48 protein-coding genes and 1 pseudogene (1 of these 49 running past the window's edge) are annotated in these 57,671 nt (G+C 38.6%); 7 read left to right on the top strand and 42 right to left on the bottom strand.

The genetic code is table 11. The features are described 5' to 3' along the window. From HMPREF2731_RS05315 to HMPREF2731_RS05295, 5 genes are all read right to left on the bottom strand, one after another. On the bottom strand, positions 1-996 hold the 5' portion of the coding sequence (locus HMPREF2731_RS05315) for a PTS fructose transporter subunit IIABC (protein WP_070872485.1). The gene continues 936 nt to the left of window position 1, outside the view; only the first 996 of its 1,932 coding nucleotides appear in the window; it begins with the start codon at positions 994-996; its stop codon lies off the left edge, out of view. 17 nt (positions 997-1,013) lie between these two features. Further along, positions 1,014-1,928, bottom strand: coding sequence for a 1-phosphofructokinase (gene pfkB / locus HMPREF2731_RS05310; protein WP_002292062.1), 915 nt, complete (start codon positions 1,926-1,928; stop codon positions 1,014-1,016). Beyond that, positions 1,925-2,677, bottom strand: coding sequence for a DeoR/GlpR family DNA-binding transcription regulator (locus tag HMPREF2731_RS05305; RefSeq protein ID WP_002297539.1), 753 nt, complete (start codon positions 2,675-2,677; stop codon positions 1,925-1,927). Before HMPREF2731_RS05305 ends, pfkB begins: the two co-directional genes overlap by 4 nt. A gap of 159 nt (positions 2,678-2,836) precedes the next feature. Beyond that, positions 2,837-3,046: a hypothetical protein gene (locus HMPREF2731_RS05300; RefSeq protein WP_002297541.1), complete on the bottom strand. Its 210-nt coding sequence runs from the start codon at positions 3,044-3,046 to the stop codon at positions 2,837-2,839. A gap of 10 nt (positions 3,047-3,056) precedes the next feature. Next, on the bottom strand, positions 3,057-4,385 hold the full coding sequence (locus HMPREF2731_RS05295) for a hypothetical protein (RefSeq protein ID WP_070872484.1): 1,329 nt from the start codon (positions 4,383-4,385) through the stop codon (positions 3,057-3,059). Positions 4,386-4,521: 136 nt separating this feature from the next. On the opposite strand from HMPREF2731_RS05295, the gene HMPREF2731_RS15040 reads away from it, so the two are divergent. Further along, on the top strand, positions 4,522-4,677 hold the full coding sequence (locus tag HMPREF2731_RS15040; protein ID WP_002329303.1) for an SPJ_0845 family protein: 156 nt from the start codon (positions 4,522-4,524) through the stop codon (positions 4,675-4,677). 76 nt (positions 4,678-4,753) lie between these two features. Here HMPREF2731_RS15040 and yihA read toward each other — a convergent pair whose 3' ends face one another. The 7 genes from yihA to HMPREF2731_RS05255 all read right to left on the bottom strand — a co-directional run bounded on the left by yihA (position 4,754) and on the right by HMPREF2731_RS05255 (position 11,409). Continuing rightward, complete coding sequence (yihA, locus tag HMPREF2731_RS05285) at positions 4,754-5,341, bottom strand: ribosome biogenesis GTP-binding protein YihA/YsxC (RefSeq protein ID WP_070872482.1); 588 nt, start codon at positions 5,339-5,341, stop codon at positions 4,754-4,756. 82 nt (positions 5,342-5,423) lie between these two features. Beyond that, positions 5,424-6,674, bottom strand: coding sequence for an ATP-dependent Clp protease ATP-binding subunit ClpX (gene clpX / locus HMPREF2731_RS05280; protein ID WP_070872480.1), 1,251 nt, complete (start codon positions 6,672-6,674; stop codon positions 5,424-5,426). A 215-nt stretch (positions 6,675-6,889) separates the two neighbouring features. Further along, positions 6,890-8,179: a trigger factor gene (gene tig / locus HMPREF2731_RS05275; RefSeq protein WP_002292069.1), complete on the bottom strand. Its 1,290-nt coding sequence runs from the start codon at positions 8,177-8,179 to the stop codon at positions 6,890-6,892. A gap of 153 nt (positions 8,180-8,332) precedes the next feature. Continuing rightward, positions 8,333-9,265: a hypothetical protein gene (locus tag HMPREF2731_RS05270; RefSeq protein ID WP_070872478.1), complete on the bottom strand. Its 933-nt coding sequence runs from the start codon at positions 9,263-9,265 to the stop codon at positions 8,333-8,335. Between the two features lie 153 nt (positions 9,266-9,418). Beyond that, positions 9,419-10,078: an RDD family protein gene (locus HMPREF2731_RS05265; RefSeq protein ID WP_002292072.1), complete on the bottom strand. Its 660-nt coding sequence runs from the start codon at positions 10,076-10,078 to the stop codon at positions 9,419-9,421. A 2-nt stretch (positions 10,079-10,080) separates the two neighbouring features. After that, positions 10,081-11,106: a signal peptide peptidase SppA gene (gene sppA / locus HMPREF2731_RS05260; RefSeq protein WP_002309012.1), complete on the bottom strand. Its 1,026-nt coding sequence runs from the start codon at positions 11,104-11,106 to the stop codon at positions 10,081-10,083. Positions 11,107-11,118: 12 nt separating this feature from the next. Further along, a complete protein-coding gene (locus tag HMPREF2731_RS05255; RefSeq protein ID WP_002292074.1) occupies positions 11,119-11,409 on the bottom strand; it encodes a hypothetical protein in 291 nt (96 codons plus the stop codon). 407 nt (positions 11,410-11,816) lie between these two features. Here HMPREF2731_RS05255 and glmS point away from each other — a divergent pair, with 407 nt between their 5' ends. After that, positions 11,817-13,622 (top strand): glutamine--fructose-6-phosphate transaminase (isomerizing), encoded by a 1,806-nt coding sequence (gene glmS / locus HMPREF2731_RS05250; protein ID WP_070872473.1) that lies wholly within the window; start codon positions 11,817-11,819, stop codon positions 13,620-13,622. 152 nt (positions 13,623-13,774) lie between these two features. On the opposite strand, the gene HMPREF2731_RS05245 is transcribed toward glmS, so the two are convergent. Next, on the bottom strand, positions 13,775-14,614 hold the full coding sequence (locus HMPREF2731_RS05245) for a helix-turn-helix domain-containing protein (protein WP_070872542.1): 840 nt from the start codon (positions 14,612-14,614) through the stop codon (positions 13,775-13,777). A gap of 149 nt (positions 14,615-14,763) precedes the next feature. Between HMPREF2731_RS05245 and HMPREF2731_RS05240 the strand changes: the two genes are divergently transcribed. Further along, positions 14,764-14,988 (top strand): hypothetical protein, encoded by a 225-nt coding sequence (locus HMPREF2731_RS05240; protein WP_002306487.1) that lies wholly within the window; start codon positions 14,764-14,766, stop codon positions 14,986-14,988. A gap of 338 nt (positions 14,989-15,326) precedes the next feature. Here HMPREF2731_RS05240 and glmM read toward each other — a convergent pair whose 3' ends face one another. The 4 genes from glmM to nifJ form a co-directional block, all read right to left on the bottom strand. Then, the gene (gene glmM, locus HMPREF2731_RS05230) at positions 15,327-16,682 is read right to left on the bottom strand and encodes a phosphoglucosamine mutase (protein ID WP_002292085.1); all 1,356 of its coding nucleotides are present in this window, start codon (positions 16,680-16,682) and stop codon (positions 15,327-15,329) included. 23 nt (positions 16,683-16,705) lie between these two features. After that, entirely contained in the window at positions 16,706-17,878 is a 1,173-nt protein-coding gene (locus HMPREF2731_RS05225) for a CdaR family protein (RefSeq protein ID WP_070872471.1), read from the bottom strand. Next, positions 17,875-18,762, bottom strand: a complete 888-nt coding sequence (gene cdaA / locus HMPREF2731_RS05220; protein ID WP_070872469.1) for a diadenylate cyclase CdaA — start codon at positions 18,760-18,762, stop codon at positions 17,875-17,877. The genes HMPREF2731_RS05225 and cdaA overlap by 4 nt, the downstream gene beginning before the upstream one ends. 188 nt (positions 18,763-18,950) lie before the next feature. Further along, entirely contained in the window at positions 18,951-22,643 is a 3,693-nt protein-coding gene (nifJ, locus tag HMPREF2731_RS05215; protein WP_070872467.1) for a pyruvate:ferredoxin (flavodoxin) oxidoreductase, read from the bottom strand. 190 nt (positions 22,644-22,833) lie between these two features. Here nifJ and HMPREF2731_RS05210 point away from each other — a divergent pair, with 190 nt between their 5' ends. After that, entirely contained in the window at positions 22,834-23,355 is a 522-nt protein-coding gene (locus HMPREF2731_RS05210; protein ID WP_002292093.1) for a DsbA family protein, read from the top strand. Positions 23,356-23,473: 118 nt separating this feature from the next. Here HMPREF2731_RS05210 and HMPREF2731_RS05205 read toward each other — a convergent pair. The 8 genes and pseudogenes from HMPREF2731_RS05205 to uvrB form a co-directional block, all read right to left on the bottom strand. Continuing rightward, positions 23,474-25,704 (bottom strand): annotated as a pseudogene (locus tag HMPREF2731_RS05205) (ATP-binding cassette domain-containing protein). Positions 25,705-25,874: 170 nt separating this feature from the next. After that, positions 25,875-26,810 carry a DNA-binding protein WhiA gene (gene whiA / locus HMPREF2731_RS05200; protein ID WP_002292098.1) on the bottom strand — a complete coding sequence of 312 codons (936 nt, stop codon included), beginning with the start codon at positions 26,808-26,810 and terminating at the stop codon, positions 25,875-25,877. A 33-nt stretch (positions 26,811-26,843) separates the two neighbouring features. Further along, positions 26,844-27,842 (bottom strand): gluconeogenesis factor YvcK family protein, encoded by a 999-nt coding sequence (yvcK, locus tag HMPREF2731_RS05195; RefSeq protein ID WP_002316327.1) that lies wholly within the window; start codon positions 27,840-27,842, stop codon positions 26,844-26,846. Beyond that, the gene (rapZ, locus tag HMPREF2731_RS05190) at positions 27,839-28,723 is read right to left on the bottom strand and encodes an RNase adapter RapZ (RefSeq protein WP_070872465.1); all 885 of its coding nucleotides are present in this window, start codon (positions 28,721-28,723) and stop codon (positions 27,839-27,841) included. Before rapZ ends, yvcK begins: the two co-directional genes overlap by 4 nt. Before the next feature lie 136 nt (positions 28,724-28,859). Next, entirely contained in the window at positions 28,860-29,591 is a 732-nt protein-coding gene (locus HMPREF2731_RS05185) for an aspartate racemase (RefSeq protein WP_002292103.1), read from the bottom strand. A gap of 3 nt (positions 29,592-29,594) precedes the next feature. Beyond that, a complete protein-coding gene (locus HMPREF2731_RS05180) occupies positions 29,595-30,860 on the bottom strand; it encodes a D-aspartate ligase (RefSeq protein WP_070872464.1) in 1,266 nt (421 codons plus the stop codon). A gap of 262 nt (positions 30,861-31,122) precedes the next feature. Beyond that, a complete protein-coding gene (gene uvrA, locus HMPREF2731_RS05175) occupies positions 31,123-33,939 on the bottom strand; it encodes an excinuclease ABC subunit UvrA (protein WP_002313677.1) in 2,817 nt (938 codons plus the stop codon). 9 nt (positions 33,940-33,948) lie between these two features. After that, positions 33,949-35,943, bottom strand: coding sequence for an excinuclease ABC subunit UvrB (uvrB, locus tag HMPREF2731_RS05170; protein ID WP_002292109.1), 1,995 nt, complete (start codon positions 35,941-35,943; stop codon positions 33,949-33,951). Between the two features lie 258 nt (positions 35,944-36,201). On the opposite strand from uvrB, the gene HMPREF2731_RS05165 reads away from it, so the two are divergent. Together HMPREF2731_RS05165 and HMPREF2731_RS05160 are read left to right on the top strand one after the other, a co-directional pair. Beyond that, positions 36,202-37,704: an amino acid ABC transporter substrate-binding protein/permease gene (locus HMPREF2731_RS05165; RefSeq protein WP_002292110.1), complete on the top strand. Its 1,503-nt coding sequence runs from the start codon at positions 36,202-36,204 to the stop codon at positions 37,702-37,704. Position 37,705: 1 nt separating this feature from the next. Continuing rightward, positions 37,706-38,443 (top strand): amino acid ABC transporter ATP-binding protein, encoded by a 738-nt coding sequence (locus tag HMPREF2731_RS05160; RefSeq protein WP_070872462.1) that lies wholly within the window; start codon positions 37,706-37,708, stop codon positions 38,441-38,443. Between the two features lie 44 nt (positions 38,444-38,487). Here the strand turns inward: HMPREF2731_RS05160 and HMPREF2731_RS05155 are convergent, their stop codons facing one another. The 6 genes from HMPREF2731_RS05155 to HMPREF2731_RS05130 form a co-directional block, all read right to left on the bottom strand. Continuing rightward, positions 38,488-39,636: a glycerate kinase gene (locus HMPREF2731_RS05155; RefSeq protein ID WP_002292114.1), complete on the bottom strand. Its 1,149-nt coding sequence runs from the start codon at positions 39,634-39,636 to the stop codon at positions 38,488-38,490. A 44-nt stretch (positions 39,637-39,680) separates the two neighbouring features. Then, positions 39,681-41,009, bottom strand: a complete 1,329-nt coding sequence (locus tag HMPREF2731_RS05150; protein ID WP_070872457.1) for an enolase C-terminal domain-like protein — start codon at positions 41,007-41,009, stop codon at positions 39,681-39,683. Positions 41,010-41,051: 42 nt separating this feature from the next. Further along, positions 41,052-42,356, bottom strand: coding sequence for an SLC13 family permease (locus tag HMPREF2731_RS05145; protein ID WP_070872540.1), 1,305 nt, complete (start codon positions 42,354-42,356; stop codon positions 41,052-41,054). A gap of 96 nt (positions 42,357-42,452) precedes the next feature. Next, positions 42,453-43,808 (bottom strand): enolase C-terminal domain-like protein, encoded by a 1,356-nt coding sequence (locus HMPREF2731_RS05140; RefSeq protein ID WP_002313674.1) that lies wholly within the window; start codon positions 43,806-43,808, stop codon positions 42,453-42,455. Between the two features lie 27 nt (positions 43,809-43,835). Continuing rightward, on the bottom strand, positions 43,836-44,732 hold the full coding sequence (garR, locus tag HMPREF2731_RS05135; protein WP_002308995.1) for a 2-hydroxy-3-oxopropionate reductase: 897 nt from the start codon (positions 44,730-44,732) through the stop codon (positions 43,836-43,838). Positions 44,733-44,735: 3 nt separating this feature from the next. Further along, complete coding sequence (locus HMPREF2731_RS05130) at positions 44,736-45,644, bottom strand: dihydrodipicolinate synthase family protein (RefSeq protein ID WP_070872456.1); 909 nt, start codon at positions 45,642-45,644, stop codon at positions 44,736-44,738. 359 nt (positions 45,645-46,003) lie between these two features. On the opposite strand from HMPREF2731_RS05130, the gene HMPREF2731_RS14265 reads away from it, so the two are divergent. Continuing rightward, positions 46,004-47,104 carry a CdaR family transcriptional regulator gene (locus HMPREF2731_RS14265; RefSeq protein ID WP_083325474.1) on the top strand — a complete coding sequence of 367 codons (1,101 nt, stop codon included), beginning with the start codon at positions 46,004-46,006 and terminating at the stop codon, positions 47,102-47,104. A 48-nt stretch (positions 47,105-47,152) separates the two neighbouring features. Here HMPREF2731_RS14265 and HMPREF2731_RS05120 read toward each other — a convergent pair whose 3' ends face one another. The 11 genes from HMPREF2731_RS05120 to HMPREF2731_RS15275 all read right to left on the bottom strand — a co-directional run bounded on the left by HMPREF2731_RS05120 (position 47,153) and on the right by HMPREF2731_RS15275 (position 57,515). Further along, positions 47,153-47,854 (bottom strand): hypothetical protein, encoded by a 702-nt coding sequence (locus HMPREF2731_RS05120; protein ID WP_231601460.1) that lies wholly within the window; start codon positions 47,852-47,854, stop codon positions 47,153-47,155. 239 nt (positions 47,855-48,093) lie between these two features. Further along, positions 48,094-48,720, bottom strand: coding sequence for an ATP-binding cassette domain-containing protein (locus tag HMPREF2731_RS05110; RefSeq protein WP_083325473.1), 627 nt, complete (start codon positions 48,718-48,720; stop codon positions 48,094-48,096). A gap of 352 nt (positions 48,721-49,072) precedes the next feature. Continuing rightward, a complete protein-coding gene (gene dnaJ, locus HMPREF2731_RS05105) occupies positions 49,073-50,239 on the bottom strand; it encodes a molecular chaperone DnaJ (RefSeq protein ID WP_002292130.1) in 1,167 nt (388 codons plus the stop codon). A 150-nt stretch (positions 50,240-50,389) separates the two neighbouring features. Continuing rightward, complete coding sequence (dnaK, locus tag HMPREF2731_RS05100) at positions 50,390-52,219, bottom strand: molecular chaperone DnaK (RefSeq protein ID WP_002292134.1); 1,830 nt, start codon at positions 52,217-52,219, stop codon at positions 50,390-50,392. 50 nt (positions 52,220-52,269) lie between these two features. Then, positions 52,270-52,833, bottom strand: a complete 564-nt coding sequence (gene grpE, locus HMPREF2731_RS05095) for a nucleotide exchange factor GrpE (protein WP_002292135.1) — start codon at positions 52,831-52,833, stop codon at positions 52,270-52,272. 93 nt (positions 52,834-52,926) lie between these two features. Continuing rightward, positions 52,927-53,970 (bottom strand): heat-inducible transcriptional repressor HrcA, encoded by a 1,044-nt coding sequence (gene hrcA / locus HMPREF2731_RS05090; protein WP_002292136.1) that lies wholly within the window; start codon positions 53,968-53,970, stop codon positions 52,927-52,929. A 233-nt stretch (positions 53,971-54,203) separates the two neighbouring features. Then, positions 54,204-55,370: a radical SAM family heme chaperone HemW gene (gene hemW / locus HMPREF2731_RS05085; RefSeq protein ID WP_070872451.1), complete on the bottom strand. Its 1,167-nt coding sequence runs from the start codon at positions 55,368-55,370 to the stop codon at positions 54,204-54,206. A gap of 15 nt (positions 55,371-55,385) precedes the next feature. Next, positions 55,386-55,613, bottom strand: coding sequence for a hypothetical protein (locus HMPREF2731_RS05080; RefSeq protein WP_070872449.1), 228 nt, complete (start codon positions 55,611-55,613; stop codon positions 55,386-55,388). Between the two features lie 252 nt (positions 55,614-55,865). Then, positions 55,866-56,132 carry a type II toxin-antitoxin system RelE family toxin gene (locus HMPREF2731_RS05075; protein ID WP_070872447.1) on the bottom strand — a complete coding sequence of 89 codons (267 nt, stop codon included), beginning with the start codon at positions 56,130-56,132 and terminating at the stop codon, positions 55,866-55,868. Further along, positions 56,129-56,359 carry a type II toxin-antitoxin system RelB family antitoxin gene (relB, locus tag HMPREF2731_RS05070; protein ID WP_002329324.1) on the bottom strand — a complete coding sequence of 77 codons (231 nt, stop codon included), beginning with the start codon at positions 56,357-56,359 and terminating at the stop codon, positions 56,129-56,131. The genes HMPREF2731_RS05075 and relB overlap by 4 nt, the downstream gene beginning before the upstream one ends. A gap of 490 nt (positions 56,360-56,849) precedes the next feature. Beyond that, positions 56,850-57,515: a hypothetical protein gene (locus HMPREF2731_RS15275; RefSeq protein ID WP_002292140.1), complete on the bottom strand. Its 666-nt coding sequence runs from the start codon at positions 57,513-57,515 to the stop codon at positions 56,850-56,852. Between the last annotated feature and the right edge of the window lie 156 nt (positions 57,516-57,671).

The following is a 57,671-nucleotide window of genomic DNA, read 5'->3' as shown; positions in this document are numbered from 1 at the left end:
AATAAATTGGTCAATCATGAAAGAAAGAGCAATAGCGATTCCTCCACCAATAACGAATGGTAACATGTGTGATACGCCATTCATCAAATCTTTATAGATTCTTTGTCCGACAGTACCATCCGCGTTTCCTTCTTCTGAACTATTTTCTTTTCCGTCACCATGGAATATTGGTGCAGTACCACTAAGGGCTAGATTGATCAACTCTTCTGGTTTACGGATACCATCACTGACTGGACGATTGATCAATTCTTTTCCGTCAAAACGGTTCATCTCTACTTTTTTGTCTGCTGCAACGATCACGCCTTCTGCACGAGCGATGTCTTCAGCAGTCAATCGGTTTTTGATTCCTTCTGAACCGTTCGTTTCGACTTTGATCTCCACTCCCATTTCTTTCGCTTTTTTCTTCAAAGCATCTTCTGCCATGTAAGTATGAGCGATTCCTGTTGGGCAAGCTGTAACGGCAACAACGAATCTTCTTTCTGGATGAGCAGAAGCTTCTGCAGCTTGTGTTTCTTGTTCTGCTTTTTCTTCTGCTTCTTTTTGCTCTTCAGCTGTTTGGAACAAGTCTTGGACTTTTTCTGGTGTACTTGCTTCTTTTAATTTCGCTACAAAATCTGCATCAATCAGCAATCGAGATAGTGCTGCTAATGCTTGCAAGTGTGTGTCGTTCGCGCCCTCTGGAGCTGCGATCATGAAAAACAGATAAGTTGGCTGTCCGTCTAATGCTTCATAATCTACTCCTTTTTGGCTTTTTGCAAATAAAACTGTTGCTTCTTTGACTGCACTATTTTTCGCGTGAGGCATGGCGATTCCGTCACCAAGACCTGTAGAGGTTTGTGCTTCACGAGCTAGAATTCCTTCTTTATATGTGTCGATATCGGAAATCCGGCCGGCATCAAACATTTTTTGGACCATTTCATCGATCGCGCCTTTTTTATCAGTCGCTTGCAAATCCATGATCATTGCTTCTTTGACCATTAAATCCTTGATATTCATGATTATCCTCCTTGAAACTAATCAATTTTTGTGATTTCAACTTCTGGCAATAACTCATCAATCAGTTCGCGATCTGCCAAGTCATCAGAAAAAGCCGTTGCGCTTCCACAAGCAACTCCCCATTTAAAGGCTTCGATCGGATCTTTTGTCCGACTGTAAGCACCAATAAAACCGGCGATCATTGAATCCCCTGCACCTACTGAATTTTTCAACGGGCGAACCAATACATTCGTTTTATAAGTTCCTTGTTCTGTAAAGAGCAAAGCGCCATCTCCAGCCATTGAGATCAGCACATTCTGTGCCCCTTCAGCTAGTAATTTTTTCCCATACGGAATGATTTCTTCCACAGATTGGAAGGTTGTATTGTAAAGCTCAGCTAATTCGTGATTGTTTGGTTTGATCAACAACGGTTTCTTAACAAGTGCATTCTTTAGATCATCACCTGTTGTATCGATTACGAAATCTGCACCTTTTTCTCGAATGATATCAATCAGTTCTTGATAAAATCCTTTTCGTAGGCTGGCTGGCGCGCTTCCTGACAATACGACGATATCTCCTTGTTCTACTTTCCCTAGCGCTTGCTTCAATTCATTGATTTCTTCATCTGAAATAGCTGGACCTAAACCGTTAATTTCAGTTTCAGTATCTGATTTTAGTTTGATATTGATTCTTGTATCTTCTTGCACGTGTGTGAACAAAGATTTGATTTGTTCTTTTTCAAGCCACTTCGAAATAAATTCGCCAGTGAATCCTCCTAAAAACCCTAGTGCTGTAGATTGAGAATCGATCCGTTTCAAAATACGGGAAACATTGATCCCTTTTCCTCCAGGCAATTTGAAGTCTTCTTTCATCCGGTTCAAATCACCTAGTTTTAACCCATCTACGCGTACAATATAATCAATTGATGGATTAAGTGTTACTGTGTAAATCATTGTATTGCCTCCTTAATTGTTGTCTTTTCACGGAATTCATTGATGAATTCTAATGGACAACGCTCGGTTATGATCGTGGCTGCTTCCAAAGGTGCAACAGAGGTGAAAGACAACTGGCTGAATTTAGTATGATCAATCAATACAAAGGTCTCTTCTGAATTTTTCATGGCTAAACGTTTAACTGCTGCTTCTTCTGGATCCGGAGTCGTGAATCCTTGTTCGATATGTGCACCGTTCATTCCCATAAACGCTTTATTGAAATGAAAATGTTTTAGTTGTTCTATCGCATTAGATCCTAAAACAGCATTGGTTGACAGCTTGATCGTTCCACCTAAAATGATCGTAGCAAGCTCCAAATCGACTAAATTTGCCGCATGTTGAACGGAATTTGTCACCACTGTGATTTGTTTTCCTTGTAAAAAAGGAATCATTTCTAAAGTAGTCGAGCCAGCGTCTAAATAGATGACATCTTCGTCATTAATGGTTTCAGCTGCCAATTTGGCGATCTGCTGTTTTTCATGAACGTTTTTGAGTGATTTTTCACTCATATTCTGCTCAAAATTCAATAATTGCTCTTTCTTAGCGCCGCCATGGACTCTTTCTAGAAACCCACCATTCTCCAACTCTTGCAAATCACGCCTTATCGTTGATTCTGAAGCATTCAAAAGGTTTACAAGATCTTGTGATTTCACGATTTTCTGCTGTTCAAGCAAGTCTAGGATTTTTTGTCTGCGTTCCTCTGTAAGCATTTTCACGATCACCTCAATACAAATAATAGCATATTTTTTTTAGACTCGCAATACAAATCAGTCAAAAACATTCATAAAAATTATAAATCAGTCAAAAAAATAAAAAACCAGTCTTTTTTTGACTGGTTTCCTACTTTACTTGACTATTATCAAATTGTTTTATCGTTTGTTATTTTCGCTTCTTGTTTTTTTCATATAAACAGTAGCAGGTTTTCTTTCCTTATGAAGAAGGTAATAATAAAGTCCCATCCCACCAAACATAACCAAGAAACCGATGACTGATCGAATAGGAAAATTAGGAACAAAAAAAAGACAGACGGATAATAATGATGCTGGAACCATGATTCGATAATAAAGTTGTTTATCCATTTTCTTCACCTCATATTTTTTGTAAAGTAATCAATTGTTCTAATTCGCGATAATCTAAAAACTGCACACGCAGATGCTTCTCGCCTTTCTTGACATCAAATTGGACACTACGCTGTTTTTTCTTTATTCGTTTGAAGGCAATATCAGAGAGTCTGTGTTTGATTTCCTTTAACGGTAAATCCGGAAGTGCTTCAGAAGGAACATAGATTCTTAATGATAAAAGATAATCTTGATATTTCTCATCTGTTACCTCTACTTCTAGATATTCCCTGATGTAATAACAATACGCTTCGATTCCATTGTCCAAAGCAACAGTCGGATCGATGATCTTATAGCACATCATTCGCGCGCGATTCTCGTCAACCCAAGGAAAATACGCCTGAGCATTCAGTGTTCCGCGGACACGTCTTTCTTTATAATTTCCTCCTTGAATATCATAACTTTTCGTTACAAAGAACGAGGCATTTTTTTTGGGAACAGGTTGCATTTGCGCATTTTGATACTGGACAGATTGAATCGTATGATCAGTATAAATGTATTCAACAAATGGTGGTTTCAACAATCCCACGCCGTTATCCCAAGCAAGGTGGTCAAACCCAAGCTGGTCTCTAAAATAGGATTGGAATAGCTGATTGTTTGTTTTTTGCCAATTGAATGGGTCTCGATAAAGCTGGATATATATGACTTCATTATCTAATTCTTTCACTTTTTCTACTTGTTGTGTATCGAGAAAAATCGGTTTTGGGATAATCTGATGGTAATAGTGACTGTAATACATTTCCCAGCATGAGGTAAAACATAAGCCTTGATAAAAAAGATCGTAGCCTGGAAATTGATTGCAATCCACTACTACGTCGCCATTTTTCTGTTTCATTTTAGGTAAACGCTCGATTTCATCCATCGTCTCAAACAGCAGCCGCTGGGGGATCTCTTTTGTATTGTGATAGATAAACTCGCTATACGCTCTCATATAAGCAAACACACCATGGGCAATCATTTTTTTCTGAATGAAATCTCGAATCAAAAACTGGTTTTCTTTGAAAACAGAGATAGACAATACATTTTTTATCAACAATTGATTGCCTTCCAAACGAAAACTACACTCGTTCTCGTCATTCCCTACAACTAACCAGCTTTCGTCTCTTACCGATGCGAGCATTATTTTTTCTTGAAGTTTCCTAAGATTATACGGGTCCGCTTGTTGAGTGAAAGAGCGGATAAATGTTGGCTGGATCAACAGACGTGTCAAAACAGCCCAATCGCTTATTTCCTGTTTTTTTTCTTCATCATCTAAGTCTGTGAGCTGGATAGTCATTAATAATTTATCTTCACCAATCATTTTCTCACCTCTTTCAAATCTTTTTATAATTTAATTATAACGAATGATAAAGAAAAACTAAAACTTTTTGTCTTGGAAACCAATTTTAGGTATTACATGGTAAACTAAGTAAAAAAGGAACAAAGAGGTGTTCGCGATGGGATTGAAATTTGAACGTACAGACAATTTAGATAAACTTTTCGAATCATTTGCTGTCGATCCGAAAAAAACAGTTGCGCCAAAAGAAGAAATCGATCGGTTTCTAAAACCGCAACCACAAAAAGAAAAGAAAAAAGACAAGAAACAAAAGTAAGATAAGTTCTGCAAAAAAAGACTTACCAGCCAAACTTTTATGGAAGAGTTTGACTGGTAAGTCTTTTTTATTCTTTTTATGATTCGATTGCTTGTTCGATTGCTGCCCATGCTTCTTCTTTTCCTTGTTTTGTAACGGAAGAAAAAAGAATAAATGTGTCATTATGATCAAAATCCAATGCTTTTTTGATCTTGCTTTCATGCTTGTTCCATTTACCGCGAGGAATCTTATCTGCCTTAGTAGCAACAACTATCACAGGGATATCATAATACTTCAAAAATTGATACATCTGGATATCTTCTTGAGAAGGCTTATGGCGTAGATCTACTAAAGAAACGACCGCACGTAGTTGTTCTCTGGTCGTTAAATATGTCTCAATCATCTTTCCCCATTTTGCTCGTTCAGTTTTGGATACTTTTGCATACCCGTATCCTGGAACATCGACAAAATGTAACGCATTCTCAATCAAATAAAAGTTCAAGGTCTGGGTCTTTCCAGGCTTACCGGAAGTACGCGCTAAATTCTTTCGATCAATCAATGTGTTGATAAAAGAAGATTTCCCTACATTTGATCTCCCTGCCAGAGCTATTTCCGGCAATTGTGTCTCTGGATATTGTTTTGGTGCCACTGCACTTATGATGATTTCAGCTTGATGGACTTTCATGGTCTCTCTCCTTAAAAAGGTGATGAATAAAGCAAGCGGCTGTCGTAAAAGCCAAAATGACTTTTACGGCAGCCTCTTCTCATCAACCCGCTTTTTTCTCTGAATCTTTATAGATCACTGTTGGCTCACCAGACAATTCAGCTGCTTCTTTGGTAATAATCACTTTTTCGATGTTTTCATTTGAAGGGATATCAAACATCACATCCATCATGATTTCTTCGATGATAGAACGAAGACCTCGAGCACCAGTGTTGCGTTCGATTGCTTTTTTCGCAATAGCTCTCAACGCTTCAGGTTCGAATTCAAGTTCAGTATCATCTAGAGAAAGAAGCTTTTGATATTGTTTGACTAACGCATTTTTTGGCTCAGTCAAGATCCGCACCAGATCATCTGTTGTCAATTTCTCTAAAGCTGCCATAACAGGTAATCGTCCGATAAACTCAGGAATCAATCCGAATTTCAGCAAATCTTCAGGGATGATATGTTGCATGACGCTTTCGTCTTCAGAAAGTTTTTGGTTTTGTGTACCAAATCCAATCGTTTTTTCGCCCATACGGTTTTTCACGATTGTTTCGATACCATCAAACGCCCCACCTACGATGAACAAGATATTCGTCGTATCGATCTGGATAAATTCTTGATGTGGATGTTTACGTCCTCCCTGAGGCGGAACACTTGCAACAGTTCCTTCTAGAATCTTCAGCAAGGCTTGTTGGACACCCTCACCGGAAACATCACGAGTGATGGATACATTTTCGCTTTTACGCGCGATTTTATCGATCTCATCAATATAGATGATCCCTTTTTCTGCACGTTCCACATTGTAATCAGCAGACTGGAGCAATTTAAGTAAAATGTTTTCTACATCTTCACCCACATAACCAGCTTCTGTCAAACTTGTCGCATCTGCGATTGCAAAAGGTACATTCAACGTTTTTGCTAATGTTTGTGCCAAAAATGTTTTCCCTGACCCTGTAGGTCCGATCAAGCAGATATTGCTTTTTTGTAGTTCAACATCATCTGTGTTCTCTTGTACTTGCTGATTGACACGTTTGTAGTGATTGTATACAGCAACAGCTAACGAGCGTTTTGCGCGATCTTGTCCAATCACGTAGTTATTCAATACTTCAAGAATTTCTAGTGGTTTAGGGACTTCAGTGAATTCGCGTACAGCTTCTTCATAAAATTCTTCATCAATGATTTCTTTACATAGGTCGATACATTCATTACAGATGTAGACCCCTGGACCAGCTACGATTTTTTTCACTTCTTCTTGGGTTTTCCCACAAAAAGAACAGCGTACGGTCTCATTGCTACTTGGATTGTCATACATGGTCTTCACCCCTTAACTTGCAAAAAGTATGCAAGAAACTATCAGAGACTTTACAGTCTTTTATTATCATAACATAGTTTAGTAAAAAGAAAAAGTGTTTAACAAAGGATCGATTGACCTATATCTTTGTATATTTTCACGCTTAACAAAAAATAAGGGACTGTGACAACAAACATGTCACAGTCCCTTATTTCATGACCTGTATTACTTAATTTCTATTCTTTTGCTTCTGTCGCTGTACCCGTGATCAATTCGATTGCTTTTTTCATTGTCACATCATGTTCCAGCATATCTTCTGTCAACACGCGTTTGATTTGTTCGATTGGCATGTTGTATGTTTCTGATAATTCTTGGATTTCTGCATTGATTTCTTCTTCTGTTGCTTGAAGATTTTCAGCAGCTGCAATTGCTTCGATCACAAGATTTGTTCTTGTGCGCATTTCTGCTTCACCTTCGAATTGTTTATGCAAGTCTTCTTCTGTAGAACCAGTTAATTGATAGTACATTTCAGGAGAGATACCTTGACGTTGCATGTTGTTCAAGAATTCGTCCATTGAACGATGTACTTCATCATGAACCATCACGTGTGGCAATTCAACGATTTCTGCGTTTTCAACAGCCATACGGATTGCTGCTTCATCTTTTGCATCGTCTGCTGCTTTTTCTTTAGTTTCTACTAATTCTTTGCGATATTTTTCTTTCAATTCGTCTAATGTTGATACTTCGTCATCCACATCTTTTGCGAATTCGTCATCTAATTCAGGCACTTCTTTTGCTTTTACTTCATGGATTGTCACTTTGAAGACTGCTTCTTTTCCAGCAAGATCTTCTGCTTGATAATCTTCTGGGAAAGTTACATTTACATCTAGACTTTCACCTGATTTATGACCAACTAATTGATCTTCAAATCCTGGAATGAATGAACCTGAACCTAATTCAAGTGAGTAATTTTCGCCTTTTCCGCCATCAAACGCTTCGCCATCTACAAAGCCTTCGAAGTCGATTACTACTGTATCGCCATTTTCAGCTGCAGCATCTTCTTTGATAACTAATTCAGCTTGTGCTTCTTGTTCACGTTTGATACGTGCATCCACGTCAGCATCTGTTACTTCACGATCTTGTTTTTCAACAACTAGATCTTTATATTGTCCTAATTTTACTTCTGGTTTCACTGTTACTTCAGCAGTGATTACCCAGTCTTGACCTTTTTCCATGCTTTCAACATCGATTTTTGGTTGAGAAACAGGATCGATGCCAGCTTCTTTGACAGCAGCTTCATAAGCTTCTGGTAATACAGCATTCAATGCATCTTCATATAAAGCTTCTTCACCGTACATACGGTTGAATACTTGACGAGAAACTTTTCCTTTACGGAATCCAGGTACGTTCAAGCTTTTTTTCACTTTATTAAACGCAGTTGTTAATCCTTTTTGGATTTCGTCTTGCGCAATCGTAAATTTTAAAACACCATCATTCGTGCCTTTTTTTTCAAATGTTGCAGTCATTTAATTCCCTCCGAGTTTAGAAATTCATTTTATACATCAAAAACGTTTCATGCATACCTTTAAATAGTACACTAACCCTTTCAAATTGTAAACATATTGAATGGGTAGAATCATTGTTTTTCATAACATTTTTATCTTTTTCACTGATAAAATCTAATGGAAGAAGATCATTTGCTCCAAAATTTTCTCTCGTTTTTTAAAAAAATTTTGTTTTTCATCTTCCGTACCATCATACATCGTTTTTCCTGTACATGCCTCTACAGTCAGTTGAAACCAACGCCTCGGGTCTTCAATGTATGTATCATAGACAGGATAAACGATTGCAGATTGCAACGTAAATTCTTCTTTCAGCACCGAACTAAGTAGCGCATCTTCATTCCCATAATGGTCTGATAACACACACAATTGTTGATAACTTGACTGTTGCTGTGGCTTAGGCAAATCTTTGGGTATAACTTTGACTAGTTTTTCTTCAATCGTCAAATAGAAAACAGGGTTGCATTCATTCAATTGCCTAAGCGTCTCCAGCAATTTTGCCCTCGCTAAAATATGGACCTCTGGTAATACAATCAGTTTACTCGCTGTTTGGATAAACTCATGGTAAGGAAGCTGTTCGATCTCCTCAATAGACGACAGCTGACGTGCTGGTTCCAATGAAGGAAGTTCCTCCGATTTTTTATGGAGCGCCTTGACTTTTTGCCTCTCCATTTGGCCGGATAACTCTTCTGCAAATTGGATTTTTTCAATGATACGCTGCTCAAAAGATTCATAAAAATCTGTACTTGCTATCAATTTTCTAGCATATAAAAAATCTTGTGCACTGATTAACAAGTCAAAATAAAATTCAGCAAACTCCTCGTTTTGAAGATACTGTTTTTCATGTAAGAGTGCTTGTTTCAACGCTTCTTTTTTCTCGTCTAACTCATAAAGACAAAAAACAAGCAGGCTATTAGCCTCAAAGCTTTCTTTCAACTCGTAAGCACGTTGAAATAGTTCTTTTGCCTGCTCATATTGCTGGTTTGCTAGTGCTTGTTGGGCCACTCGCATTAAATTCTCATATTTTTCTGGAAAATCAATCGGCTTCACGCAGTGTCCTCCTCTTGCTTATGTTCAGCTCATGTTCAATAGTAGCAAAACAAAAAAAGCATGACAATTAAAAATAATCGAAGCATCCTCTAAAAGCTAGATTTTTGATCTGACTTTTATAAGATGCTTCAAACTACTGTTTTTTATGGATCATCAGCTGTTAACTTCTTGGTTGAATGCTTTGATCAGATTAATCGTAACGACACTTGTATTAGTGAAAAAATCTCCCAGATGCTGCTTTTTCTGATTAAAGATTGCTGGAAGATACCCTAACATCAGCAAAGGAAACTTTAAAATGAATCGGCAAGCACCTTCTCTAACTAAAACAGTTGACCAGCTAAGTTCTTCTTCATCAAAGCTGATGACTCGAATACCGAAGATCATTTTCCCAATCGTTTGGCCATGATTGAGTTTCGTCAATAAAACAAAATACGCTAAATAAATGAGTAATGCCGTGAATCCATAGAGACTCAAATACGAATCTGAAAAATTCAGCCAACCTAGATTTTTGGCAATACCAAGTGTTAAACGTGTAATAGCTCCGATACACAAAAGATCGATCAAGAAGGCAAACATTCGGATCAAAAAGCCTGCATAGAAATAATGAGGAAAATCATTTGCTTTTGGTGGTTCATTTTTTGTGTCAGTATACTTTTTCCATTTCCGTTGTTTCTTTTTGATTTCTTCTGATGTCATCGGTTCTCTTTCAAAAGAGCTCAGCACTTTTTGGGAAAAGCTTGGATCAGGTCCCACAGCAGGCTGCTGTTGCCTCTCTCTTCCTTGTTCCTTATTTTCGTTTGGAAGTTCCGTCATGCTTACTCACCTCCGTAATAATACATTGCTTTTGGTGATTCTGCAGTTCCGAGATTCTCAAGTATTGATAAGATCTGACTAGTTTCAGAAGATTTCAATCCTTGGAACTCTGCCAGTTTGCTCCCTAACCATGTGCTGGCAAATCCAGATGATGGGGAGGAATATTCTACTAATTCAGCATCTTCAAGCTTTTGTTCCTTTCGCATAGCTTGTAAGGCGTCTTCAGGGAATCCCAATTCATCAACTAAACCTACTTCTTTTGCTTGGACACCATCATAAATCCTTCCATCTGCTATTTTTTTGACTGCTTCTTCAGATTTATTCCGTCCCTCGCTAACGATTCTTACAAATCGTTGATACGCACTATCAATATACGCTTGAAGCACTGCTTCCTCTTCTTTTGTCTCTGGGCGTGTTCCTGATCCCATATCTTTCAACGCGCCACTTTTCACTGTTGTGTCTTCCACACCCAGTTTTTCTAAAAGCCCTGAATAATTCAATCCTGACATGATCACACCAATTGAACCGGTCACTGTTTCTTCGGTTGCAAAGATTTTATCTGCTTGAGCAGAAATATAGTAACCACCGCTAGCTGCCATGTTTTTCATACTGACATACATCGGGATATCATGTTCTTTACGGATCGTATCTAATTTCTTAGCGATTTCCGCACTTTCATAGACACCGCCACCAGGAGAGTTTACTTCTAAAAAGATTCCTTTAACTGTTGGATCTTCTTCCACAGCTTTCAGTTGTTCCATGAAATTTTCATGGTTATAACCTTCAGAAGCAAATAAGCCAGAAGATCCTCCTGCAGCAATCGTTCCATCTACTGTCAGTTTTACGATTTTTTGCGTACTGTCTCCCTCTTCCAACACATTTGGTACTAACTCTTCATCCCCGTATAACCAACTGTTCAACCCTTCGACTTGATTGTTTTCCTGAGGGTTAGTCAAACTCGCCGAAACTAACGAAACCACAAATAATCCCGCAGCAATCAGAACTGCTGCCCAACGTTTTTTATTCATTCTTTCTCCTTTCTAATACAAGTTTTTTATGACGATTACAGTTTCTGACTTCTCGGAAGCGTCGAACCGCTCTGCTTTTTCTTCACGCGCATACCCAGAAAATGATTCTTTTGTCCATTCATCTTCTACCGTAAACTCTCGCGCTTGGACAACTTCCAAGGCATCAGGTGCGATTTCCTGGATGCTATCCCAACCAGTATCTAAAAATATTTTTGTATCATCTGATACACCAGCTGATGCTTCAAATTCGGACAATTGTTTTTTTAACATTCCAAGTGTCATGATTTCAATTTTTGAATCCATTTTTCTCCTCCTTCATCCTATTACTTTCCATTGTACCGAACTCCTGAAAAAGATGATAGACAAAAACCGATTATTTTTTGATACAAAACGCACACCCAAAAGGCAATTCGATATATACCAATTTATTTTTATTCTTTTTTTGTTGACAAAAACATTCGCAAAAGGGTATGATTTTAAATGTTTCCAGATAAAAAACAAAAAAGGAGGATAGTTATACCTTTTAGGATAGCGCCTGGTCTGTGTAAACAGATGACGAGGAGAGGGTTTATCGAAAGATTCGGCGGATGACCCTAGGGACTGCACTCTACAGAAGATCCACAAAAAGTATCTGCAAAGATAAAACAAAAGGATTTTCCTGCAGCTGGAAGCATTCATACGAATTCATTATAGAAAGTAGGATGTTTTTTATGTGCGGAATTGTTGGAATGATTGGATTAAAAAATGTAACACCAGGATTGATTGGCGGGCTAGAAAAATTGGAATACCGCGGTTATGATTCAGCTGGCATCTTTGTCTCAGATGGCACGACAGATCATTTAGTCAAAGCACAAGGCAGAATCCAAAATTTAAAAGATAGAATAACTTCTGATACTACAGGAAATATAGGCATCGGCCATACACGTTGGGCAACCCACGGACAACCATCTGAGGAAAATGCCCATCCACATACTTCACAAAGCGGGCGTTTCGTGCTTGTCCATAATGGCGTGATCGAAAACTTCGAAGAACTTAAAAATGCTTATTTAACAGATGATCACTTTATCGGTGAGACAGATACTGAGATTATCGCTCATCTGATTGAAACTTTTGCGAAGGATATGACGGCAAAAGAGGCATTTTTAAAATCTTTGCGCGTCATCAAAGGTTCTTATGCTTTCGCTTTGATTGATCGTACAACACCTGATGTGATTTATGTAGCGAAAAACAAAAGCCCATTGTTAGTCGGACTTGGTGATGGATTCAATGTAATTGCTAGCGATGCAATGGCTATGCTTGCTCATACGAAGAAATTCGTCGAGGTCGAAGATGAAGAGATGGTTACCGTTACATCAGACAAAATTATTATCCAAAATTTTGCGGGCGACATTATGGAACGTTCTTCATTTGAAGCGCAAGTAGATGCTTCAGATATCGAGAAAGGCACCTATCCTTTTTATATGCTGAAAGAAATCGACGAACAGCCTATTATCATGCGTCGTATTGCTCAAAAATACGTAACAGAAGACAATCGGGTCCCTCTTGATCCAAAACTGATCGATACATTATCTGACAGCGATCGAATCTACATCGTTGCTTGCGGAACTAGTTACCATGCGGGATTAGCTGGTAAACAGACTTTGGAAGAATTGACACAGATTCCTGTCGAGGTTCATTTAGCCAGTGAATTCGGCTATAACACACCTCTTCTTTCACAAAAACCATTCTTTATTTTCTTGAGTCAAAGTGGCGAAACAGCGGACAGTCGGCAAGTGCTGGTAAAAATCAACCGTCTCGACTATCCTTCACTTACGATTACAAATGTTGCTGGCTCTACTCTTTCGCGAGAAGCATCCTTCACCCTATTGTTGCATGCCGGACCTGAGATTGCAGTAGCATCAACGAAAGCTTATACTGCACAAATAGCAGTACTGACTTTATTAGCCAAAGCTATCGGTGACAAAAAAGAAGTAGAAACTTCTCTTTCGTTCGATATCACTCATGAATTGAGTTTAGTCGCAAATGCGATGGAATCGGTCATTGCCCAGAAAGATTATTTAGAGGAGCTGGCTGCAGAATACCTCAGTGACACAAGAAATGCTTTTTATATCGGACGCGGGGCAGACTACAACGTTTCTCTTGAAGCCGCTTTGAAATTGAAAGAAATCAGTTACATCCAGGCAGAAGGTTTTGCTGCTGGTGAATTGAAACACGGAACAATTGCTTTGATTGAAGAAGGAACACCCGTGATCGGAATCATCAGTGAAGAAGTGACTGGCGCGCATACTCGAGGTAATCTGAAAGAAGTCGAAAGCCGTGGTGCTAAAACATTAGTTATCGTCTCAGAAGGATTAGAAAAGGAAAATGACCAACTAGTACTGCCAGCAGTCCACCCTTATCTGTCTACTCTTGCTACAGTCGTGCCGACTCAATTACTTGCCTATTACGCCACACTGTTACGAGGGTTTGACGTTGACAAGCCACGTAATCTGGCGAAATCAGTGACAGTTGAGTAACGTTTCTGTACGGGAAATCATTTGATTTTTGCAGTCTTTTGTAAAAAAATAAAAGCATAGTATGTACCGAACACCAAAAATTTGATTTTTAGTGTTCGGTATTTTTACTTTATTTCCCGTTTACTTTTTAAAACCTCGTTTAAATAAATCGTTCACTTTCTCTGTCTATAATATTGGAGTTCCTTTAATAATTTGGCTTTTAATTCCGTTTCTTCAACTACTTCAAGTAAATCAAACCCTTTTTGCATTAATTTTGTATCGTTTTGGCAGTACCCCAATCTTACGAAGATTATGCCTAGAAAATCAGCTCGTTTTGCTCGTTTCGCCATATCTTTTGCTAGATTCAACGTGTATCGGCCATCTTCTACAAGATTTTTTTGTATATATATTTGAGAGATATTCATCAAAAGTGTCAGCCTTACTGTATCGACAACATCCAATCGATTATATCTATCAAGCGTAGCTAATAGAATAGGATACATTATTTCTAACGTGCTGATTTCTAGATGAAATGAAATGATCGCAAATATTTGAATATCTCTTAATGTCCACACCTCTATTTTTGAAAGCCGCTGCCAAATCGGAGTCACCAACCCTTTGAATTCTGTTTTATCAAAGTCTATAGGATCAGCAGATAAATACAAGCGTAAAATCAACAGGATTTCTTCTATTTTTTTATCTGAACAAGTAGATGTAAATTCTAAACATCGTCTATACAACTTTCTTATCTGTGCACTTTCTGTATTTGAAATAATAGAATAAAAATCCTCAATAAGCCTTGTACGATTATCTCTATTATCTCTATTCTCTATATTTGCCAAATATCTAAATTCATCTAAAGATACATCTATCCTCTCTAATAAATAACAAGCATTTTCAAACCTTGGCTCCGTCTCATTTTTTTCAATCCGCGAAAGAGTTGTCCTATCTAAAAAATCATTACAAACTTCTTTTTGAGTCATTCCTTTCCCTTTCCTTATAAATCGATACATTTCGCCAAACCTCAATTTTTTCTCCCTCCAAAATTTTTGTGAGCTTATGCAACAAATCTACCAAAAACAATTAGATGATTATAAAATATAAGGGTAACAAAGAAACTATTATACTTATATTATAACAAAAACAAAATGGAGGTTGGCCTATGATAAGAAAAATGCTTATTATTTTTGTCACTACAATTGTTGTTTCCTCACTCGTCCTGACTTCTACTGCAATCGTCTCCCTTGCTTCTGAATTAGATACTACCACTATCAAGCCTGATGTTTACAAAAATGATAGTTATGAAGATGCTAACGGCAATAGAGGGACTGGTAGAATAACCTTGACTGAAGCACGCTGGAGTTCTACCTATGATTTTCGATGGTAACAAAATTAACGCTCTTACGCTGGTCTATTCTCTTTTTTGATAGTATAGTTGCTTCTCTTGTTTTGTACTTCCTTATTGCGGACGGGCAAAACTATTATTACGTCTATCTATTGGCTCAAATTCCTAGTTATATTATTCTTGATCATATCCACAAAAAAATAGGATTAAAAGCAGATAAAGCACGCAAACGTGCTATTTTACTAGTGATGTTGAGTTTTTTCATCTCTTACATTGGTATAATATTTCTTACACAATATGTTTTTAAATAAAAGAAAAAGCAAAGACCAGCGACGAATAACCGTCACTAGTCTTTGCTTTTTCTCTTCTACCTTAGGTTCTTAATCTAGACCGATTTCTTCTTTGACTACTGCTGCGATTTTATCGACATAGTAATTGACTTTCTCATCGGTAGGCGCTTCTGCCATCACACGAAGTAATGGTTCTGTGCCGGAAGGGCGAACTAGGATTCTACCTTCTGACCCCATTTCAGCTTCTGCTTCTTCGATCACTTTTTTAATTGCTGGAACATCCATCGCACCATTTTTATCACTTACACGGATATTCACTAATTTTTGCGGATAAATCGTTACCTCTGCTGCAAGCTCAGATAATTTTTTACCCGTCTGTTTCATAATATTCAACAACTGAATTCCTGAAAGCATCCCATCACCAGTTGTGTTGAAATCTAAGAAAATCATGTGTCCAGACTGCTCGCCACCAAAATTATAATCGTTTTTGCGCATTTCTTCTACAACATAACGATCACCGACTTGTGTAACGACATCTTTCAGACCGATTCCTTCTACCGCTTTGTGGAAGCCTAAGTTGCTCATCACAGTTGTAACGATGGTGTCTTTTTTCAAGCGATTTTTTTCTGCTAAGTATTTAGCACAGATAAACATGATTTTATCACCATCGACGATATTCCCAAGTTCATCTACCGCGATGATGCGATCGCCATCGCCATCGAAAGCTAGACCAGCGTCCGCTCCTTTTTCAACGACCATCTCAGCTAAACGTTCTGGATGCGTAGAACCTACCCCATCATTGATGTTTAAACCATCTGGATTTGTGCCCATTGTATAGAAATCTGTTTCAAGATCAGCGAACAAACGATTGACACTTGTTGAAGTTGCTCCGTTTGCTGCATCGACACAAATCGTCAAACCGGAAAGATCGCCATTGATCGTTTGAACAAGGAATTGAGAATATTTCAATAAACCTTCTGGAAATTCTTCTACAGTTCCCAAACCGTCAGCTGATGGACGAGGCAATTCATCTACTTCTGCATCCAACAATGCTTCGATTTCTAGTTCTTGATCATCTACTAATTTAAAACCGTCTGCACCAAAAAATTTGATTCCATTATCCTGCGCTGGATTGTGAGAAGCAGAGATCATCACTCCTGCACTTGCTTTTTGTAACCGTGTCAGATAAGCAACACCTGGCGTAGAAATCACACCTAGTTGGAACACTTCGATACCCACCGATAAAAGTCCTGAAATCAGCGCTTCTTCTAACATTTGACCTGAGATTCTTGTATCCCGCCCCACTAGTACGCGTGGGCGTTTTCCTTCTTCTTCATGCTGGCTTAGGACATAACCTCCGCATCGTCCCAGCTTAAATGCAAGTTCTGGCGTAAGCTCCTTGTTGGCTTCACCGCGGACGCCGTCTGTTCCAAAATATTTACCCATAGTTGTAAAATTACTCCTTTAACTTAATTTTCCGAGGAATTTGTTCTGCTCATTTGTGTTGATTCGCTTGTTTGCGACGTTTCTTCTGTACTCGTGGATGAACTGCTTGTTGCAGATTCCGAACTAGAAGAGATGGACGTTGTTGTTGAAGGTACCGTTACTGAATCAGCAGATGTGGTGCTTGTACTTATATTTGTATCTTGTTGTGTCCGACTGCTCGTCGAAGCGGAGCTGCTGCTTGACGTTTGCATTACGGGTGTAATCTCCACACTGACTGATTTAGGTTTGATACTTAGTCCTTCTTCTACTGGTATTTCGATTTTACGAGTTGTTCGATGACTGATTCCTGAGACATTGATTGGTACAACGATACTGTCGCCGATTGACGCAAGCAAATCGCTAGATCCGCTTACTTCTGCTTCCAGGTCTGAAAAACTGAAATCATAGCTTTTAACCCCAGCAGCCGGTGTTCCTTGTTGCGTCCCATAAAGTCGTACCGTTTTGCTTGGTTTGATTGCATCAGCTTTCACAGTTACTTGCACTGGATCGGAAATGATACTTAATATTTCTCCTGCTGCGTTCAGCGCTTGTATCGGCACTTCACTATTGATTCCATCATCCGTGACCATCGAAGCATCTACATCAGCTACTACTCGTTTGATTTCGGCCAACGTTTTATCACCTGTAGTGATAGAGACTTTTTTAGGACTAACGGAAGTATCATCCAGATCATATCCAGATGGTGTGATCGTTGAAGGAATCAATGTTTCCACATCGAAATCTTTTGTCACCTTTTTCTCAACCGTTACTGTAATAGTTGATGGTTCCATCTTTGCTGTGACAGCACTGCTCAAGTTCTGAATTTTCAGCGGAACTTCATGTGTTCCTTCGCCAAGCTTAGTGATATCTGCAGTGATGCGAAACATCCGTGTATCTTCGTTTGCTTCTGCATTCAACTGGACTCGGTTTGCACTGGAAAGTTTGACCGTCACTGTGTTTTCATATCCATGGATATAATAGCGTTGCGAATCATAAGAAATTTTGATTGGCACACCAGTGACTGTTTGATTATACGCTTCATTTCCAGAAAGCGTGTTTTGAACGGACTGTCCATTTGCATTGAAGTACAGTGCAATACTGAACAGCAATGCAATAAAACTGTAAAGAATACTTGTCCGTTTCTCTTTTGAGATCATTTGCGATCCCCTCCCTTAGTCATACCGTCTAGGAAAGATTGAATCACGTTTTTCTTATTTTTTGTTTTCTCTTCAGCAATTAGTTCTCTACGCAAGATTGCCAAATATTCTTGCTGGGATAAGCCAGCCATCAGTTCATTGTCTAACGTGATGCTGACGTCCCCGGTTTCTTCAGAGACAACGATGGTGATCGCGTCGCTGACTTCGCTTATACCGACAGCTGCCCGGTGTCGAGTCCCGAATTCTTTAGGGATCAACATACTTTCTGATAGTGGAAGATAGGCGCTTGCTACTGCGATCTTTCCTTCTTTTACAATAACTGCACCATCATGCAGCGGTGTATTAGGAATAAAGATATTGATCAGCAACTCCCCAGTGATATCTGCATCTAAAGCAATCCCTGTCTCAATATACTCATCTAATCCAGTATGACGTTCGATAGTGATCAGTGCACCGATTTTTCGCTTGGACATATATTGGATGGCTTTGTCAAAAGACAAGATAATCTTCTCATCTTCCTGCTGTTCGCTTTTTGATTGTTTGAAAAGCGAACTGCGTCCAAGATGTTCCAGTCCTCTCCGGATTTCCGGCTGAAAAATCACGATAGCAGCTATCACCCCGTACGTGATGACTTGGTTCATCAGCCAAGACAAGGTGTGCAGACCAATGATTTCTGCTACGATTCGGATAACAATAAAAATAGCTACACCTTTCAGAAGCTGAATCGCTTTTGTGCCTCGCAGCAGTTGGATCAGTTTGTATACAAGATACCAGACAACCAGAATATCAAGTATGTTCACCAAAAAATTCAGAGAGAACAAGTCACCGGAAAACATTTGCTGCCAATAGTCCAAATTAAAAAGTTCCCCGATTTGAAATGACATAAAAAGCCTCTCTTCTCTTTTGAGATTTCCTCTCTAGTATATCATATGTTTTAATTTTAGAGGCTGATCTACTCGTTTTTTTCTTGAGAAAAACACATAATTTTCAAGAAAATTACAAGTATGCGTTTTATTTTTCTCTAGAATAAAAATTTTTAAACCTCAGAGAATTATTCATTACATTTTTTCTGTTATTTTTCACTTTTTTCTTCTGTAACGTGTTCCATTTTTTTACGTCGTTCTGCTCGAGCGGCTCTTCGGGCAGCTCTTCTTTCTTCCGCTTCAAGATCCGTCGTTTTTTCTTTTCTCGTCTTAACGACTACATCAATGGACTCTTCTGGTTCAAGTCTTTTCTTGATTTTTTCTAATTCTCCTGACAGTGCAGCATAGTTGTAAAAACGTTTTTTAGCATCTTGGACAGTCTTTTCAAATAAAGCTTTTGCAAGATTTGGATTTGCGTTCTCTAGTGAAGAAAAGCGAACCTGTTTCCTCATGAAATCAGGCATAGTAGAGAAATCAGGTTTTTTGTAGTCCAAAGTCATTGGTTTCTTGTTTTTTTCGACCATTGTAGGGTTATATCGATATAATGACCAATAACCAGAAGAAACAGCTTCTTTTGCTTCTTTAAGCGATTCTTTCATTCCACCAAGCAAGCCATGTGTGATACAAGGTGTATAGGCAATAATCAGAGAAGGACCAGGATACTTTTCTGCTTCTTCAAATGCTTTGATTGTCTGCATTTGATTGGCCCCTGAAGCGATTTGTGCTACATAGACATTCCCATATGTCATCGCCATCATCCCTAAGTCTTTCTTTGAAGCATATTTTCCACTAGCTGAAAATTTAGCGATTGCCGAAGCTGGTGTTGCTTTTGAGGTTTGACCGCCAGTATTGGAATAGACTTCGTTATCCAAAACAAGGATATTTACGTCTGCTCCGCTAGCAAGTACATGATCGATCCCGCCAAAACCAATGTCGTAAGCCCATCCGTCTCCGCCAATCATCCATTGGCTGTTTTTTACGAATAGATCTCTTCTCTTGTATATTTCTTCCAGTTCAGGGACAATTGATCGTTCATTTTCGATCGCTGCTTGCAGTTTTGCTGCTCTTTGTTGCGTTCCTTCACTCTCAAAGAGATGTTCCAACCAGTCTTCCATCAATTCTCGCAGTTCTTCTGACACTTTTGGCAATACTTCTTTGATTGAATTTGCCAAAGCCTCACGACGAGTCTGTGCCGCCAGAAGCATACCATAACCAAATTCAGCATTATCTTCCAATAAAGAATTTGACCATGCAGGCCCTTGACCACATTCGTTTGTCGTATAAGGCGAAGCTGGAGAGGCACCGCCCCAAATAGAAGAACAGCCTGTCGCATTCGCAATCATCATTCGATCGCCGAACATTTGTGTCAATAATTTTACATAAGGTGTTTCGCCACAGCCTGAGCAAGCGCCTGAGAATTCAAGAAGTGGTTGGTTGAATTGTGTCGATAAAACCGTATTTTTCCCTTTCACTGGATTTTCTTTTTGTCTTAGCGTCATCGCAAAAGCCCAATTCATAGCTTGTTCTTTCTGTTCTTCATAAGGTTTCATCACTAAAGCTTTGCCTTTTGCGGGACAAGCCTCTACACACAGACCACAACCTGTACAGTCTTCCACTGAAACTTGGATACGGTATTTTACGCCGTCTGCGCCTCTCATTTCTCTCACGATAAATCCTTCTGGTGCTTCTTCCATTTCCTCTTCATCTGCTAAAAATGGACGGATGGCAGCATGTGGACACACAAAGGCACATTCATTACACATCGTACAGCGATCACTAATCCACTCAGGTACTTCTAAAGCGACACCTCGCTTTTCAACAGAAGCCGTTCCTAAAGGCATTTCGCCAGTTGTCATTCCATTTGCTACAAGCGTACCAACAGAGAGATGATTCCCTTCCTGCGCATTCACTGGCTCAAGGATTTCTTGTACATACCCCTTGTTCCTTTTATTGATTTTTTCAGGCATCTCCAATGTTTTCCAATTTTCTGGAATCACAACTTCATGAAGCAGTTCGATTGTCCGATCGATTGCCTGTATGTTTTTTTCTACGATAGCCATTGATTTATGCCCGTAGCTTTTTAGTGCTTCTTCTTTTAGCAACGGAATCACTTCATCAAATGGAATGATGTCAGCTAATTTAAAAAATGCTGTTTCCATTGCCGTATTGATCCGTCGTCCCAAACCAACTTCTTGGGCCAATCTCATGGCATTGATCGTATAGAACCGAATGTTATTTTCAGCCAAGTAACGTTTTAATTTTATGGGCAGATGCGTTTCTAATTGTTCGTCACTCCAAAGAGTATTCAGTAAAAAAATTCCACTTGGCTTCAATCCTTTGACTAAGTCATAGCTATGCAGGTAAGCTGGTGTGTGACAAGCAACAAGGTCCGCATGCTCGACAAGATACGCTGAACGTATCGGCGTATCTCCAAAACGCAGATGAGAGACAGTTAGACCGCCAGATTTTTTCGAATCATAATAAAAATAACCTTGAGCATATTTGTCTGTGTGATCCCCGATAATCTTGATGGCTGATTTATTTGCACCAACTGTTCCGTCAGATCCAAATCCCCAAAACTTTGCCTGGAATGTTTGCGGTTCTGTTAAATCTAGACTTTCTTTTGTTTCCAAAGATTGATAAGACACATCATCCACGATCCCAATGGTGAACCGTTTTTTGCGTATACTTGGATCTTTTTGCAATTCATCAAAAACTGCCGAGATTTGATCGGGTGTCACATCTTTCGAACCTAATCCGTAGCGACCACCAATAATAGCCGGGCGAAATTCAGAATCATATAACGCACTTTGAACGTCTAATAAAAGGGGTTCTCCCCCTGCTCCTGGCTCTTTACTTCGATCAAGAACAGCGATTGCTTTTACTGTATGAGGTAACTTTTGCACAAATGTTTCCACTGGAAAAGGTCGATAAAGATGGATATTCAAAAAACCTGTTTTCCCTCCGTTTGCATTCAAATAATCAACTGTTTGCTCAATCGTCTGTGCAACTGATCCCATCGAAACAATGACCTCTTCTGCATCAGCTGCTCCGTAATAAGTCACCAAATCATAAGAAGTACCTCGTAATCGATTAATCTCTTTCATATATTTTTGTACGATTGCAGGTAACTTATCATAATACGGATTGATTGTTTCCCGTTGTTGAAAATGAATATCTGGATTCTGGTTCGTGCCACTAACTGTCGGATGATTGGGATTCATCCCACGTTTACGAAAAGAAGCTAACTTCTCCTGATTGACCAAAGGAGCTAATTCTTCATATTCCAAAACTTCGATTTTTTGAATTTCGTGACTCGTACGGAACCCATCAAAGAAATTCAAAAAAGGCAATTCACCTTCAATGGAAGCAAGATGGGCAACAGGTGCCAAATCCATCACTTCTTGCACACTGCTTTCAGCTAGCATCGCAAACCCTGTTTGTCTTGCAGCCATCACGTCTCCATGATCTCCAAATATATTTAAAGCATTCGTCGTCACTGCCCGACTAGCAACGTGAAAAACACTTGGCAGTAGTTCCCCAGCAATTTTATACATATTCGGTATCATCAAAAGCAACCCTTGTGAGGCGGTATATGTAGTTGTCAGCGCACCAGTTTTCAGTGAACCGTGAACCACGCCAGCTGCTCCTGCTTCGGATTGCATTTCCACTACTTTTACTGGTTGACCAAATACATTTTCTTTTCCTGCTGCTGACCATTGATCGACTAATTCAGCCATGGTCGAACTGGGCGTTATCGGATATATTGCAGCAATCTCGGTAAAAGCATAAGAAATATACGCGGCTGCCGTATTGCCGTCCATTGTTTTCATTTTTCGCATGATTCATCATCCTTGTTCATATTCTCTCTTATTATCTGTTCCATTATAACGTAAAATATTCCATTTTTTCTTTTATTTAGAAAAATATTTCACATACGTCTATTTCAATCATTTTTTTAGAAAAACAATCTAAATCGTTGCCTTTTTTTGTCAGACATGTGTAAACTATAACCGAAAGAGGTGTTTTTACATGGATATATCAGTGATTGATGCAACAAAAACAACTACAGAAAAAGGTATTACTTATGGTTCATCAGATGCTCCTAAAAAAATGATCGAATTCATCAACTTAGCTTGCCCATATTGCCGACAATGGTTTGAAGAATCTCATGAGCTATTGGAAGAAGCCGTCCAAAGCGGTCAATTACAGAGAGTGATCAAATTATTCGATAAAGAAAAAGAAAGCTTGCAGCGAGGAAACGTGATGCACCGGTATATCACGATCAGCGATGGACAACAAGCAATCAAAGAGATCAAACAAATATTCGATACTCAAGACGAGTGGAAACATCTTTCGCTCCAAGGAGTAGCGGATTTTGCAGCAGATAAATTAGGGCTGGCAGAACAAAAAAACGAACAGCTGAGCCAAGCTATCATCAACGAAGCTGAGCAAGCACATATTCGATTTGTTCCAACCGTCATCTTGGGTAAAGAAATCTTTGATGAATCTATTTCAAAAGAAAAACTAAAAGAATTGATCCAAGCAAAATAAAACAACAAGGGGGCTGTGACAAAAGTCTTGTCACAGCCCTTTCCTAGTATGTTTTTTCCGAATAAACGGTGTTCCAGAAGTAGCTTCTGTCACAACCTCTCCACTAAACAGTATTCAATCAGATATAGTTTCCAGTGATCGTTTGTGCATTCTTTAATCCTCCTGGAATCCCTTCATAAAGGATACTTCCACCACCAGATCCACCTTCTGGTCCAAGATCAATGATCCAATCAGCACTTCGGATCACATCTAGATTGTGTTCAATAACAATGACCGTGTTCCCTTTATCCACTAAGTTATTGATAATTCGAATCCCATTTTCGACATCTGACATATGCAGTCCTGTTGTCGGCTCATCTAGAATGTATATTTGTCCATTTGTTTTCAATTCATTAGCTAATTTCAGCCTTTGTGCTTCTCCGCCAGATAAGGTGTCCATCGGCTGTCCAAGAGTCAGATAACCAATACCAACTTCTTTTAGATTCTCAAGCTTTCGCTGGATCTCTTTCTCATCAAAAAATTCAAGTGCTTCTTCTATGGTCATATCCATGACTTCTACGATATTTTTACCACGATAACGATAATCCAAAACAGTTGGATCATAACGTTTCCCATGGCAATTTGAACAAACTACCTCTGATTTGTCCATAAAGGATAGATTAAGCTCGATTACACCCATTCCTTTGCATTCTGGACAAGCCCCTTTAGAATTGTAGCTGAAATATCCAGCATCAACTTGATTTTCTTTACCAAAAGCTTTCCGAATGTTATTCATGATCCCACTGAATGTGGCTGGATTTGACCGTTTGTTCGTATGGATTGGATTTTGATCAATAAGTAGGCTTTCTGGAAAGTCTTTTAAAAATACTTGATTGACCAATGTACTCTTGCCAGAACCAGCTACCCAGAAACAACGGTAAAAACACCTTTAGGAATTTCTAAGCGAATATTTTTTAAATTATGCAAAGAGCTCTGGCGGCTAATAAAGGTTTCTGAAAATGTCCGTACTTCTTTTTTGATTGGTAATTGATGTCGCAAATAGTTTCCCGTTAACGTACCAGAATCCAGTAACCCATCATAATCCCCAGTATACATGATCTCACCGCCGTGACTTCCAGCATAAGGTCCTACATCCACGATATGATCGGCCACCTTGATGACATCAGGATCATGTTCGACTACCAGAACTGTATTCCCTTCATCTCGGATTTTTTTTAATAAATCATTAAGTAGATGGACATCTCTAGGATGCAATCCTGTACTTGGCTCGTCAAAAATATACATCATATTAGTCAAACTGCTAGCTAATTGCTTCACCATTTTTACTCGCTGTGATTCCCCTCCAGATAAACTTGAAGTCTCGCGTGTCAATGTCATATAGCCTAATCCAATATCAATCAAATCTTGGATACGTTTTTGGATACTGGCAATCAACGGATGACGCTCTTTGTTATCTAACGTTTCTAGTATTTGTAATAGTGAAGATAATTCTTTTGCGGTCAAATCGTATATATTATAACCGTTTATTTTAGAGTTTAGGACTTCGTGTGAGAAACGTTTTCCTTGGCATTCTGGACAAGTGTCCATTTTGGTATACGTCTCCAGAACCTTTGCTGTTTTTTTCGTTGTTTCTTTTTCAGTATGGACATTGGTTCGCATGAATCGAGTGACAATCCCTTCATAAGTCACATTCATATCTCCCGCACTTGGTATATTGATTCTCTCTGCTTTTCCATACAATAATCGATCGTATTTTTCTGATGTGTATTCGGAGATTGGTTTGTTTGGGTCGAATAAACCAGTCTCTGCATACATTTTCCAATACCAAGTCCCTACCGTGAAATTGGGAAGCAAGATTGCTCCTTCATTTAGTGAGCGTGTCGCATCTACAGCGGCATCGATATTCAATGTTATCGTTTTTCCAATTCCTTGGCAGACAGGGCACATACCTTGAGGATCATTAAATGAATACGCGTTGGCATAACCTAATGGCGGTTCAGCAAAGCGTGAAAATAAAATTCGAAAAAGTGCCTGAATATCCGTTGCAGTACCTAAAGTGGATCGAGCATTTCCTCCCAGTTTCTTCTGATTGATCAAAACAGCCGTGGATAAATGCTTGATCTCATCAATATCAGGTCTGCTATATTTAGGCAAAAAATTACGTGCAAAACTATTACAAGTCTCATTCAGTTGTCTGCCCGCCTCCTGTGCAATCGTATCAAAAACAATAGAAGATTTGCCAGACCCTGATACGCCAGTAAAGATGGTAATTTTATTTTTTGGGATACGCAAATCAATGTTTTTCAAGTTGTTTTCTCGTGCATGAATCAATTCAATATACTCTGTCATCCTTGTTTCTCCTTTAAAATCGATTTTTAAACAAATCTATGGCGAACAACGGGCAGTAATAGGGATTTATAGTTTGACAGAAGAAGAAAAGAAAAGTAAGTGATATTTTGTTAAATAAAAAAAACTGATACATCCGCACCTCTGCTTCATGTATCAGTTTTTACATTGGATTACACTGCTTCTTCACGTAGTTTTTCCGCAAATTCATTGATTTTGCGTATACGGTGATTGATTCCCGATTTGGATATCGTACCTGAGGGAATCATTTCCCCTAACTCTTTCAAACTGACTTCTGGATGCTGAAGCCGGAGTTCAGCAATTTCCTGAAGTTTTTCAGGAAGGGCATGCAGACCGACCTTTGCTTCGATCAATTCGATGTTTTCAATTTGTTTAGAAGCCGCATCAATCGTCTTATTCAAATTTGCTGTCTCACAATTAACTAGGCGATTGACCGAATTTCTCATATCCCGTACGATCCGCACGTCTTCAAATCGAAGCATCGAATTAGTTGCACCAATCAGTGTCAAGAAATCAGCAATCTTTTCTGCGCCTTTTAAATAGGAAATATAGCCATTGCGTCGTTCAAGCGTTCGAGCATGCAGTCCGTAATAATTCAACATATCGCAAATGTCTTGGTTGTGCTGTTCATAAATGGAAAATATCTCTAAATGGTAACGGCTTGTTTCTGGATTATTGACTGAACCCGAGGCCATAAAAGCCCCACGTAAATACGAACGCATTTTTTGCGAATTCCCCATAATCTCGTCCGAAACGTGTCCATTGAACATCATACCATCCATAATATCAAGATCCATCAACACATCTTTTGTGCCTTGCTTCAAGCGGACGATATAGACATTGTTCTTTTTTAATTTCATTTTTTTACGAACGAGTAGCTCACTTCGTACCTGATAATGATCTTTCAAAAGAGAATAGATACGTCTGGCAATTGCAGCATTTTCTGTTTGGACGTTCAAAATAAACTGCTGGTTCACAATACCTAAAGAGCCGTTCATTCGCAACAAAGCAGCTAATTCTGCTTTCGCATGTTCTCGATGAACTTCCAAACCAGTTAGTTCTTTCTTCACATCTGCAGCAAATGACATCCTATTCTCCTCCTTTCTCCAACAATAAATTGCTTAATATTTTGAACCGAAAACTAATCGGAATAATTCTTCTACCACTTTGTCTCCATCATGGAAGACACCACCGTCTTTCAATTCTAAAAAGTCGGTAGAAATCACTCGACAGCCTTCATTTCTCAATCCATGGAAATCATGTGCGACTTGTACTAAGTACTCATCATAGATTTCCGGGTCCATATAATCTTCTGGTACTTTTTCCGTATTGACTAGTACCGTGTCGATAAAAGGCTGCTTCAAATGCTTGTGTAAGACACGTATATGATCGGCATCGGTGAAGTGTTCAGTTTCCCCTTTTTGGGTCATGATATTACAGATATACACGGTTTCAGCAGTTGTATTAATCATAGCTTCGCCAATTTCTGGTATCACTAAATTGGGAAGGATGCTAGTGAATAAACTGCCGGGACCCAAAACGACCATGTCGGCATCCATAATTGCTGAAACGACTTTTCGTGCCGCTTTAGCTTCACTTTTATCATTCGTGTTGCAAACATAGACATGATCGATCGTTTTGCGATCAATCGCGATTTTAGATTCTCCTACTGCAGTCGTTCCGTCTTTAAAGACGGCATGCAAGGTCAAAGGCGTTTCTGAAGAAGGATAGACGTGTCCATCTACATGCATCATTTTCGCTAATAATTGAATCGCTTCATATGTGCTTCCTCGCATTTCGGAAACTGCAGCAATAATCAGGTTACCGATCGTATGATTGGCTAAGAACTGATCTTCTTTTTTAAAACGATATTGGAAAATATCTTCATAGAATTGCGGCATATCTGATAACGCTACTAAGACATTTCTCAAGTCACCAGGAGGAGCCATAGCGATCGATTCTCTGATTGCGCCGCTGCTTCCACCATCATCCGCAACAGTTACTACCGCCGTGATATCTGCTCCCTGATTTCGTAAACTTTTTAGGATAACCGGTAGACCCGTGCCACCGCCGACCACTACGATCTTTGGTTTTCTTATCCGGTAGGTTTTCATTTTCACGACCGGTTCACCGTCTCTTTCCTTTTATCCTTGTCCCGATGTGTCACATTGACTTTATATGTTTTTCCTAAAGCATTTGCCAAACGTTCAGTCAACGCCACAGAACGGTGTTGGCCGCCTGTACAGCCGATTGCAACTGTCAAGCTGCTTTTTCCTTCTTTGATATATCCAGGCAATACGGTTTCCAGAAGATCCAAAAATTTATGATAGAAAGATTGTGTTTCATCAAAGGACATCACATAATCATAGACTGGCTGGTCTTTACCAGTTAGTGGTCTTAGTTCTGGAATATAATGAGGATTTGGCAAAAAACGTACATCCATCACGATATCAGAGTCAATCGGCAACCCATATTTAAAGCCAAATGATACAAATTCGATTCGAAATCCTTGGTCTCCCTTTGACTTGAAAGACTCGTTGATTTTTTCGCGTAATTGTCGTGGTGTCAATGTCGTGGTGTCAATGATCACGGAAGCTTGTGCTTTCAAGTCGTCTAATATTGCCCGCTCTTTACGGATTCCTTCAGTGATCAAACCGTCCATTGCCATCGGATGCGTTCGTCTTGTTTCTTTGTAACGAGCAACTAGTTCTTCGTCCGAAGCATCTAAAAACAAGATAGAAGTGTCGATGAAGTTCGTATTTTCGATTTCAATCAACATGTTTTGAATTTCTTCAAAGAAAGAACGAGAACGTAAATCTACTCCTAAAGCCATTTTTGTGACTTTACCTGATTCTTTGATTAATTCCCAGAATTTTGGAATCAATCGAGGTGGCATATTATCGATACAAAAATAGCCCATATCCTCAAAACTTTGGATAGCTACTGTTTTTCCTGCACCGCTCATACCTGTTATGATGACTAATTGCAAATTATCTGTCATATTTACGAACCCCTCTCACATTGTACATAATAAAATTATATCATTCCGGGCGTATCATTACCAGCTTTCTTTCTCTTTTACAAAAAGATTTGGACCAAATATCTTTTAGGATATTTGCCCCAAATCCAAGATTTTTCTACTTTTCAGATACTGTATCTAATGCTTCGTTTCTTTCAGCTAATGCACGTTCGATCGTCCGATCCGCTAAAATAGATTGAGCATCGATCACTGGGTAATGATTATCTTCAGCAAATTCATGCATCAAAGATAATTCCGTGCAACCTAGAATAACTTTTTCACAGTTTAATCGCTCTACCGCTTCCTCCAAAATCTCATAGTAGAGTTCTTGATTCAAGTGATCTGACTCTTTGATTTCATGATAGATCAAATAATTGATTTTTTCTTGAAGCGCAGTATCAGGAATCACTGTTTCGAATCCAAGATTTTTGACTTCGCGTTCATAGATTCCAGCTTTCATACTTCCTTCTGTTCCTAGAATCGCTACTCTCCCTGTCGTATGCTGACGGACAAGTTCATTTGCTGCTTCTCTTGGCATATGCAGAATAGGAATATCCGTTGCCGCTTGTAATTCTTCAAAAAAGTAATGTGCTGTGTTACAAGTCAACACAATGAAGTTTGGTCGCAATAAATTTTGTTTCTCAATATCGTCCAGCAGAAACGGCACTGGATTTTCTTCTGATCGATCTAAAATATAAGCTGTACGATCAGGAACTGTTGCATGATTGAATAAGACATAATTCAAATATTCTTGATCTTTTGTAGCTTTCGTTCGGTGGTTGATCAAGCGAACAAAACTTTCTGTCGCCATCGTGCCCATTCCGCCTAAAATACTGAAAAAATTCTCCATGAACTAGCCTTCTTTCACATGAAAATACTTTTTGAATCTTGGAATATAGTTATGGAACATATATTTCATCAACATCCAGCGCTTGATTGACCGATCTTTTTCATAAAATACAGTAGTGCCGTAACGATTTTCTTTGATCATTTGCTCAGCTAGTTTTTTGTCTTCATTTTCCCGAGCATATTCTAAAAAGATTTTTTTGGGCACACCCATCCATAATCTTGCTTTATCTGATTGATTCGTTCCATAGGTCGTTTCAACAAAGGGTTTGTTGAACACTCGATCTTCCGTGACGAAACGAGCCAGATTCAAGCCGTTCAATGTCACAAAGAAACTGCTACGTCCTTGTCTCAAATTGATTTCAAATAATTTATATTCTCCATCTCTAGGATCATACTTCATATCGAAATTGGCAAAGCCGGTATATTCGATTTTTTCCAAAAATGCTTTAATGGTTTGATAGATTTTTTCGTTATAATCTGGCATGATCACAACGTAATTTCCAATCGATGCTGGTGTAGGATCTTCTAAAAGTGGATGACCAAGACACATCATCCGAACTTGATGATCTTCATCTACATACGCATTTAGCACACGCATATTACTATCATCACCGGGGATAAAATCTTGTGCGATCATTTCACTAGTATAACCGGCTTCATAGATCCGACCTAAAATCAAATCAAACTCTTCTCTCGTTTCTAGAATAAACGCTTTTTTTCTTCCTTCAAATTGAACAGAAAGGTACTCCACACTGTTTGCGGGTTTCAAAGCAACCGGGAATTCAAAAGGCAATTCCTGTTCTAAGCGTCCATTTACTAACATTTCTTCTCTGACGATCAATGTTTTAGGATACGGAAGATCATATTCTTCACAAACTTCATAAAAGCTTACTTTATTGATCAGTCTTTCAAATAAAGAATAATCAATATACGGACAGATAAAATATTCTGACAGCTCTTGCTTATGTTGAGAGATCAATTCTGCATACCCATCACCACAAGCGATCAAAAGATATTTTTTACTCTTATCAGAATATCTTTCTTTTGCCAAACGAAGCATCGTCTCGATAAATACAGGGTCTTTATCAAATCCTGGAATGACTTCTACATTGACGATTTTACTGTAGCGGGTAGGGGCTAATTGATCAGAAGCATATGCTTGGCAGACTTTGCCGTATGCTTCGTTAAAAGAACGTGCCATACCATAAACGTTCATGTCGCTTCCTAATAATATAGGGATAAATTCTTCATTTTCAATACTGTTCATCATTATCTCTCACTTACTCATAATCTCTTGTTTTTCTTTTCTAACTACACAAGGAATATCATACCATAAAGAAAAAAGCAATCAAAGGAAACTCCTCCGATTGCTCAATTCTTTTTTGAACGGATTGAACTTATAGGAAGTTTTTATCTATACCAATCAGTGTAGAAAGAACTACCATGTAATGATTCTAGAACACTAGTATTAAGAAAACAAGCACAAATTCATTTTTTTATGTTTTTTTAACTATCTCAGCGATCTATCTTCTTTATACCATTATTTTTTTCAAATAGTGACCTGTATAGCTTTCTTTTACATCAATGATTTCTTCTGGAGTTCCAGTCGCAAGGATCGTTCCTCCGCCTTCTCCGCCTTCTGGTCCTAAATCAATGATATGATCGGCTGTTTTGATTACATCTAGATTGTGTTCGATCACTAAAACTGTATTACCAGCGTCTACTAACCTTTGTAACACTTGCAGCAAACGGGCGATATCGTCGCTATGAAGACCAGTCGTTGGTTCATCTAATATATAGAAATTCTTTCCATTAGAGATTTTGTGTAATTCACTGGCAAGTTTCATCCGTTGCGCCTCGCCACCGGACAATGTCGTTGCTGGTTGTCCCATCGTCACATACCCTAAGCCAACATCAACGATCGTTTGCAGTTTGCGATGAATCTTTGGAATATGCTTGAAGAATTCTACAGCATCTTCTACCGTCATTTCCAAAACATCTGCAATGCTTTTTCCTTTGTAATGCACTTCTAATGTTTCAGAGTTATATCGTTTGCCATGACATACTTCACAAGGAACATAGACATCAGGCAAAAAGTGCATTTCGATCTTAATAATCCCATCCCCGCGACACGCTTCACAACGACCGCCTTTTACGTTGAAACTAAAACGACCTTTCTTATATCCCCGCATTTTTGCCTCGTTTGTTTGAGCAAATAACCCACGGATATCATCAAAGACACTCGTATAAGTCGCTGGATTACTTCTCGGCGTCCGTCCGATTGGGCTTTGATCGATGTCGATGATCTTTTCGATACTTTCGTAGCCGGAAATTGTCTTGAATTTACCTGGCTTGGCAGAATTCTTATTTAATTTCTGCGCTAATGATTTCTTTAAGATACTATTGACCAATGTACTCTTTCCAGAACCAGACACACCTGTTACTGCTACAAATTCTCCTAAAGGAAATTCGACACTGATATTTTTCAGATTGTTTTCTGAAGCACCAGTAATCTTGATTGCTTTCCCATTACCTTTACGGCGTTCTTTTGGCACCGGGATCGATTTTTTCCCTGAAAGATATTTCCCTGTCAAAGAATTTTCGTCATTAGCTACTTCTTCAGGAGTACCTGCAGCAACGATTTGTCCGCCTTGTTCCCCTGCTCCAGGTCCGACGTCAATCAGATAATCTGCTGCCCACATCGTATCTTCATCATGTTCGACCACAACGAGTGTATTGCCAAGATCACGCATTTTCTTCAATGAGCCAATCAGTCGATCATTATCGCGTTGATGTAATCCGATCGATGGTTCATCTAAAATATACAGAACTCCAGAAAGATTCGATCCAATTTGCGTAGCCAATCTGATTCGCTGTGCTTCTCCTCCAGATAACGTTCCCGAAGCACGACTCAAGGTTAGATAGTCTAATCCGACATTTTCTAAGAATGAAAGTCTGTCATTTACTTCTTTTAAAATCGGTTTGGCAATCACTTTTTCTTGTTCAGATAATGTAAGGTTTGAGAAGAAGTCTACTGCTTTTTGGATAGACAATTCATTTGTTTGCCCAATATTCGTTCCATTGATTTGAACAGATAATGCTTGAGGATTCAAACGATAACCTTTACACGTCTGACAAGTCAATTCGGTCATATAAAGACGCATTTGCTCACGCGTGAAATCACTGTTCGTATCATGATAACGACGTTCGATATTTTTCAATACTCCTTCGAAAGTTGTTTCTACATCGCGAACGCCACCAAAATCATTTTCATAATGGAAATGGAAAAGTTCATCTGTTCCATTTAAGATGATCTCCTGATGTTCTTCCGGTAATTCTTCGAATGGTGTATCCAAATCGATACCGAAACTTTCGCAAGCCTGCGCTAACATTTGAGGATAATATTGAGAGCTGATTGGGTTCCATGGAACGATTGCACCTTGACTAAGCGTCTTCGTTCTATCTGGAATGACTAAATCTTGATCGACTTCTAATTTGACGCCTAAACCGTCACAGTCTGGACAAGCTCCAAAAGGCGCATTGAAGGAGAACAGTCTTGGTTCTAGTTCACCAACAGTAAATCCGCAATAAGGACAAGCATAGTGTTCGCTAAACAACATTTCTTCTTCGCCAATCACGTCAACCAAAGCATAGCCGTCTGCCAGTCGCAAGGCTGCCTCTAAAGAATCAAATAGACGAGAACGAATTCCTTCTTTCACAATGATCCGGTCGATGACGATTGCGATATCGTGTTTTTTGTTTTTCTCCAGCTCAGGTACTTCACTTAAATCATAGATTTCGCCATCGACTCGAACGCGGACGTATCCCTCTTTTTGAATTCGTTCGAATATTTTTTTGTGTTGACCTTTTTTCTTTACCACGATTGGTGCCATTACTTGAATCTTTGTGCGCTCAGGTAAAGCCATTACTTGATCGGCCATTTGATCTACTGATTGACTGGTAATCTCGATATGATCGTTGGGACAAATCGGATGTCCTACACGAGCAAACAACAAGCGTAAATAGTCATTGATTTCCGTCACAGTACCTACTGTCGAACGAGGGTTTTTACTTGTTGTTTTCTGATCAATAGAAATCGCCGGACTCAATCCGTCGATGCTGTCTACATCTGGTTTATCCATTTGACCTAAAAACTGGCGGGCATACGCAGAAAGACTTTCTACGTATCTCCGCTGTCCTTCTGCATACAGTGTATCAAATGCTAAGGAACTCTTTCCAGAACCGGACAAACCTGTAACGACCACGAATTTGTCTCGTGGAATCGTGACATCTATATTTTTCAAGTTATGGGCACGTGCACCATGAATCGTAATTTTATCGTTAGCCATGTTGTCCTCCTACTTCGAAGCTTTTAATTCTAAAATCATATCTCGTACATTAGCGGCTGTTTCAAAATCCAAAGCTTTTGCCGCATCTTTCATTTCTTTTTCTAATTTCATCAATAACGTGTCTTTTTCTTCCTTCGTCATTTCTTCATACGACACTTGTACCGCTTCTTTTGTATCATCTTCCGATTCTTTCGTAATAGAAATCAAATCTCGGATTTCTTTAATGATCGTTTTTGGAACGATCCCATGTTCTTCATTGTACTTCTGCTGAATCGTACGACGTCTTGACGTTTCATCCATCGCTAAACGCATAGAATCCGTCACCTTGTCTGCGTACATGATTACTTTCCCTTCTTCATTACGAGCAGCTCGCCCAATCGTTTGGACTAAGGAACGTTCGCTACGTAAAAAGCCTTCTTTATCTGCATCCAAGATAGCAACAAGAGAAACTTCAGGTACATCTAATCCCTCACGAAGCAAATTGATTCCGACTAACACATCAAATTCGCCTAATCGTAGATCTCGAATGATCTCTGTTCGTTCCAACGTTTTGATATCACTATGCAGATATTTGACTTTGATTCCTAATTCTTTGAAATAATCTGTGAGGTCTTCTGCCATTTTTTTCGTCAGTGTCGTTACAAATACCCGTTGATCTTTTTCGACCCGTTCATTTATTTCGCCTACTAGATCATCGATTTGTCCCATGATTGGACGGACTTCGATTACTGGATCAAGCAGCCCTGTCGGACGGATGATTTGTTGGATAACGGTATCAGTTTGTTCATATTCATATGGTCCTGGTGTCGCAGAGACATAAATGATCTGATTGACATGTTTTTCAAATTCTTCTAGACGAAGCGGTCGATTGTCTAAAGCAGATGGCAAACGGAAACCGTAATCTACTAGCATCTGTTTTCTCGCTCGGTCGCCATTATACATTCCTCTGATTTGAGGCATGGTCACGTGCGATTCGTCAGCCACGATCAGAAAATCTTCAGGAAAGAAATCCAATAGCGTATAAGGCGGTTCGCCTTCTTTACGTCCGTCCATATGCCGAGAATAATTTTCGATTCCTGAAGTGTAGCCCATTTCTAACATCATTTCAATATCATAATTGGTTCGCTGTTCTAAACGTTGAGCTTCTAGAAGTTTGTTTTCATTTCGTAAAACAGCTAAACGCTGCTCTAATTCTGCTTTGATATTCGCTACGGCATGCTCCATATGTTCGTCATTCGTCACAAAGTGAGTTGCCGGGAAGATTGCTACATGTTCCGTTTCTCCTAAAACTTCACCTGTCAGCGCATTGACTTCTCGGATACGTTCGACTTCATCTCCAAAAAACTCCACTCTTAAGGCACGTTCATCTCTTGAAGCCGGGAAAATCTCCACGACATCACCACGCACTCGAAAACGACCGCGCTGAAAATCTATATCATTTCTTTCGAACTGGATACTGACTAAGTCACGAATCAACTGGTTGCGATCTAATTCTGCTCCTTGTCGAATCGAAACGACTTGTTTTTGATACTCAAAAGGCGAACCTAATCCAAAAATACATGAAACGGATGCAATGACGATCACATCATTTCTTTCTAATAATGAACTAGTAGCCGAATGTCGTAATTTATCGATCTCATCATTTACACTTGAATCTTTTTCGATATACGTATCGCTTGAAGGCACATAAGCTTCAGGCTGATAATAATCATAATAAGAAACAAAATATTCAACAGCATTGTTAGGGAAAAATTCCTTGAATTCCCCGTACAGCTGACCAGCCAATGTTTTGTTATGGGCAATAATCAGTGTTGGTTTATTCACTTTCTCAATAAGATTGGAAATCGTATATGTTTTCCCTGTTCCAGTCGCACCTAATAAAATTTGTGCTTTTTTCCCGCCGACTACGCCATCCACTAATTGGTTAATCGCTTCAGGCTGATCACCAGCCGGTTGGTATTTCGAGACAAGCTCAAAGCGTCGGGAGGTATCTCTTTCAATCATTCTTTGTCCTCCTTTTCATTCATTCCTTTTCATTTTACGACCAATAAAAAGAAAAGGAAAGCAAAGGCATTCCTTACTAAAAAATTATACCACACCGAACATACTTTCGCCACTTTTTTCTCTCATTCTCCATGTTATGTTTTATAACATATAATGTTAGAAACTCGCATTTTTTTCATTTTTTCGAGCCTACAGTCTTGTCTGATTCAGCACTTTTCGCCTATAATAATAAAATATTGGAAATTTAGGAGGTTGATTATGAAAAGAAAGCATTTATTTCACTCATTTGTTTTCTTAATGACAGGACTTGTGACACTTGCGTTTGGTCATGTTGCACAAGCTGACAACACTACAACGGCAGAGTCAAGCACAAGCGAGACAATGCAAAAAATAGAGCCCAAAAAAGACGTATACGTAATTGCTAGCGACTCTGCTTTTGCTCCATTTGAATTTCAAAACGCAAACGGCGAGTACGAGGGCATCGATGTAAAATTGATGGAAAGCATCGCCAAACTGCAAGGATTCAACATCCGAATGGACTATCGTGGATTCTCCGCTGCTTTGCAAGCTTTAGAATCAGGACAAGCAGACGGGATGATTGCCGGAATGACGGTAACGGACGAAAGAAAGAAAAGCTACGATTTTTCTGATTCTTACTTTGACAGCGGAATTCAATTAGCTGTCAAAAAAGGCGACACTTCGATCAAGTCTTATGAAGATTTGAAAGGAAAAACAGTCGGAGCAAAAGTTGGAACCGAAAGTGCAGAATTTTTAAGCGATCATGAATCTGAATACGGCTATTCTATCAAATATTTTGATGCTGCAGATCAATTGTATGACGGGTTGAAAGTTGGCGCAATTGATGCCATGATGGATGATTATCCAGTAATTGGTTATGCGATCAAACAAGGACAAGAATTGGAAACACCAATTGAAAAAGAATCTGGCGGAAAGTATGCATTTGCCGTCAAAAAAGGGCAAAACCCTGAACTTCTTAATATGTTCAATGAAGGATTGAAAGAATTAAAAAGAACAGGCGAGTACGATAAGATCATCAAAGAATATGTAGCAGATGGTTCAGAATCTTCTAGTGATTCTTCCGCAGCTGATGAATCGACATTTCTTGGACTTATCCAAAACAACTATCAAGCATTGTTAAAAGGACTTTGGCGAACGATTCTCTTGACTTTGATCTCCTTCGCTTTGGCTATAGTAATCGGTGTGATTTTTGGATTATTCAGTGTAGCACCAATACGCGCGCTTCGCACGGTTGCTAGCATTTATGTCGATATCATCCGTGGGATTCCGATGATGGTTCTTGCATTCTTTATTTTCTTTGGATTGCCTGGTATCGTTGGATTTACGATCCCCGACTTCATCGCTGGTGTTATCACCTTGACTCTTAACGCAAGTGCTTATATCGCAGAGATTGTTCGAGGCGGAATCAATGCCGTTCCTGTCGGACAAATGGAAGCTTCTAGAAGTTTGGGTCTTTCTTATAATCGGACGATGCAAAAAATCATTTTACCACAAGCGATACGCATCATGATTCCATCATTCGTGAATCAGTTCGTTATCTCATTGAAAGATACAACGATCATTTCCGCAATTGGTGTAGTCGAATTGCTACAAACTGGTAAAATCATCGTTGCACGTACGACACAAAGTACGTATGTTTATTTGATCATCGCGATCATGTACTTGATTTTGATTACAGCATTGACAAAATTAGCGAAAGTTTTAGAAAAGAAGGTGAAGTAAGATGGCAGAAAAAATCTTAGTTGAGCATCTAGTCAAAAAATACGGCGATAACACAGTATTAAACGACATCAACGTATCCATCAACGAAGGAGATGTCGTCTGTATCATCGGCCCTTCAGGTTCAGGAAAAAGTACATTCTTACGTTGCTTGAATCGTTTAGAAGAACCTTCTGACGGTGAGATCATTATTGACGGCGCCCACTTGATGGATAAAAGCACAGATATCAACTTGGTGAGACAACATATCGGAATGGTATTCCAGCACTTTAACCTATTCCCTCATCTTTCTATTTTGGAAAACATCATTTTAGCACCGATGGATCTGAAGAAAGAATCCAGAGAAGTAGCAGAGAAAAAAGCAATCAAATTGCTACAGACAGTTGGTCTAGAAGATAAAAAAGATATGTATCCTGAAATGCTTTCCGGTGGACAAAAACAGCGTGTAGCTATCGCTCGTGCTCTAGCGATGAATCCTGACATCATGCTTTTTGATGAGCCTACTTCTGCACTCGACCCTGAAATGGTCGGTGATGTCTTGAACGTCATGAAAAAATTGGCAGAACAAGGTATGACGATGGTTATCGTTACGCACGAAATGGGGTTCGCTAAAGAAGTAGCCAATCGCGTCATGTTCATTGACGACGGTAACTTTTTAGAAGATGGAACGCCTCAACAAATCTTTGAAAATCCGCAAAATGAACGGACAAAAGATTTCTTGAATAAAGTATTAAATATTTAATAAAAACCAAAAATGCACGGTCGCCATGAAGGGACCGTGTGTTTTTATCTTCTTATTTTCTCACCTAACTGTATCAGTCGCATCGCTTGTTCTCCTGCACAAACAAGCAATCGCTCTACCTGTTCCATCGCATAAGAAAGTTCCATCGGTTCATTGATGATATCAAGTACATAGTCGATACCAGTTTCATAAATGGTCGAAAGATTAGCCGAGGCACTACCGACGATAGCTATAACAGGAATATCATATTTTTTGGCTAGAATAGCAATCCCAACTGGTGCTTTTCCATTCAAAGATTGACCGTCCATTCTCCCTTCACCTGTAATGACAACATCTGCCTTTTTCATGTATTCTTCAAGCTTTAAAAGTTCAAGGATTTTCGAGATTCCTTGACACATTTCTGCATCGCAGAACGCCAACAGACCTGCTCCTAAACCACCTGCCGCACCTGCACCTTCCATTTCTAGAACGGTTATCCCTAACGTTTCTTGGATCTTTTGACCATAATGACAGAGTGCTTCATCTAATTTTAACACTTGCGCTCCAGAAGCTCCTTTTTGTTTCCCATAAATAAAAGAAGCGCCGTTTTGCCCACATAGAGGGTTGGAAACATCAGATAAAATGTAAAAAACAGTCTCTTTCAACCTTGGATTAATATTAGATATATCAATGGAATCAATCATTGCGATTTCTTTCGCGCCAAGCGCTATCTCTTTTCCATCGGCATCTTTAAAAGACACTCCCAAAGCTTGGGCCATACCCACTCCGCCGTCGTTCGTTGCACTTCCACCAATACCGATATAAATTTCTTTTACACCATGGGCTAGTACTTCATTGATGAGCTCGCCTGTTCCATAAGATGTTGCTTCCATCGGATTCATCTGATTGGTTCCAACAAGCATCAAACCGGAAGCTTGAGCCATTTCGATCACGGCACGCTCGGTATCAATCAACCCAAATTTTGCTTGAACCATTTGCTGATACGGTCCAGTCACTGTGATGTATCGATATTCTCCACCGCACCCCTCAATGATTGCATCAACAGTACCTTCTCCACCATCTGCAATCGGGATCTTGAGTACATCTGCTTGTTTCTCCACTCGTTTGATTCCTTCTTCAATAGATGCTTCTACTTCAAAAGTCGAAGCACTTCCTTTATAGGAGTCTGACGCAATGATGATTTTTTTCTTCATGCTACACCTGCTTTTTCTACCATAATCAACATGACTACTTTAAGCTATGGACGTACTAAACATGGCTTTTTGTGATCAAACGTCCATCCTGGAATTAAGAATTGCATTCCTACTGCATCATCTCTTGAATCTAATTCGTTGTCTAAATAGAGCTGATGTGCCTTTTCTACTTTCTCCATATCTAGTTCTACACCTAAACAAATTATTTCTTCTGTCAACTTGATTTTCCCATCTCTAATAACGAATGGTCTTTTTGATAATTCCTGTCCATCTTGCCAGATCCAATGAGTGTCGATGGCTGTGATCTCACCAGGTGCCGCCGCTGCTACATGCGTAAACATCGCAAGTGAGATATCAAAGTGATTATTGGAATGAGAGCCCCAAGTCAATCCAAAATCATGACACATTTGCGCTACTCTGACCGAACCATCCATTGTCCAGAAATGGGGATCTGCTAATGGGATAGATACGCTTTGCAAAGCTACAGAATGTTGCATTTGTCGCCAGTCTGTAGCTACCATATTTGTGGCTGTTGGTAATCCAGTTGCTTTTCTGAATTCCGCTAATGCTTCTCTTCCCGATAATCCATTCTCAGCCCCACAAGGATCTTCCGCATAAGATAAGATACCATTCATTCCCTTGCATAAATCAATTGCTTCTTGCAAAGACCATGCGCCATTTGGATCTAGCGTGATCCTAGAGTTTGGAAAAGCTTTTTTCAAACCACAGATCGTCTTTATCTCTTCCTCACCTTCTAAGACGCCTCCTTTTAATTTGAAATCCTTAAAACCGTATCTTTCATGTGCAGCTTTTGCTAAAGAGACGATCGAATCAGAAGTCAATGCTTCTTCTCTTCTCAGTCGACCCCATTCATCAGACTCATCGTCACCTAGCAAATAAGGCAACGTCGTTTGTCTAGAATCTGCAATATAAAACAGATATCCTAGAACGTCTATCTCATCTCTTTGCTGTCCATTTCCTAAAAGCGCAGCAACTGGAACTTGAAAGAACTTGCCTAATAGATCAAGAAAAGCTGATTCAATAGCTGTTACTGCGTGAATCGTTGTGCGCAAATCATAAGTCTGCAATCCTCGACCACTACTATCCAAATGATTGAAATTATGATGGACTTTCTTCAACACATTTTTATATTCACCGATTGTTTTACCAATAAGCAGTTGCTTTGCGTCTTCTAAAACCTTTTGGATATTTTTCCCTCCCGGCACTTCTCCTACACCGATTTCTCCATTGTCTGCTGTCATCAAAAATAGATTTCTCGTAAAATAGGGGCCATGAGCACCGCTTAGATTCAGTAGCATACTGTCATAACCTGCGATTGGTATAACTTTTGTATCAATTATTTTCGGAATCATCTTTTTTCTCCTTTTTGTTTTAATTTCTAATTGCCTAGCTTATTAAAAAATTCCTATAGCAAATCCTACCAACGTCCAAACGATGCTGATTCCCCACAATTTGAAGAAAGAAAAGCGAATATACTCTCTAATTGTTTCTCCTCCAAGGTCGCAGGCCATGATGATTTGAGGCTGTGCCACGATAGAAGCAAATGCACCAACATTGAAAAATAACGCTAACACGATAATATCTGCAGCAACTCCATATTGTTCTCCTAATGCTGTTATAATGGGAACTAAGGCAAAATACCAAGTATCATTAGTGAAAATGAACATCAAAGGTGTACTCAACAGTGCGATAATGATATGAAGATAGGGTCCCATAGAAGAAGGCGCGATCTCAACTAAAGTCATGACCATTTGTTCCATCATCCCCGTTCCTTCCAATACACCAACTACGACTCCTGACATAAAGACGATCGGTGCTATGGGATAGGTAGCCGCAGCATATTTGCTGACCAGCTTGTTTTGCATCTTGCGATCTGGATAATTGATCACTAGTGCAAGGATTAAACCAACGGCAAAAATATAAAATTCTGGAAAAGAAGTAACGATAAGTAGCGTGACCACAGCTATTGTCAAGCAGAGATTGAACCAAAAAAGTTTAGGTCTTGACATTTCGGAAAGCTCTGGTTCTTCTCCCACTAATGTACCTGCTTCTATATTCTTTTTAATGAATCCATTTCTTTTTTGGCTTTTCTTTCCTAAAAAATAAGCGAATATCATGGTCAAAATCGTCATCAATATCATCAAAGGAATTAGTTTTAAAAAGACATGCATCGCCGGACTATCGACATTTGGCAACAATGCAGCAGCCCGGAGCACCCGTGCATTCCAAGGTTTAATCGTTCCTAACATCGTACCAAGCGAAGTCAAAAAAACCAGAATCATCGGATCAATCTTTAATTTTTTAAACAACGGTAATAGTAATGGGATAACAATCAAATAAGTAGACATGACACTCCCGTCTAATGTTGCAAGGATAGCCAACGGTACAGTAAAACTACACAGGATTGGTCCACCAATCTTCATTTTCTTCAGCACTTTATAGATCAAAATCTCAAATAATCCAGCATCTGTCATTAATGCAAAATACGGTAACGAGAACATAATCATTAAAAAGATACTTCTAGTGAGATCTAGTCCAGATATAATATGTTCTGTTGTCTTGGATAAATCAGCACCGCTTAGAAATGAAAAAACAAGGGGCAAAATCGCAAAACAAACCAAAATATTCAGTTTATCTTTCATTAGCAGAAAAGTGATGACTCCCATCATTGCGAAGCCTAAAATTGCTAAATAACTCATGCCGTAATCTCCTTCAACCATTTTTTCATAATTGATCCAGCTGGCAAGAATAGGAGAAAAGTCAGCTAGTTTCATCAATTATCTTTTATTACATGTTTAGCGCACCAAACAAGGTCTACTTGAATCAAACATCCAACCTTTAATTAAATATTGCATTGCTAACGAGTCATCACGATCCCTATATTTCTTTTCAATTTTTTGATATAGGTGATGCGCTGATTCAAGTTTTTCCATATCTATTTCGATGCCTAATCCAGGCTTATCTGTCACTTTGATTTTTCCATCACGAATAACTAAAGGATCTTTGCATAACGCCTGTCCATCTTGCCAAATCCAGTGTGTATCAATAGGAGTGATTTTTCCAGGAGCCGCTGCTGCACATTGCGCAAATACAGCTAAGGAAATATCAAAATGATTATTAGAATGCGATCCCCAAGTCAATCCGAAATCAGCTAATATTTGAGCCATACGAATACTTCCATTCAACGTCCAAAAATGAGGATCAGCCAACACGATATCTACAGCTTTTGTTTCTAAGGCATGATAGAATTGTCGCCAATTCGTCGCAATCATGTTCGTTGCCACTTGATGCCTTGTAGCTGTCTTGAATTCTGACATGATCTCACGACTAGAAAATCCTTGTTCAGGACCACATGGATCTTCGACATAGGAAATCATTGATAATTTGTCTTTACACAGATCAATTGCTTCTTCTAAAGACCATGCACCATTTGGATCGATATTGATTCGTGCATCGGGGAAAGCGTCGTGCAGTGCTTCTATCGCTTTCATCTCTGCTTCCCCCGAAAAAACTCCGCCTTTCAACTTGAAATTATTGAACCCATATCTTTCTTTCACCGCTTTTGCTTGAGCAACAATTTCTTCAGGTGTCAATGTTTCTTTTCGACGAAGTTCGTCCCATTTATCTTTACATGAAGATTCCACTAAATATGGCAAATCAGTCTTCTCGCAATCTGCGATATAAAATAGATAGCCAAGGACTTCAACTTCGGCTCGCTGTCTTCCATCTCCAAGCAATGTACACATCGGCATATTTAGATGCTTTCCTAATAGATCAAGCATAGCGCATTCAACTGCTGCTTCTGCTTGAACAACAAATTTCATATTTTTCAAATCTAAACCTTGCAGACCCTGTCCATCATTTCCTTTTGCCAACCAACCTTTTTTACGAATAGTTGTAATCACTTGTCGGTAATCAGCAATTTTCTGACCTTCTACCAAAGGAATATAACTTTCTAGCATCTTTGTAATATCTTCTCCGCCATGAATCTCTCCCACTCCTCTTTGACCAGTCTCATCTTCTAAAACAACGATATTCCTTGTAAAGTAAGGGGCGTGGGCTCCACTGAGAGTCAGAGTCATACTGTCATAACCTGCTACTGGATAGACAGCCATTTTCATTATTTTGGGTATCGTATCAATCGTTCTCATACACTAGTTCCTCTCTCTTTACGAAAATCAAACTGTATCTTTACTTTCGATTGTCAAGTTATTTATTTTTTCGTAGTAACACGCAATAGCTGAATGATCTTTTTTCTCCAAACCGTCATTTTTTAGTACTTGCATGATTTCCATCAATTGAGCTGTCAAAGGAATTCCGGCATTTATCATATGTGAGGTATCTAACGCATTCTGTAGATCTTTGATGTGCAACTCTATTCTGAATCCTGGATCAAAATCTCGGTTCAAAATCATCGGTGATTTAGCATCCATAACCGTACTCCCTGCTAATCCACCACGAATCCCTTGATAGACCAACTCGGGATCAGCACCTGCTTTAGTAGCAAAGGATAAAGCTTCACCGACAGCGGCGATATTGATTGCGACGATTATTTGATTAGCTAGTTTAGCAATGTTTCCCGCACCTACCTCACCTATATAAGTGACTGAACTTGCCATTGATAGGAGCAACTCATAGCATTGATCAAAAACTTTCTTTTTCCCACCGACCATAACAGCGATTGTTCCGTCAATTGCTTTTGGTTCTCCTCCAGATACCGGCGCATCTAAGAACTCTACTCCAAGTCCTGCAAGCTTTTCTGCAAATCGCTGACTAGAAACAGGATTAATCGAACTCATATCGATTACGATCTTGCCTTCACTGATTCCAGCGGCTATCCCTTCTTCTGAAAACAATGCGGCTTCCACATTCGGAGAATTCGGTAACATAGTAATTACGATATCTGATTGATTTGCTAACTCCTGACTATTTTTTGCTGTTGAAGCTCCAGCTGCTGCAACTTCATCCATATTCGATTGATTGAAATCATAACAGATAACCTCATAACCATCTTTTATTAGATTTTTTGCCATTGGTTTACCCATGATTCCTAGTCCTACAAATCCGATTTTCATTTCTTATTCCTCCATATCTCGTTTATTTATGATTTTTTCAAGTACTTCAGACATTTCTTTCTTTAATTGATCGGAAGACGTCGTGTTCGGTAAAATACTTGCTCCAACATCTAGTCCAATCAAATTACAAGCATCTTTTGTAGCTATTGGAAATGATGCACGGTCAAACATATTCCTAAATTCTGTCAATTCAAATTGCGCGTTTCGCGCGGAAGACAAGTCGCCAGTGCAATAATGTTCATAAATAGAGACGACTAATTCAGGGACAACATTCGCTGTAGATGCAACTGCGCCGACCGCCCCATAGACAAGAGATCCTAAAATCAAGGTGTCTCTTCCAGCCATTACTTTGAACTCCTCATTCTCAGTACGTCGAATATATTCTGCTGTCAAATGTACATTCCCACTACTATCCTTAATTCCAACAATATTCGGATACTGGGAAAGATGAACGACCAAAGAAACACTTAGACTATATCCAACTTTTCCAGGATTGTTATATAGCAAAACAGGTAGATGAGGCACAGCCTTTGCAATCGTGATTATGTGTTGATACAATTCGTCATCTGTAGGAGAAATGAACATCGGTGGCAAGATCGATAAACCATCAGCACCGTTTTCCTCTGCTGTTTTTGCCATCAACACTCCTTCCTTCGTCGTGATCGATCCAATACCCATATAAACTGGTACACGTTTATTGGCTGATTTAACGATTGTTTGGAGACCTTTCTTTTGTTCCTCTTTATCAATCGCAAAAAACTCTCCGTTACTTCCAAATGCTAAAATACCATTGACGCCTCCTTGAATCACATGTTCAACCATTCGTTCTAATGGTGCAGTTTTTATCTGATTCTCTTGATTTACCGGTGTAACAATTGGGACGATAATCCCTTTGACTTTTTCAATATCCATGCATTCTCCTCCTAGGGATGTTCATCACAACATAAAAGTGATTTTTTTCACAATCGTTTCTTCAATATTCATGCTACAAATCAATATCGCAATAATTATAAGAACGTTTTCATAATAAAAAGTATATATTTTCACAATGATTTAGGGTATGGTACAGGTAACAGAAATAATTCATCTTTTGATAAGATTATTCGTTATCCATCACAATTATCGATGATTTCTACAGGATAATAATCATTTTTTTTAAAAATAAATGTTATATTAGAAGTCTTGTTGATTTATTATTGAATTTCCTTTATATTTTTTATGTAAACGTTACCTTTTGCTGTTTTACTGTATTTTCTTACAAGGAGAACTAGATGAACATCTCTAAACAATTAGCACGGAATATTGTCAAAAATCTCAAAGATGTACTAAAACAAGAAATCAACTTTATCGATACAGAGGGCATAATCATTGCAAGCACCGATGAGGAACGGATCAGGACCCTCCATGAAGGGGCAAAAATCGTTTTGGATACGAAAAAAGAAGTTTTTATCAGCGAAGACGGCCAATTCAAAGGAACGAAGCGTGGAATCAACGCCTCGGTGTATTTTGAACAACATATCATCGGTATAATTGGACTGACCGGTGGAAAGGAAGTGAAAAAGTATGCTGAAATTTTAAAAAAAATGACAGAAATACTCATAAAAGAGGCATATCTGAAAGATTTTACTTTTCAATTAAGGGAGAGACATCGTCTGACGATCGAATCGCTATTGTTTCCTTTCAGTCATTTTGACTCTCCTCACTTGATCGAGCTTGATTTTTCTTCTCCATATTATGTAGTTGTGGGGCAACTTCCTGACAATCAGGAATTGTATCAAGAGCAGATCACCCCTTTATTAGAGTTACTTGAAAGGGTCTTTTCTTACTACAGTCAGGCTTTGTTCACTGTACATAGGCAACAAATCATTATCCTAGTCAATCGCATTTCCAGAGCCTTATTGATATCGTTACTTGACAAAGTCCAGACAAATTTTGAAAAATCGTATCAGTTACAACTGAACTTCGGAATTGGGTCGCTTTGTTATACAGAGCAGGAGACACCGCAATCTTTCCTTCATGCCCAGCATGCTTGTGAATGGAGAACTTTCCATCAATCTGTGAACAAGATCCGCTTTTTTGAAGATTTAGACCTCGGGATCCTTTTACCAGCAATCCCATCAGGTCAACGATCATTATATGTAAAACGTATTTTGAAAAGCTTGACAGAAGAAGAAGTACATTTATTCAAGAAAACTTTGACATGCTTCAGTAAAAATAACGGAAGTATCAAAAAATGTGCAGAAGAATTATTTATTCATAAAAACACCTTGCAATATCGACTGAATAAACTCCATTCTCTCACTGGTTATAACCCTAGAAACTATGATGATTATCTTATTCTAAAGCTAGCTTTTTTGTTGATACAAATATGACGATTACAAAAAACCAGATGAACATAAGGTTGTCCGTCTGGTTTCTACTTATTTCTCAGTAGGACTGCTCCACATTCGTTGTAATTTTTCCATCGTCCATATATAAATAATGATGCCTATACCGATAATCACAATATATTCTATACCAAACTCAACCCGCGTCCCCGAATTGATCCTAAAAGTTGAAGCGTTTGTGTTAAATATTTTAGGATATAGATATAACAAAATATTCTTGAGATCATATTTTCCTAGTGGTGGCAAAAAAAGAAAATAACTTCCTAAGAGACATAGGCTGACGAAAGAATTCTTTACGACTGTTGTAAAATAATAACAAACTAAAAAGGAAAGAAATGCAAACCCCAATAGGACACTCAATTGAAGCGGCGCTTTCTCAAGATAAGATATTTGCCTAATTAACGCTTCATCGATTTGTGTCGATTTGTCAGCCTGAACAAAAAATCTTGAAAAAGACTGCAACATCAAAAATAAAATGAGGGAAGCAAGTATAAAAATAATTAAACTAAGAAACCCCGCTCCTATCTTATGACGATTGATTTGCCATTGAGAATCCAAACAGCGCCTGATTTTCATTGTATGGTATTTGATATCTGCATTTGCTATTACTATCCCGTATACCCCCGAAAAAAAAGGAAAGAGAACAAAAAACGAAGAAGACAATAATTGGTTGACCCCGTTTTGGACATTTAAAGCAGCAAAACTGGAATGATAAGCAACGTAATGATATTTCAACGGATTGTCAACTATTTCAGTATTTTCGTTCATACTGATAGAAAAAGGTTGTTAAAGTATTTCTTGGATCGTTTCACCCATTGCCAAGGCTTCCTCTACATAATATTGGAAATGACGAAGATGACTTTGAATGAGCATTATTTGAGAAACGAACATTAAAGTAGAAAGCAACAATATTACTGAAAGAAAAAGGTAAAATATTTTCGAACGTCTTTGATAATAAAATTCAAAAAGCATTTTTACCTCCTTTTTGTTGAAATAAAAAAGCTGCGTAAATCCTCGGACGTGATAGGTTCTATTTTTCCGTTTTTTACATTTAATAACTCATCAGCCATTTCCAAGTAATATTCTTCATGACCACTTAAGATGACTGTAGCTTCTTTTTTCAGCTGAACCAAGCAATAAAGCAGCACTTTCCAATTCTTTTGATCTAATCCATTCAACACTTCATCTAATAAAACAACTCGCGGCGCAAGCAACAATAGCAATAGCAGCGAAAGCATCTTTTTTTCTCCCAGAGAATAGTTCTTAACTTTCACATACGATAAAAATGAAAGGGGTAAAAAATCGATTTTTTGTTTAGAGATTAGTTCTTTTATTTGCCGATTTTTTGTCAGTAAAATCAGATTATCTAATCCAGTTAGATTCAAGTAAAAAGGGGTAGAGTCAAAAACACAAAAACAACTACCTGTTTTTTCAATCGTTCCCGAGTAGCTATCAATACCGACAATGCAGCGAAATAAAGTCGTTTTGCCAATGCCATTATCCCCATAAAGATAATAGATTTTATTTTGATCAAATGTGAATGACAGATGATCAAATAAGATTTTTTGCCCAAATCGTTTAGAAAAATCAATAAGTTTCATAGACAAACTCCTGAATAGATTAGTACCATGTAGAACCACCATTACCATGTACTCCAACCATATACTTTTTTAATTTCTTCAATCAAAATGAACTAATTCAATCAATCGAGTTTTTTATTTATTTATATTTTACCAAAATATAGTAATGGCTCATTATCAACTTTTTATCAATATAGAAAGTGATAGCCATCCCCTTATTTCATTTCTTAGATTCCTTTTTCCCCTAATAAACGCTATTGAAAACTAGCATTACTAAGTGTTAATACATAAAAAAATAAAAGACTTACCATTTTTTCTAGAAATAGAAAATTTTGGTAAGTCTTTTTGACACTTGTATTTTTTACTAGAAAAGCTACTTCCGCTTTTTCCCACCAAAAGCATCTTTGAATTTATCGAAGAAACCATCTTCTTGTTGTTCTTCTACTTTGATGCCGCCAGCTTCAGCGAATGCACGTAACGCTTCTCTTTGTTGTTCATTTAGATTTTTCGGCGTGATCAGTTTTACTTTGACATGTTGGTCGCCTGTTGCACCACCACGTAACTTTGGAGCGCCTTTTCCACGTAAACGGAAGTTCGTACCTGTCTGTGTACCAGCAGGAATCTTCAGTTTCACATCTCCATGGACAGTTGGTACTTGGACTTCATCCCCCAAAGCTGCTTGTACAAAACTTAAAGGCAATTCATAGTAGATTTCAGAGCCTTCACGGTCAAAGATATCACTTTCTTCTACACGGAAGACCACATACAAATCACCAAATGGTCCGCCGTTTTCTCCGGCTTCTCCTTGACCAGCTAAACGCATTTGTTGTCCTTCTTCTACCCCAGCTGGTACATTCACTTTGACTGAGTGAGCTTTCTTCTCATGACCTGAGCCATGACAGGTTGGACAAGGTTCTTTGATTTCTTTTCCTGTACCATGACAAACATCACAAGTTTGACGGCTCATCACTCGTCCAAGCGGTGTTTGGCGTTCTACATTGATCGTACCTGCACCATGGCATTTATGACAAGTAGTTGGTTGCGTACCTGGTTTTGCCCCATTTCCGCCACAAGTATGACAGATTTCTTCCCGATTGTACTTGATTTCTTTCTCTACGCCAAAAATTGCTTCTTCAAAAGATAAGTCGATCGTATATTGCAAATCAGCACCTTGACGAGGCGCATTGGGATCGACTGAACGACCTCCCCCTCCAAAGAACGAGTCGAAGATATCTTCAAAACCACCGAAGCCGCCGCCAGAGAAGCCGCCGAATCCACCAAATCCGCCACCAGCTCCACCAGCACCGTAATTTGGATCTGTACCTGCATGCCCGTATTGGTCATATGCAGCGCGTTTTTGCGGATCACTTAAAATTTCATAAGCTTCTGATACTTCTTTAAATTTTTCTTCTGCATCAGGTTCTTTATTGATATCAGGATGGTATTTTTTTGAAAGCTTACGATAAGCTTTCTTTATTTCATCTTCTGATGCTCCTTTTGAGAGCCCTAAGACTTCATAATAATCACGTTTTGTTGCCATAGGCTTTCCTCCTATTGGTTCTCATCATTTTCACGTCGCTTGTTATCATATCATATTTTGTTTGAAACAAAAACCGATACTTCAAACTATTTTTCAAAAGAAAAAGCCAAAGTAGCAACTTTGGCCTTCTCTCGAAATTCAGTGAACTGATTATTTATCGTCGCCATCGACTTCTTCAAAATCAGCATCAACGACATCATCTGCTCCGCCTTGAGCTGCTTCTGGGTTTTCTTGAGCTTGTTGTTGTGCCGCTTGTTCATATAGTTTAACAGTCAAGTTTTGAACGATTTCGTTCAATGCATCGCGTTTAGTTTTCATTTCTTCAATGTTGTTTGCTTCAACAGCGGCTTTCAATTCATCGCGAGCTGTTTCTGCTTTTTTCACTTCTTCTTCGTCTACTTTGCCTTCTAATTCTTTCAATGTTTTGTCCACAGAGAATAGCAATGCGTCTACATCATTACGTAGGTCAACTTCCTCTTTACGAGCTTTATCTGCTTCAGCGTTTGCTTCTGCATCTTTTACCATACGTTCGATTTCTTCGTCTGTTAGACCTGAAGAAGATTTAATCGTGATTTTTTGTTCTTTTTGTGTACCTAAATCTTTCGCAGATACATTTACAATCCCGTTTTTATCAATATCGAATGTTACTTCGATTTGTGGGATACCACGAGGAGCTGCTGGAATATCTGTCAATTGGAATCTTCCTAGTGTTTTGTTGTCAGCAGCCATTGGGCGTTCACCTTGTAATACATGGATGTCTACTGCTGGTTGATTATCTGCTGCAGTTGAGAACACTTGTGATTTACTTGTTGGGATCGTTGTATTGCGGTCAATCAATTTAGTGAATACACCGCCCATTGTTTCGATACCTAATGACAATGGCGTAACGTCAAGTAAAACAACATCTTTTACATCACCAGTGATCACGCCGCCTTGTATAGCAGCACCCATCGCAACTACTTCATCAGGGTTAACTGATTTGTTTGGTTCTTTTCCTGTTTCTTTACGTACTGCTTCTACAACTGCAGGGATACGAGTAGATCCACCGACCAAAATAACTTCGTCGATTTCTGATTGTGATAAACCTGCATCTTTTAGTGCTTGACGTACTGGTACTTTCGTACGTTCTACTAAGTCAGCTGTTAATTCATCAAATTTTGCACGTGTCAATGTCATTTCCAAGTGCAATGGTCCAGATTCACCGGCTGTGATAAATGGCAAACTGATTTGTGTGCTTGATACGCCAGATAAATCTTTTTTCGCTTTTTCAGCGGCATCTTTCAAGCGTTGTAACGCCATTTTGTCTTGAGATAAGTCAATGCTGTTTTCTTTTTTGAATTCTGCTACCATGTAGTCGATGATTTTGTTATCAAAGTCATCCCCACCTAGATGGTTGTCACCAGCTGTTGACAATACATCAAAGACACCGTCTCCTAATTCAAGGATTGATACGTCAAAAGTACCACCACCAAGGTCGAATACTAAGATTTTTTCGTCACGATCTGTTTTATCCAAACCATAAGCAAGAGCAGCTGCAGTTGGTTCATTAACGATACGTTCTACTTCTAAACCAGCGATTTTACCAGCATCTTTTGTTGCTTGACGTTGTGCATCGTTAAAGTAAGCTGGTACAGTAATAACTGCTTTTTCGACTTTTTCACCTAAGTAATCTTCTGCAAATCCTTTAATATATTGAAGAATCATTGCTGAGATTTCTTGAGGTGTGTATGATTTGCCTTCTACATCTACTTTGTAACCAGCTTCACCGATATGGCGTTTGATTGATGAAATCGTATTTGGGTTTGTTACAGCTTGACGTTTTGCCACTTCCCCTACTTGGATTTCTCCATTTTTGAATGATACAACAGAAGGTGTTGTACGGTTTCCTTCTGGGTTAGCGATGATTTTTGCTTCGTTTCCTTCTAGTACTGCTACTGCAGAGTTAGTCGTACCTAAGTCAATACCGATAATTTTACTCATAATTAACGTCTCCTTCTTTAATTGAAAGTGTAAGTTTTATATCCGCACAATTATTGTGCAACAATGACCATAGTTGGTCTTAACACGCGATCATGTAATTTATAGCCTTCTTGTAGTACTTCTACAATCGTATCGGCTGGTGTATCTTCAGTCGCTGGAACAGTTTGTACTGCTTGATGAAGATTAGGATCAAAGGATTCTCCTTTAGCAGGGATTTTCTCGATTCCTTCTTCTTCCAGTGCGTTACGTAAACTTTCCAAGACCATTTCCACGCCTTTTTTCAAGCTTGCTCCTTGATCATCTGACACTTCTGTGGCTAATGCACGTTCCAGATTGTCAATTGATGGAAGCAATTTTTTGGCTAAATCTTGTGAACGGTATTTTTGTAATTGCTCACGTTCATTTTTTCCTCGATTTGCCATATTTGCGATTTCCGCACGAGCCCGCAAATATTTATCTTCCATTTCTTCTAATTCAGCTTTTAATTTTGCTGATTCGAATTCTTCCGCTTCAACTTCTGAAATGCCTGAATCTTCTGCAGCTTCGACATCGATTTCCGGTTCTGGCTGAGCATCTGTCATTTCTTTATCTAGTTCTTCTTGATTTTCTTTCACGATACAGTCTTCCTTTCATTATTCAGTCAGCTGTTTGATTGCTCTTACTAAGAAAGAGAGAACGATCAGCTGCAAATAGCTTCGTTATTCACATTACGAGTTTGACAAGTCAAGTGATCGATAGTAATCAGCAAGCTTAGCTGCTAGTTCTCTTCGATAAACATCCACTAGACCAAACATCCGAGAATAAGGCATACTAGTCGGCCCTAACAAGGCTATTGTACCTCTTCCATGACCATCTATCTCGTAACTTGCTTGAATCATGCTCATATTCTGCAATAAATCATTACCTAATTCAGCACCGATTTTGATACGAATATTACTATCCATCGGAGTGATCATTTGTGTAAGTCCATCGGAGTCTTTCATAAAAGAAAACATCGATTTAAACTGATCAAGATCTTGACGGGGCTCATAATCCAAGAGATTCATTTGTCCACTGACATAAACTTTTTCTTCAAACACATGACCAAGAACGGTGTCAAACAACTGGGACATCCCTTCTGTGGTCTGGAAATATTTATGAAGAATCATCGGAATCTCTGTACGTAGTTTATGGTATACCGTCATCAGAGGATCCCCGACTAGACGGTCGTTTACAATTTGCACCATTTTTTCTAGTTCCTGACTTCCCATGTATTCGGGAAGAGTGAACACTTGGCTTTCTACATTTCCCATATCTGTCACGACAATCGCAATGATCTGTCGATTATTCAAGGGTACGATACGAAAGCCTGTTAGTCGGCGGTCTTTTATTTCAGGTCCCAACGAAAAAGTCGTATAACTTGTCAGCTCAGATAAGATCTCAGCAGATTGCTTAATGATCTCATTGATCTCATGAAATTCTCTACCTAAAGACTGACGTATCAGCAGCAAGTCATCTTCTGCTACGCGAGCAGGTTTTAACAAATGATCCACATAATAACGATAGCCTAAAGCAGATGGAATCCGCCCAGAAGAAGAGTGAGTCTTCAACAGCAACCCTTCATCTTCTAATGCCTTCATATCATTGCGAATCGTTGCTGAACTGGCCTTGACTCCCTCAGACATCAATGTTTTGGAACCAACGGGCACGCCACTACTCGTATAGTGTTGGATGATCAGACGTAAAATGTCGTTTTGTCGCTTTGTTAACATCTTCCTCACCTCTCATTAGCACTCATATATTCTAAGTGCTAATCCACTTATAAATATAGCAAGAAGCCCTTCTCCTGTCAAGAGAAAGACTTCATTTTTTAGCACTCTATCGTCCAGAGTGCTAATTATGAGCAATTGCTATAAATTCAGTTATATCAACGTTTCAATAGTTCTTTATTGTATTTTTGAACTTTTTTTATTTAAATTCCGATAAAAAACAAATATTCTTTAAACTATTTTTCAAACAAAAAACGCTCAAACACATTGTTTCCCAAAAAAGTCCCTCTAGGTGTCAAATAAATACGTTCTTCTTCATTAACAAGTAACCCTTCTTCCTCTAACTTCATCAACACATCTCCATACACCGATTCAATCGTTTGTTGATAGCGATCATAGAAGTGTTTTTTAGCAATCCCAGTTTTTTTTCTTAGCCCCAAGAACATTTCTTCTTCTATTTGATTTTTTCGTGTCAATTTTTCTTCTTCCAATACTGGGCGTTCATTGACTCGTAATGGACGTAAATAGTGTTGGATTGGTCCTTTGTTGCGATAACGAATATTTCCAAGATAACCGCTAGCTCCTGCTCCAAACCCAAAATAATGGTCATTGTTCCAATACATCAAGTTATGCTGCGACTCGTGTCCGGAAAGCCCAAAGTTACTTATTTCATATTGGTGACGTCCATGCTTTTCCATTGCTTCAATGGTCTCTTCAAACATTTTAGTTTCCGTTTCCTGATCAGGCAGTTCGAGTCTTCCTTGTCGTACCCAGTTCATGAACATTGTTTTGTTTTCTAGGATCAATGAGTACAAAGAATAGTGAGGCAGATCCAAAGCCAAAGCTTTTTCCAAAGTATCCCGATACCCTTCAAGTGTTTGTCCCGGTAATGCATAAATCAAATCGATGCTTACATTGGTAAAATTTTCTGCTTTTAAAAATTTCATCGTTTGAAACACATCTTCTGCGGTGTGTTTACGTCCAATTTTTTTCAGTAAGCGATTGTCAAATGTCTGAACTCCCATGGATAAACGATTGACGCCATAGTTTTTCATCACTTGAAGCTTTTCACGGGTCAAATCGCCAGGATTCGCTTCTACAGTAAACTCTTTACCATCCTGGAAAGGCAAGATCTCTCTAGCTCCTGATAACAATCGATCAAGTTGTTTAGCAGATAAAGAGGTCGGTGTTCCGCCCCCTACATAAAGTGTTTCCAAATTCGCTGTCGGGTGACTTTCCAGCATTAATCTCATTTCATTCAGCAGCATTTCCACATACTCATCTACCGGTTGCCCTTCTAAAAAAACTTTATTAAAGTCACAGTAATAGCAGATATGCTCGCAAAATGGGATATGAATGTACGCAGAAACCTTGTTTTCTGCGGGATTTATTGTTTCTATCATTGAAATTCTTTCTCCTTACGTCGAAAAGTCGTACCTGTTTTCGACCTTCTTTAAACGGTGTTCAAGCACCAGCTCCTTGAAATAAGCCGCATGTTTATAATCTAAGAAGTCTAGTTCCAAAAATGCTTGCTTGTTGTCATCGGAGCTACATGTGGCTTTCACAACCTCTCGATAAACGGTGTTCACAAAGCTGACCTTCGGCGTTAACTCAAAATCTGCAAAAATATGAAAAGCTATTTTCACAGATTCTTCCTTAAGTGCTCAGGTCACAACGCTTTGCTTACAACCTCTCATATACGCATACTAAACGTATTTGGCAAACAAATCCACTAAAAAATCCAAGAATCGACTTCTTGGATGATTTTTTTTACGTTCATGATTCCTCCTAAACAATTTTATCCATATTTTGTCCATAAAAAAATCTAGTTAAACCTCTCACTTCAAAAGTTTTAACTAGATTCTTCTTATTATTTTTTTATAAAAATAAATAGTCTCTTAATCATAGACATTTTTTCGGTGTCCCACTTGAATAGCGATAACAACCATTTGATTATCTTCTATCTCTACCAACACACGATATTTGCCAATTCGATAACGCCATTGTCCTGAACGATTAGCGGTCAATCCTTTTCCGAATTTTCTCGGATCGTCAATACCATCAATATGTTGATACAGCCATCGAACGATCAGCGTCGCTTGATGCTTGTCCATTTTACGAAGTTGTTTCTGAATTTCAGGCGTGAATTCTAAACGGTAGGTCATTCCAACCCTCCAAATTCATGAAGGATTTCTTCCATGGATACTGTTGTTTTTCCACTTTCTACCCAATGTTTATGGGCAATTTCAGCCGTTTGACGATCGTATTCATCTTCTAGTTGTTCCATCGAATAGGTTTTTAGAAGCTCAGATAAAGTAATCCCATAAAATTCCGCCATATAAGAAAGCCATTCTTTTTCGGCATCACTCACACGAACCGTAATCATAGCCATATTATCGCCTCCCATTTGTATCACATTGTAATACAAAAGGGGCAAGATGTCAATTTTGTATGATTTACTTAGCTTATTTTGAGATTTTTCCATTTTTTAACCAATAAAAAAATCCAGGAGAATTATTGGATTGAATGTGATTTCTGAAGAACTTTATTTTGAAACTGCCGACCTTACAAATGAACTTTTAGAGAAGGGTAGTTTTTTTAAAAACGTACCAAAATTAAACATATCGCAAGAAACACAAAGCCCCAAATTACAAATAGCTTATATTTTATTAAACATGTTTCTACCTTTATATAGTCTGTTTTTGACATTTCTTTTCCTAAATTGAAACGAACAATTGTTTTTACTTTCAAGAGAAATCGTGTGCCAATGATAAAGCAGCACACACTCAATACTCCTAGCAATATTCTACCTAAAAAATTCAAATTTTCTCCTATTGTCACTTATAGCTCCTCATCTACTTGAATTTTAATCTTGTCTAGCGCTATGCCCAAAGATAATTATCATTTCTTCCATCTACTCGATCAAGACCTTCTGCGATTAGACCTCCAGCCGAAGTACCAGCTAAAGCTAAGGCAATTTCTACAGCTGCGAGCGCTTTTCCTCTTACAGTGGTAATTCCAATTTGTGCAACAATTACATTTTCAGTTACTCGAGCAATATTTCGCTTGTTTTTTCTAATAATTGCTTTTACCGTATTCACACTTGAATTTGCTAAACCTAGACCCAAAACGATTAATCCTGCATCAATGACACCAGCAACAAAACCAGTTGAGTTCCACCAGTTTTTCCCTACGCCTCGCATTCTTGGATTGAATCCAATCATTGCTAAATACTGATTGATTGCTTGTTCCATCCTTAATTCATCTTCAGGTGTTAATAATATTTCTCCGTTTTCGTTAAATTTAGGTTGAACATCTCCATATTCTTCCTTGATTTTTTCAAGGGCTAGTTCGGAATTCTTTTTTTCTTCCGAGTAATAAACTGACAAGTCTTCAGAACTAAAATTGCTTTTACTATTCTGAGTTTCATCCAGAATCAACTCATTCGCTGAAATAATCATACTCCCACTTGTTGCTACTACGGACAAAACAAAAGTTACTGCTATTACACTAATCCACATTTTTAAGTCCAGATATTTCTTTTTCATTATGAATCCTCCAAAATTTAAATTTGCCTTATAAAGACAAAATAACTATAAATTGATAACAAGTTTAATATTTTATAGCATCTTAAAAAGTTGTTTTAGACTCGTAATCGTTACTATTTTTATATTCTATGATTTGTCAAATTAAGCTAGAATAAA

This window comes from Enterococcus sp. HMSC072F02 (genome assembly GCF_001837725.1).
GTDB lineage: Bacteria > Bacillota > Bacilli > Lactobacillales > Enterococcaceae > Enterococcus_B > Enterococcus_B lactis.
The sequence above is the reverse complement of the archived record's forward strand: the minus strand, read 5'-3'. Positions and strand labels throughout refer to the sequence as shown.

Coding starts and splice junctions, on each gene's coding strand:
- pfkB (WP_002292062.1), bottom strand. CDS start 1,928: ATGATTTACACAGTAACACTTAATCCATCAATTGATTATATTGTACGC.
- HMPREF2731_RS05305 (WP_002297539.1), bottom strand. CDS start 2,677: ATGCTTACAGAGGAACGCAGACAAAAAATCCTAGACTTGCTTGAACAG.
- HMPREF2731_RS05300 (WP_002297541.1), bottom strand. CDS start 3,046: ATGGATAAACAACTTTATTATCGAATCATGGTTCCAGCATCATTATTA.
- HMPREF2731_RS05295 (WP_070872484.1), bottom strand. CDS start 4,385: ATGATTGGTGAAGATAAATTATTAATGACTATCCAGCTCACAGACTTA.
- HMPREF2731_RS15040 (WP_002329303.1), top strand. CDS start 4,522: ATGGGATTGAAATTTGAACGTACAGACAATTTAGATAAACTTTTCGAA.
- yihA (WP_070872482.1), bottom strand. CDS start 5,341: ATGAAAGTCCATCAAGCTGAAATCATCATAAGTGCAGTGGCACCAAAA.
- clpX (WP_070872480.1), bottom strand. CDS start 6,674: ATGTATGACAATCCAAGTAGCAATGAGACCGTACGCTGTTCTTTTTGT.
- tig (WP_002292069.1), bottom strand. CDS start 8,179: ATGACTGCAACATTTGAAAAAAAAGGCACGAATGATGGTGTTTTAAAA.
- HMPREF2731_RS05265 (WP_002292072.1), bottom strand. CDS start 10,078: ATGACGGAACTTCCAAACGAAAATAAGGAACAAGGAAGAGAGAGGCAA.
- sppA (WP_002309012.1), bottom strand. CDS start 11,106: ATGAATAAAAAACGTTGGGCAGCAGTTCTGATTGCTGCGGGATTATTT.
- HMPREF2731_RS05255 (WP_002292074.1), bottom strand. CDS start 11,409: ATGGATTCAAAAATTGAAATCATGACACTTGGAATGTTAAAAAAACAA.
- glmS (WP_070872473.1), top strand. CDS start 11,817: ATGTGCGGAATTGTTGGAATGATTGGATTAAAAAATGTAACACCAGGA.
- HMPREF2731_RS05245 (WP_070872542.1), bottom strand. CDS start 14,614: ATGTATCGATTTATAAGGAAAGGGAAAGGAATGACTCAAAAAGAAGTT.
- HMPREF2731_RS05240 (WP_002306487.1), top strand. CDS start 14,764: ATGATAAGAAAAATGCTTATTATTTTTGTCACTACAATTGTTGTTTCC.
- glmM (WP_002292085.1), bottom strand. CDS start 16,682: ATGGGTAAATATTTTGGAACAGACGGCGTCCGCGGTGAAGCCAACAAG.
- HMPREF2731_RS05225 (WP_070872471.1), bottom strand. CDS start 17,878: ATGATCTCAAAAGAGAAACGGACAAGTATTCTTTACAGTTTTATTGCA.
- cdaA (WP_070872469.1), bottom strand. CDS start 18,762: ATGTCATTTCAAATCGGGGAACTTTTTAATTTGGACTATTGGCAGCAA.
- nifJ (WP_070872467.1), bottom strand. CDS start 22,643: ATGCGAAAAATGAAAACAATGGACGGCAATACGGCAGCCGCGTATATT.
- HMPREF2731_RS05210 (WP_002292093.1), top strand. CDS start 22,834: ATGGATATATCAGTGATTGATGCAACAAAAACAACTACAGAAAAAGGT.
- whiA (WP_002292098.1), bottom strand. CDS start 26,810: ATGTCATTTGCTGCAGATGTGAAGAAAGAACTAACTGGTTTGGAAGTT.
- rapZ (WP_070872465.1), bottom strand. CDS start 28,723: ATGACAGATAATTTGCAATTAGTCATCATAACAGGTATGAGCGGTGCA.
- HMPREF2731_RS05185 (WP_002292103.1), bottom strand. CDS start 29,591: ATGGAGAATTTTTTCAGTATTTTAGGCGGAATGGGCACGATGGCGACA.
- HMPREF2731_RS05180 (WP_070872464.1), bottom strand. CDS start 30,860: ATGATGAACAGTATTGAAAATGAAGAATTTATCCCTATATTATTAGGA.
- uvrA (WP_002313677.1), bottom strand. CDS start 33,939: ATGGCTAACGATAAAATTACGATTCATGGTGCACGTGCCCATAACTTG.
- uvrB (WP_002292109.1), bottom strand. CDS start 35,943: ATGATTGAAAGAGATACCTCCCGACGCTTTGAGCTTGTCTCGAAATAC.
- HMPREF2731_RS05165 (WP_002292110.1), top strand. CDS start 36,202: ATGAAAAGAAAGCATTTATTTCACTCATTTGTTTTCTTAATGACAGGA.
- HMPREF2731_RS05160 (WP_070872462.1), top strand. CDS start 37,706: ATGGCAGAAAAAATCTTAGTTGAGCATCTAGTCAAAAAATACGGCGAT.
- HMPREF2731_RS05155 (WP_002292114.1), bottom strand. CDS start 39,636: ATGAAGAAAAAAATCATCATTGCGTCAGACTCCTATAAAGGAAGTGCT.
- HMPREF2731_RS05150 (WP_070872457.1), bottom strand. CDS start 41,009: ATGATTCCGAAAATAATTGATACAAAAGTTATACCAATCGCAGGTTAT.
- HMPREF2731_RS05145 (WP_070872540.1), bottom strand. CDS start 42,356: ATGAGTTATTTAGCAATTTTAGGCTTCGCAATGATGGGAGTCATCACT.
- HMPREF2731_RS05140 (WP_002313674.1), bottom strand. CDS start 43,808: ATGAGAACGATTGATACGATACCCAAAATAATGAAAATGGCTGTCTAT.
- garR (WP_002308995.1), bottom strand. CDS start 44,732: ATGAAAATCGGATTTGTAGGACTAGGAATCATGGGTAAACCAATGGCA.
- HMPREF2731_RS05130 (WP_070872456.1), bottom strand. CDS start 45,644: ATGGATATTGAAAAAGTCAAAGGGATTATCGTCCCAATTGTTACACCG.
- HMPREF2731_RS14265 (WP_083325474.1), top strand. CDS start 46,004: ATGAACATCTCTAAACAATTAGCACGGAATATTGTCAAAAATCTCAAA.
- HMPREF2731_RS05110 (WP_083325473.1), bottom strand. CDS start 48,720: ATGAAACTTATTGATTTTTCTAAACGATTTGGGCAAAAAATCTTATTT.
- dnaJ (WP_002292130.1), bottom strand. CDS start 50,239: ATGGCAACAAAACGTGATTATTATGAAGTCTTAGGGCTCTCAAAAGGA.
- dnaK (WP_002292134.1), bottom strand. CDS start 52,219: ATGAGTAAAATTATCGGTATTGACTTAGGTACGACTAACTCTGCAGTA.
- hrcA (WP_002292136.1), bottom strand. CDS start 53,970: ATGTTAACAAAGCGACAAAACGACATTTTACGTCTGATCATCCAACAC.
- hemW (WP_070872451.1), bottom strand. CDS start 55,370: ATGATAGAAACAATAAATCCCGCAGAAAACAAGGTTTCTGCGTACATT.
- HMPREF2731_RS05075 (WP_070872447.1), bottom strand. CDS start 56,132: ATGACCTACCGTTTAGAATTCACGCCTGAAATTCAGAAACAACTTCGT.
- relB (WP_002329324.1), bottom strand. CDS start 56,359: ATGGCTATGATTACGGTTCGTGTGAGTGATGCCGAAAAAGAATGGCTT.
- HMPREF2731_RS15275 (WP_002292140.1), bottom strand. CDS start 57,515: ATGAAAAAGAAATATCTGGACTTAAAAATGTGGATTAGTGTAATAGCA.